At 46.0% G+C, this 54,645-nt stretch carries 60 protein-coding genes and 1 pseudogene (2 of these 61 cut by a window edge); 37 read left to right on the forward strand and 24 right to left on the reverse strand.

The window, feature by feature from the left end; all coding sequences use genetic code 11:
- The 12 genes from CSUNSWCD_RS02880 to mnmC form a co-directional block, all read left to right on the forward strand.
- Positions 1–964: the 3' portion of a fibronectin type III domain-containing protein gene (locus CSUNSWCD_RS02880; protein ID WP_100223837.1), read on the forward strand. The gene continues 254 nt to the left of window position 1, outside the view; 964 of the gene's 1,218 nt are visible here — the last part of the coding sequence; its start codon lies beyond the left edge, outside the window; its stop codon occupies positions 962–964.
- Positions 964–2,139: a tRNA (guanosine(46)-N7)-methyltransferase TrmB gene (gene trmB, locus CSUNSWCD_RS02885; protein WP_009493666.1), complete on the forward strand. Its 1,176-nt coding sequence runs from the start codon at positions 964–966 to the stop codon at positions 2,137–2,139. Before CSUNSWCD_RS02880 ends, trmB begins: the two co-directional genes overlap by 1 nt.
- Positions 2,123–2,794 carry a cell division ATP-binding protein FtsE gene (locus tag CSUNSWCD_RS02890; RefSeq protein ID WP_009493668.1) on the forward strand — a complete coding sequence of 224 codons (672 nt, stop codon included), beginning with the start codon at positions 2,123–2,125 and terminating at the stop codon, positions 2,792–2,794. Before trmB ends, CSUNSWCD_RS02890 begins: the two co-directional genes overlap by 17 nt.
- Positions 2,781–3,590 carry a cell division protein FtsX gene (locus CSUNSWCD_RS02895; protein ID WP_009493670.1) on the forward strand — a complete coding sequence of 270 codons (810 nt, stop codon included), beginning with the start codon at positions 2,781–2,783 and terminating at the stop codon, positions 3,588–3,590. Before CSUNSWCD_RS02890 ends, CSUNSWCD_RS02895 begins: the two co-directional genes overlap by 14 nt.
- On the forward strand, positions 3,587–4,837 hold the full coding sequence (locus tag CSUNSWCD_RS02900; protein WP_009493672.1) for a murein hydrolase activator EnvC family protein: 1,251 nt from the start codon (positions 3,587–3,589) through the stop codon (positions 4,835–4,837). The genes CSUNSWCD_RS02895 and CSUNSWCD_RS02900 overlap by 4 nt, the downstream gene beginning before the upstream one ends.
- 71 nt (positions 4,838–4,908) lie before the next feature.
- Positions 4,909–5,628, forward strand: a complete 720-nt coding sequence (pyrH, locus tag CSUNSWCD_RS02905; protein WP_002948445.1) for a UMP kinase — start codon at positions 4,909–4,911, stop codon at positions 5,626–5,628.
- Positions 5,629–5,642: 14 nt separating this feature from the next.
- Entirely contained in the window at positions 5,643–5,861 is a 219-nt protein-coding gene (locus tag CSUNSWCD_RS02910) for a DNA-directed RNA polymerase subunit omega (RefSeq protein WP_009493674.1), read from the forward strand.
- Positions 5,845–8,043 carry a RelA/SpoT family protein gene (locus CSUNSWCD_RS02915; protein ID WP_009493676.1) on the forward strand — a complete coding sequence of 733 codons (2,199 nt, stop codon included), beginning with the start codon at positions 5,845–5,847 and terminating at the stop codon, positions 8,041–8,043. The genes CSUNSWCD_RS02910 and CSUNSWCD_RS02915 overlap by 17 nt, the downstream gene beginning before the upstream one ends.
- 17 nt (positions 8,044–8,060) lie before the next feature.
- Entirely contained in the window at positions 8,061–9,269 is a 1,209-nt protein-coding gene (gene tyrS, locus CSUNSWCD_RS02920) for a tyrosine--tRNA ligase (protein WP_009493678.1), read from the forward strand.
- Positions 9,269–10,360, forward strand: a complete 1,092-nt coding sequence (locus tag CSUNSWCD_RS02925; protein ID WP_009493679.1) for a nitronate monooxygenase — start codon at positions 9,269–9,271, stop codon at positions 10,358–10,360. The genes tyrS and CSUNSWCD_RS02925 overlap by 1 nt, the downstream gene beginning before the upstream one ends.
- A complete protein-coding gene (locus CSUNSWCD_RS02930; protein WP_009493681.1) occupies positions 10,344–11,999 on the forward strand; it encodes an N-acetylmuramoyl-L-alanine amidase family protein in 1,656 nt (551 codons plus the stop codon). Before CSUNSWCD_RS02925 ends, CSUNSWCD_RS02930 begins: the two co-directional genes overlap by 17 nt.
- Complete coding sequence (gene mnmC, locus CSUNSWCD_RS02935) at positions 11,996–14,101, forward strand: bifunctional tRNA (5-methylaminomethyl-2-thiouridine)(34)-methyltransferase MnmC2/FAD-dependent 5-carboxymethylaminomethyl-2-thiouridine(34) oxidoreductase MnmC1 (RefSeq protein WP_009493683.1); 2,106 nt, start codon at positions 11,996–11,998, stop codon at positions 14,099–14,101. Before CSUNSWCD_RS02930 ends, mnmC begins: the two co-directional genes overlap by 4 nt.
- Before the next feature lie 254 nt (positions 14,102–14,355).
- Here mnmC and CSUNSWCD_RS02940 read toward each other — a convergent pair whose 3' ends face one another.
- The 6 genes from CSUNSWCD_RS02940 to aspS all read right to left on the reverse strand — a co-directional run bounded on the left by CSUNSWCD_RS02940 (position 14,356) and on the right by aspS (position 18,836).
- A complete protein-coding gene (locus CSUNSWCD_RS02940; RefSeq protein WP_009493685.1) occupies positions 14,356–14,889 on the reverse strand; it encodes a DUF937 domain-containing protein in 534 nt (177 codons plus the stop codon).
- Positions 14,890–14,979: 90 nt separating this feature from the next.
- Positions 14,980–15,498, reverse strand: coding sequence for an inorganic diphosphatase (ppa, locus tag CSUNSWCD_RS02945; protein ID WP_009493687.1), 519 nt, complete (start codon positions 15,496–15,498; stop codon positions 14,980–14,982).
- 243 nt (positions 15,499–15,741) lie between these two features.
- Positions 15,742–16,083 (reverse strand): YgiW/YdeI family stress tolerance OB fold protein, encoded by a 342-nt coding sequence (locus tag CSUNSWCD_RS02950; protein ID WP_009493689.1) that lies wholly within the window; start codon positions 16,081–16,083, stop codon positions 15,742–15,744.
- 136 nt (positions 16,084–16,219) lie between these two features.
- Positions 16,220–16,786: an adenylate kinase gene (locus CSUNSWCD_RS02955; RefSeq protein WP_009493691.1), complete on the reverse strand. Its 567-nt coding sequence runs from the start codon at positions 16,784–16,786 to the stop codon at positions 16,220–16,222.
- A complete protein-coding gene (locus tag CSUNSWCD_RS11850; protein ID WP_277418899.1) occupies positions 16,783–16,905 on the reverse strand; it encodes a hypothetical protein in 123 nt (40 codons plus the stop codon). The genes CSUNSWCD_RS02955 and CSUNSWCD_RS11850 overlap by 4 nt, the downstream gene beginning before the upstream one ends.
- 179 nt (positions 16,906–17,084) lie before the next feature.
- Complete coding sequence (gene aspS / locus CSUNSWCD_RS02960) at positions 17,085–18,836, reverse strand: aspartate--tRNA ligase (RefSeq protein WP_034964201.1); 1,752 nt, start codon at positions 18,834–18,836, stop codon at positions 17,085–17,087.
- 93 nt (positions 18,837–18,929) lie between these two features.
- Between aspS and CSUNSWCD_RS02965 the strand changes: the two genes are divergently transcribed.
- The 13 genes from CSUNSWCD_RS02965 to mrdA all read left to right on the forward strand — a co-directional run bounded on the left by CSUNSWCD_RS02965 (position 18,930) and on the right by mrdA (position 30,662).
- Positions 18,930–19,823 carry an NAD(+) kinase gene (locus tag CSUNSWCD_RS02965; RefSeq protein WP_034964256.1) on the forward strand — a complete coding sequence of 298 codons (894 nt, stop codon included), beginning with the start codon at positions 18,930–18,932 and terminating at the stop codon, positions 19,821–19,823.
- The gene (locus tag CSUNSWCD_RS02970; RefSeq protein ID WP_009493699.1) at positions 19,816–21,339 is read left to right on the forward strand and encodes an AAA family ATPase; all 1,524 of its coding nucleotides are present in this window, start codon (positions 19,816–19,818) and stop codon (positions 21,337–21,339) included. The genes CSUNSWCD_RS02965 and CSUNSWCD_RS02970 overlap by 8 nt, the downstream gene beginning before the upstream one ends.
- A 71-nt stretch (positions 21,340–21,410) precedes the next feature.
- Positions 21,411–22,664, forward strand: a complete 1,254-nt coding sequence (locus CSUNSWCD_RS02975) for a GGDEF domain-containing response regulator (RefSeq protein WP_009493702.1) — start codon at positions 21,411–21,413, stop codon at positions 22,662–22,664.
- Entirely contained in the window at positions 22,664–23,449 is a 786-nt protein-coding gene (locus CSUNSWCD_RS02980) for a TatD family hydrolase (protein WP_034964204.1), read from the forward strand. The genes CSUNSWCD_RS02975 and CSUNSWCD_RS02980 overlap by 1 nt, the downstream gene beginning before the upstream one ends.
- A 12-nt stretch (positions 23,450–23,461) precedes the next feature.
- The gene (locus CSUNSWCD_RS02985; protein WP_009493706.1) at positions 23,462–24,673 is read left to right on the forward strand and encodes a lytic transglycosylase domain-containing protein; all 1,212 of its coding nucleotides are present in this window, start codon (positions 23,462–23,464) and stop codon (positions 24,671–24,673) included.
- Positions 24,657–25,526, forward strand: a complete 870-nt coding sequence (locus CSUNSWCD_RS02990; protein WP_208853711.1) for a septal ring lytic transglycosylase RlpA family protein — start codon at positions 24,657–24,659, stop codon at positions 25,524–25,526. Before CSUNSWCD_RS02985 ends, CSUNSWCD_RS02990 begins: the two co-directional genes overlap by 17 nt.
- Before the next feature lies 1 nt (position 25,527).
- The gene (hisB, locus tag CSUNSWCD_RS02995) at positions 25,528–26,091 is read left to right on the forward strand and encodes an imidazoleglycerol-phosphate dehydratase HisB (RefSeq protein ID WP_009493710.1); all 564 of its coding nucleotides are present in this window, start codon (positions 25,528–25,530) and stop codon (positions 26,089–26,091) included.
- The gene (locus tag CSUNSWCD_RS03000) at positions 26,088–26,576 is read left to right on the forward strand and encodes a KdsC family phosphatase (protein WP_009493712.1); all 489 of its coding nucleotides are present in this window, start codon (positions 26,088–26,090) and stop codon (positions 26,574–26,576) included. Before hisB ends, CSUNSWCD_RS03000 begins: the two co-directional genes overlap by 4 nt.
- A complete protein-coding gene (lptC, locus tag CSUNSWCD_RS03005; RefSeq protein WP_009493714.1) occupies positions 26,567–27,094 on the forward strand; it encodes an LPS export ABC transporter periplasmic protein LptC in 528 nt (175 codons plus the stop codon). Before CSUNSWCD_RS03000 ends, lptC begins: the two co-directional genes overlap by 10 nt.
- Positions 27,095–27,102: 8 nt before the next feature.
- Positions 27,103–27,579 (forward strand): lipopolysaccharide transport periplasmic protein LptA, encoded by a 477-nt coding sequence (gene lptA / locus CSUNSWCD_RS03010; protein ID WP_009493716.1) that lies wholly within the window; start codon positions 27,103–27,105, stop codon positions 27,577–27,579.
- Complete coding sequence (gene yihA, locus CSUNSWCD_RS03015; protein ID WP_009493718.1) at positions 27,576–28,199, forward strand: ribosome biogenesis GTP-binding protein YihA/YsxC; 624 nt, start codon at positions 27,576–27,578, stop codon at positions 28,197–28,199. Before lptA ends, yihA begins: the two co-directional genes overlap by 4 nt.
- A 136-nt stretch (positions 28,200–28,335) precedes the next feature.
- Positions 28,336–28,821 (forward strand): hypothetical protein, encoded by a 486-nt coding sequence (locus tag CSUNSWCD_RS03020; protein WP_009493722.1) that lies wholly within the window; start codon positions 28,336–28,338, stop codon positions 28,819–28,821.
- The gene (gene mrdA, locus CSUNSWCD_RS03025; RefSeq protein ID WP_034964207.1) at positions 28,818–30,662 is read left to right on the forward strand and encodes a penicillin-binding protein 2; all 1,845 of its coding nucleotides are present in this window, start codon (positions 28,818–28,820) and stop codon (positions 30,660–30,662) included. Before CSUNSWCD_RS03020 ends, mrdA begins: the two co-directional genes overlap by 4 nt.
- A gap of 96 nt (positions 30,663–30,758) precedes the next feature.
- Here mrdA and CSUNSWCD_RS03030 read toward each other — a convergent pair whose 3' ends face one another.
- Both CSUNSWCD_RS03030 and mscL read right to left on the reverse strand, forming a co-directional pair.
- Positions 30,759–31,397, reverse strand: a complete 639-nt coding sequence (locus CSUNSWCD_RS03030) for a Crp/Fnr family transcriptional regulator (RefSeq protein ID WP_009493726.1) — start codon at positions 31,395–31,397, stop codon at positions 30,759–30,761.
- A 9-nt stretch (positions 31,398–31,406) separates the two neighbouring features.
- The gene (gene mscL, locus CSUNSWCD_RS03035; RefSeq protein WP_009493728.1) at positions 31,407–31,811 is read right to left on the reverse strand and encodes a large-conductance mechanosensitive channel protein MscL; all 405 of its coding nucleotides are present in this window, start codon (positions 31,809–31,811) and stop codon (positions 31,407–31,409) included.
- Between the two features lie 125 nt (positions 31,812–31,936).
- On the opposite strand from mscL, the gene gltX reads away from it, so the two are divergent.
- From gltX to CSUNSWCD_RS03050, 3 genes are read left to right on the forward strand one after another with little or no spacing between them, the layout of a single operon-like run.
- Complete coding sequence (gltX, locus tag CSUNSWCD_RS03040; RefSeq protein ID WP_009493730.1) at positions 31,937–33,238, forward strand: glutamate--tRNA ligase; 1,302 nt, start codon at positions 31,937–31,939, stop codon at positions 33,236–33,238.
- Positions 33,235–33,522 carry a YggT family protein gene (locus CSUNSWCD_RS03045; RefSeq protein WP_009493732.1) on the forward strand — a complete coding sequence of 96 codons (288 nt, stop codon included), beginning with the start codon at positions 33,235–33,237 and terminating at the stop codon, positions 33,520–33,522. Before gltX ends, CSUNSWCD_RS03045 begins: the two co-directional genes overlap by 4 nt.
- Entirely contained in the window at positions 33,506–35,137 is a 1,632-nt protein-coding gene (locus CSUNSWCD_RS03050) for a lytic transglycosylase domain-containing protein (RefSeq protein WP_009493734.1), read from the forward strand. Before CSUNSWCD_RS03045 ends, CSUNSWCD_RS03050 begins: the two co-directional genes overlap by 17 nt.
- Here the strand turns inward: CSUNSWCD_RS03050 and CSUNSWCD_RS03055 are convergent.
- Positions 35,043–35,537 (reverse strand): hypothetical protein, encoded by a 495-nt coding sequence (locus CSUNSWCD_RS03055; protein ID WP_034964210.1) that lies wholly within the window; start codon positions 35,535–35,537, stop codon positions 35,043–35,045. The genes CSUNSWCD_RS03050 and CSUNSWCD_RS03055 overlap by 95 nt on opposite strands.
- Positions 35,538–35,637: 100 nt before the next feature.
- Between CSUNSWCD_RS03055 and mobB the strand changes: the two genes are divergently transcribed.
- The 5 genes from mobB to CSUNSWCD_RS03080 are packed head-to-tail and all read left to right on the forward strand — an operon-like array spanning position 35,638 to position 40,131.
- Positions 35,638–36,120: a molybdopterin-guanine dinucleotide biosynthesis protein B gene (mobB, locus tag CSUNSWCD_RS03060; RefSeq protein WP_009493738.1), complete on the forward strand. Its 483-nt coding sequence runs from the start codon at positions 35,638–35,640 to the stop codon at positions 36,118–36,120.
- The gene (locus tag CSUNSWCD_RS03065) at positions 36,117–36,971 is read left to right on the forward strand and encodes a class 1 fructose-bisphosphatase (RefSeq protein ID WP_009493740.1); all 855 of its coding nucleotides are present in this window, start codon (positions 36,117–36,119) and stop codon (positions 36,969–36,971) included. The genes mobB and CSUNSWCD_RS03065 overlap by 4 nt, the downstream gene beginning before the upstream one ends.
- Positions 36,968–37,180 (forward strand): hypothetical protein, encoded by a 213-nt coding sequence (locus CSUNSWCD_RS03070; RefSeq protein WP_009493742.1) that lies wholly within the window; start codon positions 36,968–36,970, stop codon positions 37,178–37,180. The genes CSUNSWCD_RS03065 and CSUNSWCD_RS03070 overlap by 4 nt, the downstream gene beginning before the upstream one ends.
- Positions 37,181–37,197: 17 nt before the next feature.
- Positions 37,198–39,117, forward strand: a complete 1,920-nt coding sequence (metG, locus tag CSUNSWCD_RS03075; protein WP_009493744.1) for a methionine--tRNA ligase — start codon at positions 37,198–37,200, stop codon at positions 39,115–39,117.
- A 6-nt stretch (positions 39,118–39,123) separates the two neighbouring features.
- Positions 39,124–40,131, forward strand: a complete 1,008-nt coding sequence (locus CSUNSWCD_RS03080) for a hypothetical protein (RefSeq protein WP_009493746.1) — start codon at positions 39,124–39,126, stop codon at positions 40,129–40,131.
- A gap of 403 nt (positions 40,132–40,534) precedes the next feature.
- Here CSUNSWCD_RS03080 and queC read toward each other — a convergent pair whose 3' ends face one another.
- Entirely contained in the window at positions 40,535–41,206 is a 672-nt protein-coding gene (gene queC / locus CSUNSWCD_RS03085) for a 7-cyano-7-deazaguanine synthase QueC (RefSeq protein WP_009493748.1), read from the reverse strand.
- Between the two features lie 489 nt (positions 41,207–41,695).
- On the opposite strand from queC, the gene ybeY reads away from it, so the two are divergent.
- From ybeY to CSUNSWCD_RS03105, 4 genes are all read left to right on the forward strand, one after another.
- The gene (ybeY, locus tag CSUNSWCD_RS03090; RefSeq protein ID WP_009493759.1) at positions 41,696–42,112 is read left to right on the forward strand and encodes an rRNA maturation RNase YbeY; all 417 of its coding nucleotides are present in this window, start codon (positions 41,696–41,698) and stop codon (positions 42,110–42,112) included.
- 345 nt (positions 42,113–42,457) lie between these two features.
- Positions 42,458–43,549 carry a metallophosphoesterase gene (locus CSUNSWCD_RS03095; protein WP_009493761.1) on the forward strand — a complete coding sequence of 364 codons (1,092 nt, stop codon included), beginning with the start codon at positions 42,458–42,460 and terminating at the stop codon, positions 43,547–43,549.
- Positions 43,546–44,346, forward strand: coding sequence for a phosphatidylserine decarboxylase (locus CSUNSWCD_RS03100; RefSeq protein ID WP_009493762.1), 801 nt, complete (start codon positions 43,546–43,548; stop codon positions 44,344–44,346). The genes CSUNSWCD_RS03095 and CSUNSWCD_RS03100 overlap by 4 nt, the downstream gene beginning before the upstream one ends.
- A gap of 9 nt (positions 44,347–44,355) precedes the next feature.
- Positions 44,356–44,718, forward strand: a complete 363-nt coding sequence (locus CSUNSWCD_RS03105) for a hypothetical protein (RefSeq protein ID WP_009493764.1) — start codon at positions 44,356–44,358, stop codon at positions 44,716–44,718.
- Between the two features lie 388 nt (positions 44,719–45,106).
- Here CSUNSWCD_RS03105 and CSUNSWCD_RS03110 read toward each other — a convergent pair whose 3' ends face one another.
- The 14 genes and pseudogenes from CSUNSWCD_RS03110 to folD all read right to left on the reverse strand — a co-directional run.
- Complete coding sequence (locus CSUNSWCD_RS03110) at positions 45,107–45,844, reverse strand: DNA alkylation repair protein (protein WP_009493771.1); 738 nt, start codon at positions 45,842–45,844, stop codon at positions 45,107–45,109.
- 198 nt (positions 45,845–46,042) lie between these two features.
- Complete coding sequence (locus tag CSUNSWCD_RS03115) at positions 46,043–46,618, reverse strand: hypothetical protein (protein WP_009493775.1); 576 nt, start codon at positions 46,616–46,618, stop codon at positions 46,043–46,045.
- Positions 46,608–47,984 (reverse strand): tetratricopeptide repeat protein, encoded by a 1,377-nt coding sequence (locus CSUNSWCD_RS03120; RefSeq protein WP_009493776.1) that lies wholly within the window; start codon positions 47,982–47,984, stop codon positions 46,608–46,610. Before CSUNSWCD_RS03120 ends, CSUNSWCD_RS03115 begins: the two co-directional genes overlap by 11 nt.
- Positions 47,945–48,103 (reverse strand): annotated as a pseudogene (locus CSUNSWCD_RS11965) (tetratricopeptide repeat protein); the annotation flags it as partial. The pseudogene CSUNSWCD_RS11965 and the gene CSUNSWCD_RS03120, both read right to left, overlap by 40 nt.
- Positions 48,049–48,246 carry a hypothetical protein gene (locus CSUNSWCD_RS03125; protein ID WP_034964215.1) on the reverse strand — a complete coding sequence of 66 codons (198 nt, stop codon included), beginning with the start codon at positions 48,244–48,246 and terminating at the stop codon, positions 48,049–48,051. The gene CSUNSWCD_RS03125 and the pseudogene CSUNSWCD_RS11965, both read right to left, overlap by 55 nt.
- A 231-nt stretch (positions 48,247–48,477) precedes the next feature.
- On the reverse strand, positions 48,478–49,581 hold the full coding sequence (gene ychF, locus CSUNSWCD_RS03130) for a redox-regulated ATPase YchF (RefSeq protein ID WP_009493780.1): 1,104 nt from the start codon (positions 49,579–49,581) through the stop codon (positions 48,478–48,480).
- Entirely contained in the window at positions 49,581–51,032 is a 1,452-nt protein-coding gene (locus CSUNSWCD_RS03135) for a leucyl aminopeptidase (protein ID WP_009493785.1), read from the reverse strand. The genes ychF and CSUNSWCD_RS03135 overlap by 1 nt, the downstream gene beginning before the upstream one ends.
- Positions 51,013–51,615: a DedA family protein gene (locus CSUNSWCD_RS03140; protein WP_009493787.1), complete on the reverse strand. Its 603-nt coding sequence runs from the start codon at positions 51,613–51,615 to the stop codon at positions 51,013–51,015. The genes CSUNSWCD_RS03135 and CSUNSWCD_RS03140 overlap by 20 nt, the downstream gene beginning before the upstream one ends.
- Before the next feature lies 1 nt (position 51,616).
- Positions 51,617–52,165, reverse strand: a complete 549-nt coding sequence (apt, locus tag CSUNSWCD_RS03145; protein ID WP_009493789.1) for an adenine phosphoribosyltransferase — start codon at positions 52,163–52,165, stop codon at positions 51,617–51,619.
- Positions 52,166–52,185: 20 nt separating this feature from the next.
- A complete protein-coding gene (locus CSUNSWCD_RS03150; protein ID WP_009493791.1) occupies positions 52,186–52,515 on the reverse strand; it encodes a hypothetical protein in 330 nt (109 codons plus the stop codon).
- Entirely contained in the window at positions 52,512–52,952 is a 441-nt protein-coding gene (gene rpiB / locus CSUNSWCD_RS03155) for a ribose 5-phosphate isomerase B (protein ID WP_009493792.1), read from the reverse strand. The genes CSUNSWCD_RS03150 and rpiB overlap by 4 nt, the downstream gene beginning before the upstream one ends.
- A gap of 110 nt (positions 52,953–53,062) precedes the next feature.
- Positions 53,063–53,716 (reverse strand): site-2 protease family protein, encoded by a 654-nt coding sequence (locus CSUNSWCD_RS03160; RefSeq protein ID WP_009493794.1) that lies wholly within the window; start codon positions 53,714–53,716, stop codon positions 53,063–53,065.
- A complete protein-coding gene (gene lepB, locus CSUNSWCD_RS03165; protein ID WP_009493795.1) occupies positions 53,713–54,579 on the reverse strand; it encodes a signal peptidase I in 867 nt (288 codons plus the stop codon). The genes CSUNSWCD_RS03160 and lepB overlap by 4 nt, the downstream gene beginning before the upstream one ends.
- Positions 54,580–54,582: 3 nt before the next feature.
- Positions 54,583–54,645: the 3' end of a bifunctional methylenetetrahydrofolate dehydrogenase/methenyltetrahydrofolate cyclohydrolase FolD gene (gene folD, locus CSUNSWCD_RS03170; RefSeq protein WP_009493797.1), read on the reverse strand. The gene runs 789 nt beyond the window's last position; 63 of the gene's 852 nt are visible here — the last part of the coding sequence; its start codon lies beyond the right edge, outside the window; the stop codon is at positions 54,583–54,585.

The raw sequence follows: 54,645 nt of genomic DNA on the forward strand, positions 1-54,645 counted from the left end.
CCGCTTTGCTAGCCATTACGTGGATGCAAATTTAGCTCCCGAAACGACATATACCTACGAGATGAGGACATATAGCGATAGCAAACAAATTTCAGGCCCCGGTATGGTGGTTAGCGCCACTACTAAGGCGCTTATGGATTCCGTGCCTTTCGTTAGAGCGCTTACGAATTTACCCGAACGCGTTAAACTTATCTGGAGACCGCATCCAGACCTTCGCGTGGCGTCTTACGTCATCGAAAAAGCCGATATAAATAAAGAAAACTGGAGGCAAATCGCCGAGGTAAAAGGTAGGTTAAACGCCGAATATATCGATGACGACGTAAAATCAGGCAGAAGCTATAAATATAGAGTTTTTGTAAAAACCACTAGCGGCACGATCTCAAAGCCTAGCGAGATTGTGGACTCCACGACAAAGCAGCTGCCAAGCGAGGTCGTAAACGCGCAGGCTACTCAAAACGTGCCTAAAAAGATTATCTTGACGTGGGACAGCGTGGCTAGCGACGATTTTGGCTACTATAAAATTTACAGCACGTCAAGCAAAATTATGCCATACACCTATCTCGTCAAAACCACGTCAAACAGCTACGAGGATCTCATAAACGAAAACGGCGCGACTAGATACTATAAAATCACCATCGTCGATAAAGACGGCCTAGAGTCTAAAAAACCTAGCGAACCTATCATCGGTATGACGCTAGGAGCTATCGATGCGCCGGTCGTATCCTCTATCGTGGCCGACAGCACAGCGGTTAAGCTTACGTGGAGCGCCTCTGATAAGGCCAGAAGCTTTACCGTTATAAGAGACGGCGGCGGAAGCGAGCAGAAATTTACAAATATAACGGGCAATGAATTTGTCGATAATAGCGTTGCTTACGGGCAAAAATATAGCTATAAAGTGATCGCCGTAGATGAATACGGCATTAGCTCCGACGCTTCTCAAAAAGCAGAGATAGCCGTCGAATAATGCCCAATTTTATAGCTAAAAACGTAAATTTTACTCCAAAAGAGTGCGGCGAGATAAGCTTTTTGTGGGGGGCTCGCGGCAGGCAGAGCGTTAGCCTCGTTTATACCAAAAGCTCTAGCGAGGAGTTTTTTATCACGCTAAAAAAGCGCGAAAACGACTGGGTCGTAAAAGGCGAAAAGCTAACAAAGCCTGCTAAAATAGGGCTTTTGCAAAATGCTTTGGTTAAATTTAAAGAGCTTTATTGCGATCAAATTTTAAGCGAAGCCATCGCGGTAAAAAACACGCGCCTCACGCAAAAAGACTCGGCGATCTTTGATGTGAGCGAGCTGCTGGAAAATTTAAAACAGAGCGAATTTGAAAGTAAATTTATCGAGATCGGATTTGGCTCAGGTAGACATTTGCTATTTCAGGCAGAAAATAACCCAAATACCCTAGTTATCGGCATCGAAGTCTATAAGCCCTCGCTCGAGCAGGTTGCAAAGCTGGCAAAAGCTCGAAATCTAAACAACATTATGCTCGTAAACTGCGACGCGAGGCTGCTTTTATCGCTTGTGGAGTCAAATTTTATAGATAAAATTTTCCTTCATTTTCCGGTGCCTTGGGATGACGCTCCTCATAGACGCGTGGCGTCGGCTAAATTTGCCCTGGAGTGTGAACGAACGCTAAAAGCGGGCGGCAAATTTGAGCTAAGAACCGATAGCCGCGAGTATGCGGACTTTACTTTGGCGCAAATTTTAAATTTGAGCAACGCCGACGTGCAAATTTACAAAAACCGTGATCTAAAAATAAGCAGCAAATATGAAGACCGCTGGAAAAGGCATCAAAAAGATATTTACGACGTTATCTTTACCTGCGAAAAGCAAAGCGAACCTAGAGCTGATCGAGGCGAGCTAAAATTTGAAAACGGCTACGACGCGAGCAAGGTTGCGGCCAAATTTAGCAACCAAACGATAAAAGAGGATGATTTTTTCTTGCATTTAGAGGAAAAATACGAAAAAGACGGCGAAATTTTGATTCGCGCCGCGTTTGGCGCATTTAACGCGCCAGAGCATTGTTATGTTTTGCTCAGCGAAAAAGGCGCAGAATATTTTATAAAAAAGCCGCTTGTTACGGCTGAAAATTTAAAGGCGCATCTTGCGTTAAAGGAGTATTTGGCGGATGCAAAAAATAATTAGCGCAAGCGGGCTTTGCCTAGGATACGAGGGCTGCGAAAAGCTCATAACGGACGCGAAATTTGACATTTACGCCAATGATTTCGTTTTTATCACCGGTCAAAGCGGTAGCGGCAAATCAACGCTTTTAAAATCTTTTTATGGCGAGATAAAGCCAAGTGCTGGCTCGCTAAACGTCTGCCTAACCGATATGATGAATCTTGGCGGGCAAAATCTAGATAAACTGAGACAGCGCATAGGAGTGGTCTTTCAAAACTACCGCCTGATAAGCGAATGGAATATCGAAAAAAACGTGATGCTGCCACTAATGATAAAAGGCCTTAGCGCTAACGTTTGTAAAAATCAGGCGACCAAGCTGTTAAAGCACGTAAATTTGCTCCACAGAGCGCACAAATATCCAAATGAGCTTAGCGGCGGCGAACAGCAGCGAGCTGCGATGGCTAGGGCGCTCGCGCATAATCCAAATTTACTACTTTGCGATGAGCCGACGGGTAGCCTTGATGAATACTCAAGCGACGTTATCTGGGGACTTTTGCACTCGGCTAAGGAGTTTTTGGGTACTTGCATCGTGGTCGTCACGCACAAAGTACCAAGCTCGCTAAGAGTACCCTACAGACATCTTGCTATAGAAAATGGACGCCTATATGAAATTCTTTAAAAACCACTTAAGCACTATAATTCCGCTTATGGCGCTACTCGTGGGCATTCAGTTTATATTGCTAGTCGGGCGAGTGGTGGACGAGTACGAGTCTGTGATGAACAAAGACTACAGTATCATCATCGTGAGCCAAAATGAGCTAAACGCTACCGACGTAAAGCCGCTAGTTTATACCTTCGAATCGCTTGAGCCGCTTAGCTCAAAGCCCGTACTAGAGAAGCTCTCTAAAGATATTTCATCAAAAAATATCGCCGTTTTGCAAAACGCTTTGCCTAATTTTTACTCGCTAAAGCTAAATGCCTTTCCAAGTACCCAATATATGCAGGAAATCAAGGATAAAATTTCAAAGATTAACGGCGTGAGCAGGGTTGAGACATTTTCAAAAACGCACGATAAAATTTATAAAATCATGCAGCTGATTAAAAATATTTCGGCGATATTTTCGGGGTTAATCGGGTTAATCGGGCTTATGCTTATCGCAAAACAGATGCGAATTTGGCTATACGAGCACAAGGAGCGCATAGAGATAATGACGCTGCTGGGAGCTCCGTCGTGGCTAAAATCGGGCGCGTTATACAAAAACGCGCTGTTTGATTCGTTTATAGCGACCGTTTTGGTGGCGGTTTTTTATATTATTTTGCCGGATTTGCAGCCTGTTAAAGAGGTCGCTGCGGATCTAAATATAAATTTGCCAGCGATTGATCTGCTTTACGAGGGTGGAGTACTGCTAGGCGTTTCGCTTGTGATTAGTTTTTTAGCCGCTTATCTCGTAACCAGAAAAGCAACGGCGATATGAGAAAAATTTACGTTTTGCTGGCCGCCATGATTTGCTTAAACGCAAGCACGGGCGAAAAGATAAAAAATCAAACGACCTATCTCGAGTCCTCAAAAGAGCTTGAAAAGCAGCTAAATAAAAAGCTCGACGACCTGGCCGGCGACATACTCGGCGGCGAAAAAAGCGTCAAGCAAACCGACGATAAGATGAAAGAGCTCATCGTCCAAATAGCGCAGCTGGAAAATAGCGCTAAAAGCGCAGGCAACGAGCTTGATGAGCTGGTAAATCAAAATAAAAATTTAACCCAAAATCAAAAAGATATCCAAAAAAGTATCGTGCGTATCATATCAGACGAGTTTTCTTTCGACCTTATAATGCCAAAAGAGTACGAGGAGGGCGTGGATAGTATCATTGCGACTGAGATTTTAAGCAAGCTAAACTCGGTGCTAAAGGATGATTTTAACGAGCTAGCCAAGCAGTACGAAAGCACGCAAAATTTGATAAAAACCCAAAACGACAAGATCGACGGTATAAAGTCAAATTTAAAAACCTTTAAATTTAAGCAAGCCGAGCTAGTTTCTTTGCAAGATAAGCAGATGAAAACGCTGGCAAATTTAAAGCGGGATAAGGAAATTTATCAAAAGCAGCTTTCGCGCCTACAAGCTCAACAAGATGAGATCAGAAAGACTCTAGAAGAGCTAAAAATCGTCGCCAAAAGAGAGAGCGAGGAGGCTAAAAAAGCTCTGGCCGCACAAAAAGCGGCTGAGGCTAAAGCTCAAAAAAATAAGAAAAATAAAAAAGGCGAGGCCGCGGCAAGCGCATCTGAGGGCGACGTAAAGCAGTTTGGTTCGAGCTATCAAACGAGTCTTGTGAAAAAATACAGCGGTGAAAAGACTATCGCACCACTTGACGGCTTTACGGTTAAGCAAAAATTCGGCAACTACGTAGATCCCATCTATAACATCAAAATTTTTAACGAATCGGTCGTGCTTAGCGCAAATTCGGCTGACGCAAAGGTAAAAAGCGTGTTTAACGGCAAAGTGGTCTTTGCCAAAGAAACTGCGATGCTAGATAAAGTAGTCATCATCGAAAATCCAAACGGCATCCACACGATCTATGCGCACCTTAGCCAGATCGCCCCTACCGTAAAAGTGGGCGCAAAAGTGCAAAAAGGCTACGTCATCGGGCGCGTGCAGCGAGATCTGACCTTTGAAGTTACGCAAAAAAACTACCACATAGACCCCCTCGAGCTAATCAGCCTAAAATAGCACCTGCGCGCCGAGATTAGCAAAATTTAAAGCAAATTTAGCTAAAATCCGAAAATTTAAGGAGATGAAAAATGGAGCGAAAAAAGCGAATTTTAGTTAAATTTTCAGGCGAGGCGCTAGCTGGAGACAGCGGCTTTGGTATAGATAACGCTGTGCTTAAATTTATTGCAAAGCAGATCAAAGAGCTAGTCGAAAACGGCATTCAGGTGGGCATCGTTATCGGCGGAGGCAACATCATACGCGGCGTTAGCGCGGCCAGAGACGGCATCATAAAGCGCACCAGCGGCGACCATATGGGTATGCTAGCTACCGTGATAAACTCCATCGCGATGAGAGAGGCACTAGAGAGCGTAGGTCTAGACGTGCGCGTACAAAGTGCGATAAAGATGGAGGCTATCTGCGAGACCTTTATCGTCGGACGCGCAAACAGACACCTTGAAAAAGGCCGCGTCGTGATCTTTGCCGCGGGAACTGGAAATCCATTTTTCACTACCGATACGGCGGCTACCCTGCGCGCTATCGAGATAGATTCAGATATGATAATCAAAGCTACGAAAGTGGACGGCGTTTACGACAAAGACCCGCATAAATTTGAAAATGCGACGTTGCTAAAAGAGCTAAACTACGAGCTTGCTATGAGCGACGATATCAAAGTGATGGATGATACGGCCATAGCGCTAGCTAAAGACAACTCTCTACCGATTTTAGTCTGTAATATGTTTAAAGACGGAAACCTGCTCAAAATCATACAAGGCGACGAGAGTGCGTTTTGCTCTATCGTGAGAAATTAAATTAAGGAGAATAAATGAGATCTGAAGAAGTAGCGGCAAAGGCTCTAAAACTAGTCGGAGACGATAGATATAAGCTGGCTCTAGTCGTAGCAAAAAGAGCCGAGGCCCTAGCCGGCGGCGCAAAAAGCTTGCTTGATATCGACGTTACTAAGATGAAATTTGCCGATATCGCCCTACGCGAAGTAGCTGAAGGCAAGGTAGCTTTAGAGGGTATAGTTGAAGCAGCCAAATAGCGGATTTTTACTAGAACAATTAATCGACGATATAAGTGCTTGTAAAGACGTCGCTCAGGCGAGACAGCTACTTAGTTCGCTGATAAATTTTACGCCGAATTTAGAGCGCGCGATCGAGTGCTGCGTCATCTCGCATGCAGGGCAGTTTAGAAAAAGCGGCGAACCATATGCTATACACCCTATCTTAGTGGCCTGCATCGTGGCGCATATGGGCGGGGACGAGGATATGATTGTTGCCGCCTTGCTTCACGATGTGGTCGAGGATACGGATAGGTCTATAGAGAGCGTGCGCGAGGACTTTGGCGAAGAGGTCGCAAAGCTAGTCGAGGGGCTAACTAAAATCGTAGCCATCAGAGAGGATAAACTCGCTAGCTCGGAGTCAAACGAGCGTTTGGCGGCGTCAGCGATGACCTTTCGCAAGATGCTGCTAATCTCCATCGAAGATGTGAGAGTGCTTGTAGTAAAGCTTTGCGATAGGCTACACAACATGCTCACTCTGCAAGCTTTGCGTCCTGAAAAGCAAAAACGAATAGCTGAAGAGACGCTGATGGTTTATGCTCCGATCGCGCATAGGCTGGGCATTTCGTCAATCAAAAACGTGCTTGAGGATCTTAGCTTTAAGTATGCTTTGCCAGAAGAGTACAAAAAAATCGACGACTACCTAACCGAGCACAAACAGCAGCTCGTGCTAAAGCTAAACGCGTTTACCGATAAAATTTTTCAAATTTTACTTAAAAACGGCTTTAGCGAAAACGACTTTGAGATACAAAAACGTATCAAACATCACTATTCGATCTACCTAAAAATGCAGCGAAAAGGCATCTCGATCGAGGAGGTGCTAGACCTGCTAGCTGCGCGCGTGCTGGTTAAAGAGCCGCAGGATTGTTATTTGGTGCTTGGAAATTTGCATATAAATTTTAACCCTTTAATCTCGCGTTTTAAAGACTACGTCGCGCTTCCGAAGCAAAACGGCTATCAGACGATACACACTACGATATTTGATAACAAAAGCATCTTTGAGGTTCAAATTCGCACCTTTGATATGCATAAAACCGCAGAGTACGGCGTCGCGGCGCACTGGAAATATAAAAGCGGCGGCTTTTTAAACCCAAAACTTGACTGGCTAAGCGACATCAGTGGTATAGAAAACGGCATGGAGGAAGCGAGCGAAAACCCCGAGGAGCTCTACGAATACGCAAAAGACAGCCTCTACGTCGAGGACGTCGCGGTTTATTCGCCAAAGGGCGATATATTCACGCTTCCGCGCGGCGCAACGGCACTTGACTACGCTTACGAGATACACACGCACGTAGGCTTGCACGCCAAAGAAGCCTACGTAAACCGCGTGCGCGTGCCGCTACTAACTGAGCTAAAAAACGGCGATATCGTAAGCATCGTGACCGGAGATGAGCCAAAATACCGCTGTTCGTGGCTAGGTAGCGTAAAAACGGGCAAGGCTAGAGCCACGATCCGCTCGTACTGCAAGCAAAAAATAAGAGATATAAATAACATGGTCGCGATCGAAATTTTAAGCGGTATCTTTGCCGTGCCTTCTCAAACTATCGAGCAGTGGCTAGAGACTGAAAATTTGACCAAGAAAATTTTTAGAGCCGCCTTTGACTCGGTTTACCTACAAGACGTGGTAAACGCGCTAAAAAAATACGTAAAAAGAGACCGTCCGTTTGCCATAGCGATGACGGACAAATACAATGTCAAAAAGCAAAAATTTGAAAACATCGTGATCTACTCGAATCATAAGATAAACAGCATTGAGTTTGACTATTGCTGTAATCCAAAGCGCGGCGACGATATCGTGGGTTTTAGAAACTATCACCACGTAACCGTCCACCACAAGCTTTGCGAGCGGTTTATGAAGCTAGCCGAAGAAAAAAACGAGATGATTTTCGTCAAATGGACGCGAGTCGCTCCTCATAGATTTAAGATCATCTTAAGCCTCGAAAACAGACGCGGGTCGTTAGCTGAGTTTTTGACGTATATGGCGAAAATGCAAGTCGATCTCGTAACTATCAGCCTCACCGAAACTAGAGAGGCGACGGCGGACTTTTTCGAGCTAACGATCGAGCTTGGCGAGAATTTGAACGTAAACGAGATAAAAGAGCGACTAAGAGATCGCTATAAGATTATAGACTTCGTATCGCTTGACGACGCATACGGACATTAATAAATTTAGGAGAGAAAATGGGCGAAAATTTGAGCAAAATAATGAGCGATATAAAAAAAGGCGTCGCCGAGATGATAGACGAGGAGCGCGTCGAAAATTTAGTAAAAAACTACTACGAAAAGGGCGAAAATTTCTACGTTAAAGCAGGTTTTGATCCGACGGCTCCGGATCTGCACCTAGGTCACACCGTAGTGCTTCAAAAGATGGCTCTTTTGCAAAAACACGGCGCGATAGTGCAGTTTTTGATAGGCGATTTTACGGGGCAGATCGGCGATCCTAGCGGCAAAAGCCAGACGAGAAAAAAGCTAGACCGCGAGACCGTGGTGGCAAACGCCAAAACCTACGAGGAGCAGGTTTTTAAAATCCTAGACCCGCATAAAACGAAGCTGATGTTTAACTCCAAGTGGCTAAACGAGCTGGGAGCCGCGGGTATAGTGGAGTTAACTAGCACCTTTGCGGTGGCTAGGATGCTTGAACGCGATGATTTTGAAAAAAGATATAAAAGCGGCGCCTCGATTTCGATTAGCGAATTTTTATATCCGCTACTCCAGGGCTACGACAGCGTCGCGATGAAGTGCGATATCGAGATGGGCGGCACGGATCAGAAATTTAACCTTCTGATGGGGCGAACCTTGCAGCGAGTTTATAACGTTGGAAAAGAACAAGCCGTCATAATGATGCCGCTTTTAGAGGGGCTTGACGGCGTAAATAAAATGAGTAAGAGCCTAGGCAACTACATCGGCGTGACCGACGAGCCAAACGATATGTTTGCTAAAGTTTTAAGCGTGAGCGACGAGCTAATGTGGCGCTGGTACGAGCTTCTTAGCGAAAAAAGCGCGGAAGAAATCGCAAATTTAAAAGTGGACGTAGCTAGCGGCAAAGCTCACCCAAAAGCCGTAAAAGAGGCGCTCGCACTAGAAATCACGGCTAGATATAATGGCGAAGCGGCGGCGAAAGAGGCGAAGGCCGAATTTGACCGCGTGCATTCGCAAAATTTGATCCCGACCGAGATGGACGAGTTTGAGCTCTCGGCTCCCGCTTGGATCGTGCAGGCACTCACTCACTGCGGGCTCTGCGCTAGCAGCTCTCAGGCGCGCCGAGACATCGCGGCAAACGCCGTTAGTCTAAATCAAGAAAAGATCGCCGACGAGCAGCTAAAGCTGGACGCTGGCGAATACGTCTTGCAGGTCGGCAAGCGTAAATTTGCAAAACTAAAGGTAACCTGATGCAACCCGTAAAAATCGGAAAATACGATATAAAATACCCGATAATCCAAGGCGGAATGGGACTTGGTATCAGTTGGGATAGACTCGCTGGAAACGTCAGTCTAGAAGGCGGCTTGGGCGTCATAAGCTCGGTAGGAACGGGCTACTACGAAGGGCGAAAATACATCACCAAAGAGCTAAACGCAAAGCCCTACGGTAGCGGAAATTTCTACTCGCGAGAGGGGCTAAAAGCCGTCATCGACAATGCGCGTAAAATTTGCGGCGATAGGCCTCTTGGGGTAAATATCCTATACGCCAGCAATGACTACGAGCGCATCGTAAAAGACGCCTGCGATCACGGTATAAACGTAATTATCACGGGCGCGGGCTTGCCTACGAATTTGCCTGAATTTACCGTAGACTACCCGGACGTGGCTTTGGTGCCTATCGTATCCTCGGCAAAGGCTCTAAAAGTCATCTGCAAACGCTGGCAGGGGCGCTACGGCAGGCTTCCAGATGCGGTGGTGCTCGAGGGGCCTCTTAGCGGCGGGCACCAGGGATTTACCTACGAGCAGTGTATCGATCCCGCGTACAGCCTCGAAAATTTGATAACGCCCGTTAGCGAAGAGATAAAGCAGTGGGGAGATTTTCCATTATTTGCGGCAGGCGGTATCTGGGATAAAAACGATATCGAGAAGGCGATTTCGCTAGGGGCAAACGGCGTGCAGATGGGTACTCGCTTTATCGGTACGCACGAGTGCGACGCTAGCGAGGAGTTTAAGCAAGTGTTGCTAGCGGCCAAAAAAGAGGACATCGAGCTGATCAAAAGCCCCGTAGGCTACCCGGCACGCGGCGTCAGGACAAATTTGATAAATTTAGTTGATAAACGTCAAGGGCCAAAAATCAGCTGCGTAAGCAACTGCGTAAGCCCGTGCCAGCGCGGCAAAGAGGCTAAAGAGGTAGGATACTGCATCGCAGACCGACTTTACGACGCCTTTGAGGGGCGCAAGGAGACGGGGCTGTTTTTTACCGGCGCAAACGGCTACAAGCTAAACGAGATAATAAGCGTGAAAGAACTATTTGAAAAACTGATAAATGGCGAAGATATTTAAATTCTTTTTAATATTTTTATTTTTTTTTAATAGCGCGATTTACGCAAATGCTTTATCGAATTTAGATAAATTTGATAAAAATTTTAATAGCGCCAGCAATAAAGAAAAAATCGCAATGCATCAAGAGCTAAGGGCTCTTTACGTAAAATCCATTATGGAAAATAACGTAAATTTAAGAGTCCAAAGCCTAACTAGACTCATAAAAAGCTCAAAAGCCCTAGGGCTAGATACCAAACCGTATGAAAAAGAGCTCGCGAGCATACCGCAGTCTGCAAAGCCAAGCGAAGAAAAACCAAAACAAGAAATAAAGCAGGTCAAAAAAGAACAACAAAAACAAGAGCCAAAGCAACAAGAAGTAAAACTGAGCCAGCTATCCTCGGCTCCGCTGGCCGCCCAAAATGCCAAAACCGTCAAAAATCAAACTTTGCAGCTTCTAGAAGCTTTGGATAACGACGGAAATTTCGAGCTAAAATTTAGCCGCCAGTTAAACGGTAACGATATCAAAAAAATCGACCTAAATCAAAAAGGTTCTTATAAGACGATATATGAATTTAAAGGAATTTGGAGTGGCGGAAAACTGCAAAGATTTAAGAACTACTTGGTGGATGAGATCAGCATAAGTCAGTTTGACGAAAAAACCGTTAGGGTGGTATTCGTAAGTCAATTCGAGCCAAATTTAAAACTTAGAGTCGATAATCAGTCTTTAATTTTCTCAAAGGCTAAGCCCACGCAAAGCCAAAATTTAACGAATCAAAACAGTAAACAAAAAAATCATCAGCAATTAGCTAAACAAGAGCTTCCAAAAGCTACAACCAAGCCTACTCAGCAAAAGCAAGAAAAAGCTACCGCGCAGACCAAGACGGATGCTAAAAGTACCCAAAGCACCGCCGAAAAGGATGAGCAAGAAATTGTGCTGGCGCCCGTAAAAACAGCAAGCACTAAAAAAATCACAAGCGCTAAAGGCAAGGTTATCGTCCTTGACGCAGGGCATGGCGGCGACGATCCGGGGGCTATAAACGGATCGCTAAAAGAAAAAAACATCGTGCTAAGCATCGCGCAAAAGGCGGGCAAAGAGCTACAAGGACGCGGTTACAAGGTGTATTACACTCGTAGTAAGGATAAATTTATCAACCTTCGCGACCGCACGAAATACGCCAACGATAAGGCCGCAGACCTCTTTATCTCTATCCACGCAAACGCCGCGCCGAGCAAAACCAAGGCAGCGACTATGCGCGGCATAGAGACGTTTTTCCTCTCGCCGGCTCGCTCTGAGCGTAGCAAAAACGCCGCTGCTCTGGAAAACAAATCCGACATCGAGGAGATGAACTATTTTTCTAAGCAGACATTTTTAAATTTCCTTAACCGCGAGAAAATCATCGCCTCAAACAAGCTCGCCATCGACGTTCAACGCGAAGTTTTAGCGCAAGCAAAATCAGTTAGCTCAAAGGCTTCCGATGGCGGCATTCGCGAGGCGCCTTTTTGGGTGCTAGTGGGCGCGCTGATGCCTGCGGTGCTGCTTGAAGTCGGCTACATCACTCACCCTAGCGAAGGCGATCTTATAAATAATTCAAAATACCAAGACGCCCTAGCCAAGGGGCTCGCAGACGGCATAGACGTCTATTTTTCAAACCAGCAATGAAAAGCGCGCGAGTCGTTTTAAAGGGCGCCGTCCCGTTTAATCCCGAATTTGACGATATTTACTTTAACGCAGACGACCCTATCGGCCAGAGCGAGTATGTTTTTAACTCCGTTTTTGATGAAATTTGGGAGAAAAAGAGCGAATTTAACGTGCTTGAGGCTGGATTTGGCGCGGGACTAAATTTCCTCTGCGCCTTCAAAAGATTTAAAAACTCGGATAAATTTTTAAATTTCGTCAGTATCGAAAAAACACCGATCGCTAAAGAGGATCTGGCTAGAATTTACGCGAATTTTAGCGAGCTAGCGGACGTTTCGGGTGAGCTTTTGGGTGCCTACCCACCGCTTATTTGCGGATTTCATAGATTAAATTTAGCTCCAAACGTCACGCTTACGCTGTGTTTTGGCGACGTGACCGAGGTTTTGGATGAGCTTAGCTTTAGCGCGGACGCTGTTTTTATGGACGGCTTTGCGCCGGCCAAAAACGAAGCGATGTGGAGCGAGCTGGTTTGCGCTAAAATCGCAAATTTATGCGCATTGGGTGCTAGCGTTTGCACGTATTCGGCCTCGGGCGCGTTAAAAAGAGCCCTGCAAAATAGCGGCTTTGAGGTAAATTTGCTAAAAGGTTACGGCAAAAAGCGAGAGATGTTGTGCGCTAAATTTACCGGCGAGCGACAAGCTGAGGGTGAAATTTGGTTTAGCAAATTTGATCCCGCCGCCACGATCGCTCCAAAGACGGCGCTAGTGATCGGCGGCGGAGTGGCTGGCTGCGTTTGCGCGTTTAAGTTGCGCCAGCGTGGCCTAGATGTCACGATCGCCGAAAAGCGCAGCGACATCGCGCTAAACGGCTCCGGAAATCACTGCGGGATCTTGATGCCGCTTATCACGAAACCATCTGTAAATTTAGGCCGCATGCATATGAATGCGTTTTTGCAGGCGGCTCGCTTTTATGAGCGAAATTTGGGTGCTGAGGAGATAGAGTTTTGCGGTGCGACAGACTACGCATACGAGCAAAAGACGCTAGAGCGCTTTTACGAGTGGCATGAATTTGACGCGGACAACGGCGTTTTTGAGCTAAAATTTGATGACGAGCCTTACGCTAGCGCGTTTATTTTTAATGGCGCAAAAGCTCGCCCCAGAAAGATGTGCAAAGCGGCAAGCATGGGCATAAAAACGCTTTTAAACTGCGAATTTACGGGCTTTGAGACTCTTGAGGGCGGCGCGGTTAGGGCGCACTTTAAGGACGGGCAAATCATCGACGCGGACGTACTCGTACTTGCTATCGGTAGCGAGAGTATGGAGCTCTTTGCGGACTACGACATCAGGCTTAGCTCCGTGCGCGGTCAAGTCACGCATATCGAGCCAGCCGTTTGGGCGTCTGCACCTTTTAGCGCTAAAGGCTATGTCTGCCCGCCTGCCGAGGGCGTGCAGGTGATCGGCGCGACTTATGATAGAAATCTTTTTTTGGACGAGCCGCGTTCTAGCGACGACGAGAAAAATTTAGCTGACGTCGCCGAGTTTTTAGGTGGCGAATTTACCAAAAGCGAGTGGCTAAATTTAAGCGGCATGCATGATCTAAATTTTGTTATCAGCCGAGACGGCGACGCTGAAAATGCGGATCGTTTGGAAGCGATAAATTTAAATAAAAGTATGGATTTGCGTGCCGAGACTACTGATGATTCGGCGCAGACGCAAGATGCGTCAAATTTGACTACATCCGAAAATCTCTCAAACGACACGATAAAAACTCCGCAAGACATCCGAATAATCGGCTCGAAAGTGGGATACCGTAGCTATAGTGGCGACCGTTTTCCGCTTATTGGGCGGCTTTATGACGAGGATTTTTATAAAGATACCTACAAGTCGCTGCTTTGGACGAAAGGCAAGTCTAATCCGCATCCAAAATACGTACCAAACGTCTACGTTAGCACCGCTCACGGCTCGCGCGGGCTTTGTACGGCCGTGCTTGGAGCCGAGCTCATCTGCGATCTCGTTTTTGACCGCCCGCTCTGTATAGAAAAATCGCTTTTTGGCGAGCTTCACTTGGCGAGATTTCTCGTTAGGAAACTCAAAAAAGGGCTAAGTAGGCATAAAGTTGGATTTTAAAGTCTGATTTTACGTTATTTATTTTTGCATCAAATTCGGCATAAATTTGAGGCAGCGGCTGGCGCTGATCAAATTTTATTTTTTATAAATTTAGCCGTTCTAGTTAAAGTAGCATGAGTGCCGTTTCTTGGCGCAGATTAAAAATTGTTAAGGATAGAAAAATGCGCATTGCGGCGCAAAAAGCATAGTATGAATAAAGCTCAAATTTAGACGAGTGGCTCAAAGCCAAAATGGCTAAAATAGGCGAAATCCGCCTATTTTTTACCGAAAAAGTCGCCCGCGATCCTAAAGATATCGTCCATGATCGAGCCGTCTTTGTTCTGATCCAAAAACTGCGTAAGCATCGACATCATGGAGCCGCTATCTGCAGAGTCTTGCAAATTTGATGCTTTGAGCTGATTGTTTAGCATGCCCGCAATCATCGGCGCGATCATCGGTAGCAGGGTTTTGATGGAGTCTGCGCTGATGCCTAGCTGCGAGCCCACGTCGCTAGCTAGAGCCCTGCTGTTTTCTTTCGAGCCCGTTAGTACGCCTAGTAGCTCGTTGCCTTCGGCGACGCTGACGTTTTGCGGGGTGCCAGTCATCTCGTCAAGGTTTGAGCGGCGGATCATATCTAGGAAATTTGACGAATCGGCATCAGATTTAAAATTCTCGTTGGCTCTTTGCATGAAAATCGGCGCGATCTTAGAAATCACGGCTTCTACGTCGTTTGTGCCCAGTCCGCTTTTTTGCGACATCGCATCTATCATACCGCCTGAGTTGCCCAAAAGTAGCTTTAATATATCCATTTTTATCCTTTTGATTTTTTCGCGAGTTTAAATTTGGCCGCCGCTTGTTTAGGTTTAACGAGGCGGCGGCCAAGCAAGCCTAGCAGCGGCTTATTTGTAGTTTTTGATTGCCGCGTCTAGGATCTCTTTTGCGGCGTTTGCATCTTTAAATTCTTTAACCTTGACCCATTTGTTAGGCTCTAAAATTTTATAAGTTTCAAAGAAATTTTTGATCTTATTTAAAGTGGCCTCAGGCAGGTCTTTGTAGCTTTTGATCCCGTCAAATCGCGGGTCAATCTTGGTAACCGGTACGGCAAGTAGCTTCTCATCCATGCCAGCTTCATCCTCCATCACGAGCACGCCGATTAGGCGGCACGGGATGACGCTACCAGCTTGCAGAGGGTATTCGTTTAGCACCAAGATATCGGCAGGATCGCCGTCTGCTGCGAGCGTGTTTGGCACGAAGCCGTAGTTTGCCGGGTAGAACATCGCCGAGTAGAGTACGCGATCGACCACGACCGCGCCGCTATCTTTGTCGATTTCGTATTTTATGTTCGAGCCGTACGGGATCTCGATCACGGCGTTGATTTTGTCTGGGTTTGAGCCTGCTTTGATTTTTGAAACGTCCATTTTTATCCTTTGTAAAGCTCCTATCACGCGGCGTTTTGTAGTAAAACGCCTTGAGATACTTGCCTTGAAATTTGAGTAAGAGATTATATAAAATCTCGGCTAAATTTGGAGTAAAACGGAAGTTGAAGTAGGCCAAAATTTGGCTGGCATTACGGCGGTAAATTTGATGCTAAAAAGTAAAATTTGTAAATTTTGAGGGAATTAAAATTTGGGGAAATTTTAAGGCGGCGAACCGCCCTAAAATCATTTGATTATTTCGATACTTTTTACGTTGATAGAGGTTTCCATAAAGTCCTTATCGACCTTGCCTTGGATGCGCACGGGCGTGTTTTCATCGACGGTTACGCCTCTCCAGTCATTGTTATCGATCTCGACTTCGATCGTGTCGCCGTTTTTATCGACGAACAGGTAGTGCTCAGGGCGAAACTCGGAGACGATCTTGCCTTCAAGCACGACGCGAGCGTCATCTGGTAGCGCTAGGGCTTGTTTCACCGTGCTTGCGCTCGTGGCGCCTTTGCCGACGAATCCGCCTGCTGCAAACATCGCGCTAGCAAGAGCCGCTGATAAAACTATTTTCTTAAACATTACGTATCCTTTAAATTTGATGTGATTTTCGTGAAATCATAGTGCGGATTTTAATGATATTTCGTGAATTATTTGTTAATTTGGATTTATAAAAAAGCTTAAATTTAGAGCCTTACTCGAGGCTCTAAAATAATGTTTATAGGCTATTTACGAGAGCTTTGACGTCGGCCACGATAGGCTCGATCGCGCGCTCGCCGTTTACGACGTGAAGTAGGCTTTTTTCTTTGTAAAATTTGCGTATCGCCTCGATCGGCTCTAAATAAACTTTCATGCGGTTGTTGAAAACCTCGTTGTTGTCGTCGGCTCCGCGTGCTCGTCCGAGTACTCTCTCGCGTGCGACGGCTTCGCTAACGTCCACTTCGATCACGCCTTTTAACGTGATCTCGTTTTGTGCGGCTAGCACCTTGTCTAGCTCGGTCATCTGCTCGACGCTACGCGGATAGCCGTCGATGATGACGTTTGATTTGTCCGAGCTTTTGATCGCTGAGACGATCGCATTTACGACGACGTCAAGCGGAACTAGGTTGCCTTTTGAGATAAAGCCGTCGATTAGTTTGCCTAGCTCTGAGCCGCTAGCAACCTCTGCACGGAGCAGATCGCCCGTTGAGAAGTGCGCAAATTTGGAGTCCTCTTGCGCGATTAGCGATGCGTCGGTGGTTTTGCCGGAGCCTGGAGCGCCGATGATTAAAAATAGTTTTTTCATAAATTTTCCTTTAAACGGCTTGCCTCTTGCGCGCTTTTAAATGAGCTAGAAATTTTCTCCTTCGATGAACTATATGTTCTATCTTCGGTCGAAAATTTCTTCGCAACATTTAAATTCATCGCAAGATACTTCGCCTTTTCTTTAAAATAAAAAATAAGATTCAATAAATTTGTAGCGAAAGTATCGCCAAGCTAGACTAGGCGGTTTTAAAATTTAAGCGTGCGCTAGGCGTGTAGCCTGCGGAGTGCCAAATTTTAAAACCAACGACGTATAGCGCAGCGAGACGACGCTTTCAAGCTTATTTTTCTTTTTCTCGCAGCCTTAACCCTAGCTCCCTCAACTGCTCCGCACTAGCTTCGCTCGGCGCTTTTGTTAGCGGGCACTGAGCGCGCTGAGTTTTAGGGAAGGCGATGACATCGCGGATTGAGTTGGTTTTATTTACTAGCATATTTAGCCTGTCAAAGCCGATCGCGATACCGCCGTGCGGAGGCGCGCCAAAGCTTAACGCATCAAGCAAGAAGCCAAATTTCTCGCGTTGCTCAGCTTCGTCGATACCTAGCAACTTAAATACTTTTTGCTGAACGTCGTTTTTGTGTATCCTCACGCTGCCGCCGCCAAGCTCATAGCCGTTAAGCACGACGTCGTGAGCGACCGATAGGATGTCCTCGAGATCGGGCTCGTCGATGTTTTTAGGCATAGTAAACGGATGGTGCATGGCTGAGTAGCTGCCGTCGTCGTTTTGCTCAAACATCGGAAAGTCAAGCACCCACAAAAACTCCATTTTGTTTTGGTCGATGATGCCCATTTGCTCGGCGAGGAAAATCCTAAATCGTCCCATGTAGTCAAGTACGACTTTTTTCTTGCCAGCGCCAAAAAATACGACGTCGCCGACTTTTAGCTCGCAGCGAGCCACGATCTCGTCGAGGTCGCTTTGCTCGAAAAATTTGCAAAGCGGTCCTTTTAGCCCGTCCTCTTTCATCTGGAAGTAGCCAAGGCCCTGAGCGCCGAATTTGCGGACGAATTCCTCAAAACGGTTCATCTCGCGCTTGCTAAAGATATTATCGCCGTTTGGCACTTTTAGCGCCTTGATGCGGTTTTTCTTAGGTTCGGTTGCGATTTTGCTAAAGATTTCATTGCTAGAGCGCGCGAAAATATCGATAACGTCGATCATCTTTAGATCGTATCGCAAGTCGGGCTTATCGCTGCCGTAGCTCTCGGTCGCCTCTTTGTAGCTCATGCGGCGGAAGGGGATTTGTATATCGTATCCGCATGCGGCAAATACGTCTTTTAGCATATTTTCGGCCATATTTAGGATGTCTTCTTGCTCGATGAAGCTCATCTCGATATCTATCTGCGTAAATTCAGGCTGTCTATCGGCGCGCAAGTCCTCGTCGCGGAAGCATTTTGCGATCTGGAAGTATTTATCAAAGCCAGAACACATCAAAAGCTGTTTAAAAAGCTGTGGGCTTTGCGGCAGGGCGTAAAACTGGCCCGGATATACGCGGCTAGGCACTAGATAGTCTCTCGCACCCTCAGGCGTAGCGCGCGTTAAAATCGGCGTTTCAAACTCTATAAAGCCCATTTTATCTAGGCTGTTTCTAGCTGCGATTGCCGCTTTTGAGCGCATTTTAAAGATATTTTGAAGTTTTTCGTTTCTAAGGTCTAAAAATCTATATTTTAGCCTAATGTCCTCGTTTACGCTCTCGTCGCCGATGACGAAAGGTAGCACCTCGCTCGGGTTTTCTACTATCACTTCGCTAGCGATTACTTCGATCTCGCCCGTTTTTAGGCGTGGATTTACCAGGCCTTCGCCGCGAGCGCGGACCTTGCCTTTTATCCTTAGAACGTACTCGTCGCGAATGTGCGACGCTGCCTCGTGAGAGCTCTTGCTATCTGCAGGATCGCAGACGATCTGGATCAGTCCCGTGCGATCGCGCAGGTCCAAAAATATAACGCCGCCGTGGTCGCGGTAGGTATTTACCCAGCCGCAAAGCGTAACTTCTTTGCCTATGTCGGCACTGCTTAAATCAGTGCAGTAATGGCTACGCATTTTCACTCCTTTTGCTGTTTTTAACGCGCCCATTATACTAGAAATTTGCTTTTTCCCAGCTTTTTTAAAACAAAATGTGATAAAATCCGCTCTATGAAAAAAGAGAATTTATTGCTTCCTTCCAAGATAAAAACGGTCGGATTAGTCGCGAAAATCAACGGCGACGCGGTCAAAAACATGCGAATTTTGCGCGAGATTTTGGCTAGGTACGGCGTTCAAATTTTATTTGAAAACGCGGCGGCTAAACATCTAAATTTAAAAGAGGGCTCAAATTTGCAAGGATTTGAGGTGTGCGAGCTGGCTACGGAGTGCGATTTTTTGATCTCGCTCGGAGGCGACGGCACGATCATCTCGCTTTGTAGAAACGCGGCCGAGATTTCGCCCTTCGTGCTCGGCATTCATGCGGGCAGGCTGGGATTTTTGACCGATATCACGATGAATGAATGCGAGAAGTTTTTCGCCGAGTTTTTCGAGGGCAAATTTGAGGTCGAGACCCCTTTTATGCTTGACGTTTTTTTGCGCAAAAAAAGCGGCGAAATTTTACGCAAAATCGCATTTAACGACGCTGTAATCGTGGGCGAAAAGGTTGGCTCCATGACGCACGTGGAGGCCTTTTGGAACGAAAAATACTTTAACGCGTATTTTGGCGACGGCGTCATCGTCTCTACGCCGGTGGGATCAACCGGATACAACATGAGCGCGGGCGGGGCGATAACCTATCCTTTGAGCGAGGTGTTTTTGGTGACGCCCGTTTGCTCGCACTCGCTCACGCAGCGCCCGGTCGTGCTTCCGCGCGGATTTGAGATCAAATTTAAAACCGCGAGCGCGGCGGTGCTGGTTATCGACGGGCAGGATAGGTATAAGATGAGCGAGCTTGAGAGCGTAAGTATGACGCTAAGCGCGAACACGGCGCGGCTAATCCGCCACGTCGGGAGAGATTATTTTCAAATTTTAAAAGAAAAGCTGCATTGGGGTTATAATGATTGAGCGGATTTTGATAAAGCAAAATTTGAGTTTTGAAAACGTCGAGTTAAATTTCGGGCGCGGACTTAGCGTGTTTACTGGCGTGAGTGGTGCTGGTAAATCGGTCCTGATGGGCTCGATAATGGCGGTTTTGGGGCTAAAGGATAGCGAAGCAAAGCTGATAGAGGCCGACGTCTCGCATAAATTTGACCTTGAGGAATTCGGCCTTGAGAGCGAGGAGATAAATACCTTTAAGCTATTTCGCGACAAAACGACGCGGTATTTTATAAACTCGCAAGCCGTTTCTAAAAAAAATCTAGCCAGCATTGCCAAAGAGCACGTAAAATACCTATCCGCAAAGGAAATAAACGAATTTGAAAACGAGAGATTTTTAAATTTGCTAGATAGCTTGCAGGCGAAAAAAGACGCTAAATTTAACGAAATTTTTAGCGAATTTAGGCTCAAATTTGATGAATTTAGCCAAATTTCTCGCGAGCTGAAAAAAATAATCGAAGAAGAAAAAAGGGTGGAGGAGCTAAAAGAATTTGCTTCTTTCGAAATCAATAAAATAGAAAGCGTGAGCCCGAAAATCGGCGAATTTGACGAGCTAATGGAGCTAAAAAAGCGCCTAAGTAAAAAAGATAAAATTTTAGAAGCGTGGAATAGGGCGGAGCAAATTTTTAATTTCGAGCAACCCGTAGTAGACGCGCTAAACATCAGCGACGTCGATAGCAGCTTTTTTGAAGAGGCGATGAACGAACTGCGAGTAGCGCGTGAAAATCTAAACATGGACGAGCTAGAGGATGTGGATATCGAGGGCGTGCTAGACCGCATCGAGGCGATAAACTCGCTCGTGCGTCGCTACGGCGGCGAGGAGGAGGCTTTGCAGACGCTAAAAACGCGCAAGGCAGAGCTAGCAAGATACGAAAACATAAGCTTTGAAAAAAGCGAGCTGGAGCGTAAATTTAAGCAAAATGAAACCGCAGTAAACGCGCTGGCGGATAAAATCAGCCAGGCTCGCGCAGCAAATTTAAAAGAGCTTGAGTCGCTCATAAATTCGTTTCTAAAAGAGCTTTATATGAGTGAGATTTTATTAAAGATAAATAGCAAAACCCTAGACGCCGCAGGTAGGGATGAGGTAAATTTGAGCCTAAACGACACGGCGCTAAAAAATCTAAGCTCGGGCGAGCTAAACCGCCTAAGGCTAGCATTTATCGCAAGCGAAAGCAAGATCATGGGAGGCGGCGAGGGCGTCATAATCCTAGATGAAATAGACGCGAATCTAAGCGGAAAAGAGGCGATGAGTATCGCAAACGTGCTGCTAAATTTGGCCAAATTTTATCAAATTTTTGCTATCTCGCATCAGCCGCAACTTAGCTCTAAGGCTGATTCGCATTTTCTAGTCGAAAAGCGCGGCGAAACCTCGAACGTAAGGGAGCTAAAAGGCGAAGAGCGCGTATCTGAGCTAGCTAGAATGATAAGCGGCGAACGTATAACTGAGGAGGCGATAAATTTCGCTCGCCAGCTTTTGGTTGTTTAAGTTTGGCTTAAAATTTAGGTTGAAAAAAGAAAAGTAATGGTATATTTGCAAAAATTTTCAAATGGGAATATATGGAAAAAAATAAAATTTTAATAGTAGAAGATAATAAAGCTCTAGCCAAGCTAATCGCAAAAAAAATGGAAGACAAGGTCGAGATGGATATCGATGTGGCGCACACTATGGCTGAAGCGCAAGTGTTTTTAAATAATTCAAAAGATTATTTTATCGCGCTACTTGATCTAAATTTGCCAGACGCGCCAAACGGAGAAATCGTGGACTACGTTATCTCAAAAGGTCTGCCCAGTATCGTGCTAACGGGCAGTATAGATGACGCCACCAGAGAGAGTTTTATTCATAAAGATATCGTGGACTACGTCTATAAAGGCAATATGGACGACATAAATTATATATTTAAAACGATAAATCGTCTTAGCGACAACAGGCGGTACAAGGCAATGGTTGTTGAAGATTCTGCGCAACTTCGGAGTGTTCTAAAAAAAATATTAACCAGCCTTCAGTTTCATGTATTTACCGCTGCTCACGGCGAGGAGGCAATGAATTACTTTGCTGATAACCCTGATATTAAAATTATTGTTTCTGATTATAAAATGCCAGTAAAAGACGGCCTTGAGGTGTTAAAAGAAATAAGGACCGCCGGAGATAAAGATCAAATAGGCGTTATAATGATGACTAGCCCCGAAGATGGCGTAAACGGCGCGATGTTTTTGAAAAATGGAGCAAATGATTTTATTGCAAAACCTTTTGTAAAAGAGGAGCTTGTCTGCAGGGTAAATAATCTAATCGAAGCGATGGAAAATATAAATCAAATCGCTGATTTTGCCAATAGAGATTTTCTAACAGGGTTATTTAATAGGAGATATTTTTATGATGATATGCAGGAGTATTTATCGAGTATAGAGGAAAATCCTGCGCCTTATGCAGTTGCCTTGATAGATGTTGATGGACTAAAAGATATTAATGATAAGTATGGGCAAGACGGCGGTGATAAAATTTTAAAACACATAGCAAAAAGACTAATAGACGACACAAAAAGCAATGATATTGTTGCTAGATTTGGCAGTGGGGAATTTTGTGTTGTATTGAAAAATATGCCACAAGAGGATGCGGTGAAATTTTTAGTCAGTCTAAGGGCAGGCATGGCCGCCAATCCGATAAACATAAAAAACGAGCCTGTTAAAATTTCAGTTTCAATAGGGGTTACTTTTGGTAAGACAGATTATGCTGTAGATGAAATTTTAGATATAGCCGATGAGGCTCTTCATAGAGCAAAAGAAAATGGTCGAAATAGGGTAGAAATAGCCTGATGATAATAGATACACACTGTCATTTGGATGATAAAAGCTTTGATAGCGATATAGAAAAAGTTATCGCAAGCTCTCGAGAAAGCGGCATCGGCGGGATACTGATACCGGGGGCTGATATTAATGATTTACCAAAAGCGGCTAAAATAGCCCGAGAATTTGAAAATGTATTTTTTGCTGTCGGAGTTCATCCGTACGACAAGGATGAATTTGACGTGCAAACGCTTTATAAATTTGCAAAAGACGAAAAATGCGTTGCCGTGGGCGAGTGTGGGCTTGATTATTTTCGCTTGCCCAGAGACGAAAACGAAAAAGAGCTTGAAAAAGCAGAGCAAAAGCGCATATTTAGAGCGCAGCTTGATATGGCGGCGGAGTTAAATTTGCCGGTTATTTTGCATATTAGAGATGCAAACGAAGATAGTTTTAATATCTTAAAAGAGTATGCAGGCAGGTTGGTTGGGGCAGTTTTACACTGTTATAACGCTTCGCCCCTCCTCCTAGAGCTTGCAAAAATGGGCGAGTTTTACTTTGGTATCGGCGGGGTTTTAACCTTTAAAAATGCAAAAAATTTGGTTCAAATTTTGCCGCAAATTCCGCGAGATAGGTTGCTGCTTGAAACAGATGCGCCGTATCTAACGCCTGAGCCATTTAGGGGGCGTAGAAATGAGCCGGCCTTCACGCGCTTGGTTGCAACCAAGATGGCTGAGATTTTAAATTTAGAAGAAGAAGAGGTAATAAAAATAACGACAAAAAATGCAAAGAAAATCTTTATGAAATTTAACACGTAATCAAGGAGAAAAATGAAAATCTTTAGAGTAATAATGCTGTATTTGGCATGTATTGGGTGGCTTCTTGCGGCCCCAGCCAGTAACGATGCAGAACAAACCCAAAAGATGATATTAAAAGAATTCGACATAGACGCCAAATTTTTAAAAAGTTCTCACTATGCTTCTATAAAAAATTCCATTAAAGACGGTAAGAGAAAAGAGTTTGTGGATACGGTCAAAAGTGGTTATAGGCATATCCCGATGCTTCAAAAGATTATAAAAGACTCTGGTATTCCGGAACCATTTTTATATCTTGCTATGACTGAGTCGGGTTTTTCAAATCATATAGTTTCTAGCAAAAAAGCCATCGGAATTTGGCAGTTTATGGAATCTACGGCGAAACTTTACGGCCTTAGGGTCGATAAATACACTGACGAGCGAAAAGACCCGATAGCTTCTACGCTGGCAGCTACAAAATATCTACAGAGCCTAAAAGATGATTTTGGCAAGTGGTATCTTGCTATGATGGCTTATAATTGCGGCGATACTCGACTGAGGGAGGGTATCAAAAAAGCAGGAACTACTGATTTAGATACGTTGCTAGATGATAAAAAGAGTTATATCCCAAAAGAAACAAAAAATTTCGTAAAGAAAATTTTAACTATTGCACACATAGCTAAAGAGCAAGAAAATTTGCTAGCTAAAACGCAGACTTTAAGCGGCACAAAGGGCATAGAACTAACAAAGATAGACGTTCCTGGCGGTACAACGCTGATGGAAGTCGGAGACAGCATAGGGCTTAGCCTAAAAAAGATGAAAGAATATAATATGCATCTAAAATTTGTTTATACTCCACCTACGGAGAAGCCTTATTATCTTTATATTCCGTCAAATAAAAAGAAAATGTTTAGCGATAACTTTGAAGCTATTCAAAATAGAAAATTTGAATTTTATACCGTTCAAGAAAATGATACATTGCTAACTATAGCTGAAAAAACAGGTGTAAATCATAAAATTATAAAAGAATATAATGGTCTTGCTTCAAGCGAGATAAAGCCTAGTCAAAAATTAGTTATCCCAAGTGAACAAAATGTTAACTATCTAGCCGAATATATGGTAAAAAGCGGCGATACGCTCGGCGAAGTTTCTCAGAAATTTGATGTAGCGCTTGAAGATTTAAAAGAAGCTAATACGCTTATGAGCTCAAATAGCTCGATTGGAGCAAAACTTGCAGCGACTGAGTAGGGCTAAATTTACATTTTTTAGTCTATTTGTTGTTTTTTTTATGAGCGGATGTTCGTTTTTAACTTCACCTTCCGGGGGGATTACCGCTAGTGGCGGCACTAAAAAAAGCGGCAAGATGAGCTCTTCAAAAGGCATGCATGCGGCTACTATGCGCCCATACACTATAAATGGAAAAACCTATTATCCTACGGTCGTCAAGGTCGGCGACAGAGCTAGCGGTATTGCTAGCTGGTATGGTCCGGATTTTCACGGCAAAAAGACATCAAGCGGTGAGACTTACGATATGCACGCTATGACGGCGGCGCATAAAACTTTACCAATGAATACGATGGTGCGCGTGACGAATATAAAAAACGGTAAAAATATCGTTGTGCGCATAAACGACCGCGGTCCTTTCGTTGCTGGGCGCGTGATAGATTTGTCAAAAACCGGCGCGGTTAAGCTTGACGTATTTAATGCCGGCACGGCCCCTGTTTTACTAGAAGTCGTTGGATTTAACGGGAATGTCGGTAGTGCGACCGTAGCATCCTCGCAGCCTAGCTCAAAACAACCTAGCGACTCGCAAAAAACGAACGCGCAAACCAAAGCGCAACCGCAACAGGAACAGTCTTTTGTGGGCGGTATTTTTATGGTGCAAATCGGCGCATTTAAAAATTTAAGCGGCGCAAATGCTCATAAACGGCAGCACGCTGGACAATACGGCAACGGCGCCTATGATACTGTTATAAAGTCGTATGATATTGACGGCGGTAAAATTTACAGGGTATTTATAAGCGGCTTTAGAAGCGAAGAGGAAGCAAAAGACTTCATAAGCGCAGGACATATCTCTGGCGCCTTTTTCGTAAGGGAATAAAATGCAAAGAAAGACAAAAGAGACGGATATTAGCCTAGAGCTTGAAATTTACGGTAGCGGCAAAGCCGAGATAAGCACGGGCATAGGATTTTTTGACCACATGCTTGAGGCCTTTTGTAAGCACGCGCTTTTTGATATGAAGCTTGTTTGCAAGGGCGATTTGCATGTAGATTTTCATCATAGCGTAGAGGATGTAGGTATTGTCATCGGGCAAGCTTTGCGCGAGAAAATTTATCCGCTTAGCGGTGTGGAGAGATTTGGTGAGGCGACGGTGGTGATGGACGAGGCGGCGGTAAACTGCGCTCTTGATCTTTCAAATCGCCCGTTTTTGGTATATGAAAGTATAAACGAGGGCAAAGTCGGCGAATTCGACATAGAGTTAGTGAACGAGTTTTTCCAAGCCCTAGCGTTTAATGCTGCAATCACCTTGCATATCGCTAAAATCCGCGGACGAAACTCTCATCATATTTTGGAGGCAAGCTTTAAAGCTTGCGCCGTCGCGCTAAGAAGAGCTCTAGCTAAAAATGCTAGAGTCGGCGTACCTAGCACGAAAGGCGTGCTATGATAGAGATTATATTTTTAGATGTAGATGGCTGTCTAACCGACGGCAAGATCGTTTATAGCCCAAACGGTGACGAGCTTAAATTTTTTGACGTTAAGGATGGATACGCTATCGAGAGCTGGCTAAAGCTCGGTAAAAAAGTCGCGATCATCACTGGCAGAAGCTCGCCTATCGTCGAAAAAAGGGCGCAGGATCTAAAGATAACGCACGTATATCAAGGCGTTAGCGATAAATTTGAAACCGCAAAACAGATACTCAAATTTGAAGGACTTGAGTTTGAAAACGCTGCAGCAATAGGTGACGATTACAACGACTACAAGCTGTTAAAAAGCGTCGGATGGAGCTTTAAGCCAAAAAACGCGATCAAAGAGCTTGAAGTAAGAACGAGGCTCAACTATAAAGGCGGCAACGGCGCGGTGCGCGAGATGATAGAGATACTTATCCGCAGCGAGGGCTTAATGCAAGAGTGGGCTAAGCGTTGGTTATAAGGATTTTTTACCTAGTCGTCAGCGTTTTTAGCGTGGCGATGGTTTATTTGGCGATTGAGGAGCCTTACTATAGCGAACTCTTAAAGGGCGGCGAAGTGAGTGCAAACATGCAGATGGACGCAGTCACTGACTACGAGATGAATGCTACTGTAGTAAATGCCAGATATGAAGCCGATACTTGGAATAGATACTCTGAATTTGACGAATTTATCAAATTTAGAGCGGAAATTTTTAAAGATAACAAAGAGCATAACGTGAGCTCCGATAAAGCGTTTTATAACGGCGGTCGAATTATACTTAAGGGTAATGCGCGCTATGTAAATAACGAAAATCTGGCTTTTTTCTCAGACGAGGTCATTTATAGTACTGCAACAAAAGTAGCTACTACACAAACGCCTTTTACGCTAACGAAAAACGAAGATAAAATAGTCGGCAAAGCCCTGGTTTATGACTTTGAGTTAAAAAAAGCTTATATCAAAAAGGCCTTTGCTTTAATAGAGCAAGATAGAAAAAGATAGGACGGAAAATGATAAATTTTGGTTTTAAAAAAGTGGCTTTAGTTTTGGCACTTAGCGCTTTACCGCTTTTAGCAGAGCAGGTGGAGATCACAGCAGACGAGTTTTATGCCGACGAAGGCAAGCAAATAAGCGAATTTAAAGGCAATGTAAATATTAAAAAAGGCAAGGATACACTCACTGCAAATTTGGTAGTGATATATTTCGACAAAAAGCGAAATCCGCTAAAATATGTCGCTTCCGGCAATGCCAAATTTAGAGTATTTATCAAAAATAAAACATACGACGGCAGCGGTAGCGAGCTTGTTTACGAGCCTACGCCAAATTTATATACGATAAACGGCAACGGTTTTTTGCATGAGATAGAAACCGATAAAAAAGTCTACGGCGAAAAGATCACCGTCAATCAAAATAGCGGCACGTATAACGTAAACAGCGGCAAAAAAGAGCCGGTTAAATTTATATTCCAAGTCGAGGACAAAAAGTGATCCGCGTTTTAAACGCAAAATTTTTTATCTCGGCGCCCGACATCTCACTAGCTCCGCCTGCAAACTCTAGCGAAGTGGCTTTTCTTGGGCGCTCAAACGTGGGCAAAAGCAGCCTCATAAACGCTCTCGTAAACCAAAAAAGCCTAGCCAAGAGCAGCTCGACGCCCGGCAAAACGCGCCTCATAAATTTTTTTGAGGTTGAGTATGCGCGTGGCGTCAAAAACGAGCAAGACGAGCTAAGCGAGGAGAGGGCAAATTTGACTTTCGTTGATCTGCCTGGTTTTGGGTACGCCAAAGTTGCCAAAAGCATGCACGCGCAGTGGAGAAAAAACCTCGACGAATATCTAAAATTTAGAGCCAATATCAAGCTTTTCGTGCATCTCATCGACTCGCGCCAGTTTGATATGCAGATAGATAAAGACGTAAACGACTATTTGCAAAGCTTCCTGCGCCCAGATCAAAAGATTTTAAACTTCCTCACAAAATCAGACAAGCTAAATCAAAGCCAAAAAAGCGCTGTTTTAAAGGTCTATCCAGGCGCGCATTTCGTCTCGGCGCTTAAAAAAACCGGCGTAGAAAAGGCAAACGAGCTTATATATCTAAACGCACTGGGGCTGTAATGAAATCAAAAAGCCGCAGGCAAATTTTAGCGCTCTTGTCTTCAAATTTTTTAGCTAAATTTACAAATTTAAGCAGCCAAAAAGCTAAGTTTATAAATTTAGCTATAAATTTATAACCATGCAAACGAGTGCGGCGATGCGAAGACTGGGCGCGGAGAAGCGATTTTTAAAACAGCTTGCTTGGGTGTCTTTTCTTGTTTTTTATCAGAGCCTAACGACCGTATTTGCGTACCTGCCGCCTCTTATCGGGATATTTTTTACCTATATGATCACGCTAACCTTGCAGAAACAAAAGACGCTCAAAGAGTTTGGCAAGGAGTGGTATTTTTGTCTATTTTACCTCACTTTTGCCGAGCAGGCACACGGATTTGCGCTGTTTTCGGCAGTGATCGCGTTTATGCTTTTTTATCATTTTATGTCTGATTGGCTCATCGTTACGCTAAAATCAAGAGAGCTTTTGGCAGCAGGATTTGTCGCTAGCGGCTACGTTTGGACCTGTGCGACGAGCTCTTTTATATCTTACGCGGCAAATTTGCCGATGCTAAAATTTGACTACGAGTACCTGGTCTATGTCGGCGTGGAGTCTGTTTTGGCGGTGATTTTGTTTAGGGGACGCTTATGAGGATGCGCATAGTGTTTGGCATCATATTTAGCGTCTGGGTGCTTTTGCTGGTGAGAGTTTATTATCTAAGCGTCAAATCAAACGATTTTTATGAGGAGATTGCCGAACAAAATGCGGTCAAAACGCAGTATTTAGCTCCGGTGCGCGGGCTTATTTTAGATGCCAAGGGGCGTCCGATGGCGGTAAATCGACTCGGCTTTTCCGTCGCCCTAAAACCGCATCTAAACGGCAAGAGGGCGGAAATTTTAGACGCTGAGCTTGCAAATTTGCAAAATTTATTCGAGGACCTAAACGTCACGAAGCTAAAGCGCGAATACGTCAAGGCCGACTCGCCTTATAATCAAGATTTTATTCAGATTATTGATTTTATGGACTATGACAAGATGATACCGCGTATAGCCGAGCTCTCACTGCGAGAAAATTTGGAAGTTAAACCGGCCTCCAAGCGCCACTATCCATACAACAGCTTAGCCTCTCACATCATCGGCTACGTTGGCCGCGCAAATCAGCAAGACGTCGAGTCCGATACCGTCGCAAAGCTAACCAATCACACGGGCAGAAGCGGCGCGGAGCGCTTTTATAACTCCGTTTTGCAGGGGCAAGAGGGCGTGCGAAAGGTAAAAGTAAATGCGCTAAATCAGGAGGTCGAGGAGATCTCGGTGAGTTATCCGCAAAGCTCGGATATCTCGCTCACGATCGACCTTGAGATGCAAAGGTACATCGAGGAAATTTTCGGCGATAACGCGGGCGTCATTATCGTGATGGACGTAAGAGACGGCTCGATACTGGCTGCGGGTAGCTTCCCCGAGTATGATTTAAACCCGTTTGTTACGGGGTTATCGCAGGCTAAGTGGGACGAGCTCGTTAAAAGTATCGATCATCCGTTTACGAACAAGCTCGTAAACGGTCTTTATCCGCCGGGCTCGGTTATAAAAATGGGCGTAGCGATGGCGTTTTTAGATACCGGCAAGATGAACCGCGCCGATGGATATTTCTGCTCGGGCTCATTTGAGCTTGGAGGGCGAAATTTTCGCTGCTGGAACGTCTACGGACATGGCTTTGTAGACATGAATTCGGCCATCCGCGAGAGCTGCGACGATTATTTTTATAAGGGCAGCTTAAAGGTCGGTATAGACGCTATCTCGCCGGTTTTAGAGCGGCTGGGTTTCGGGCAAAAAAGCGGCGTGGATCTGCCAAATGAATTTGTCGGTATCGTGCCTGGACGCGAGTGGAAAATGCAAAAGTACGCTCAGCCGTGGTATCAGGGAGAGACACTCATTACTTCGATTGGGCAAGGCAACTTTCTTGTGACGCCGATGCAGGTGGTGCGATATACTGGTATATTGGCGACCGGGAAAAATATCGTTCCGCATTTTTTACGCAGCGTAAACGGCGAGGAGGTCAAATTTGAGCCTGCCGACGATATCCTCACGCCGTTTGAGAAAAAGCAGCTGCCGTATATCCAAAGAGCGATGTATGAGGTCGTAAATCACAAAAAAGGCACCGCGCATAAGTATTTTAAAGAGGCTAAGCTCACGCTAGCGGCGAAAACTGGTACCGCGCAGGTCGTGGGTATTTCGCAGGCCGAAAAAAAGCGTATGAAAGAAGAGGACATGGAGTATCTACGCCGCTCGCACGCGTGGGTCACGACCTATGGACCTTACGAGGAGCCTCGCTATGCCGTTACCGTTATCATCGAGCACGGCGGACACGGCGGTCTGGCTGCGGGACCTCTCACGGCTAAAATCTTTAATAAGCTACTAGAAATGGGCTATATCGATCAAAAATACGAAATTACCTCGATAGCAGATACCGAAGCTGCGCAAAAGAAGAAAAATTAAAAATCTGTGCCCAAATTTGGCGTTAAATAGTGTCAAATTTGATTAAGATTTGAGCAAATTGAGAGTTCAATTTAACAAATGAGCAAGTAGCCGCAGCTATCCCTCAAACATCTCCGAAAGTTCGTTTGTAGCGATATTTACGATTTTATTATTTGCGTCTAGTTCGATCAAATTTTGGGTTTTAAATTTCGCTAAGATCCTTGAAAACGTCTCTGGCGTGATGTTTAGGATGGAAGCGATTTTGATGTGTTTTAGCTCATCAAAAAGATCGGCGTGATTAACGAGAAATCTTGCGACCTTGGCCTCGGAGTTTAGCACGAGTTCTTGATGTATTAGCTCGCTTGCGATTTTTAGCTTTTGCGAGAGCGATTTGATGATTTGCAGCGATACGCGCGGGTTTGATAAAAACTCGGCGTAAAATTTATCGTAGTCGATTTTGAGCACTTCGCCGCCTGTTAAAAATATCGCCGTCGCCGGAAATTTGATATTTTCAAAGTTGGCAAGCTCGGCTACGAAGCTAATCCCGTTAAACTGATGCATAAAAATTTCTTTGCCTTTTGGGCCTATTTTATAGAGCTTGAGAGAGCCTTTTATGAGGAGGTGGAGCCACTTTGACTCCTCGCCCTCCATAAATAAAAACTCGCCCTTTTTATACTTTTTTAGGATGCTGATATCTTCTAGCCTTTTTAACTCGGCCTCGTTTAGCCCCTGAAAAAACGGGATTTGCTCTAGCATTTGGCGTTCTTATTTATTTTTTAAAAGATCTCTGATCTCGGTTAGAAGTGCAACATCCTCAGGTATCGGCGCAGGCTCTTCGGCTTTTGGCTCTTCTTTTGGTTTTTTGAGCGAATTTATAGCTTTAACGACGCAGAAAATACAAAACGCGATAATCGTAAAATCGACCATTGTTTGTATAAACGAGCCGTAGTTTACGGTTACGGCAGCCGTATCGCCGACCGCGTCTTTTAGCGTAAATTTTAAATCCGTAAAATTTACGCCGCCCGTTAGTACGCCTACGATTGGCATGATCACGTCGCCCACTAGTGAGCTAACGATCTTGCCAAAAGCGCCGCCGATCACGACGCCCACAGCCATATCGATGACGTTACCGCGCATCGCGAACTCTTTGAATTCCTTAATGAAACTCATGTTTTTCCTTTGCATTTTAAAATTAGATATCAATTATATTTATTTTAGCTTCACAAAAGATAAAAAAGCCAAGTTAAATTCTTAAAATGCTATAATCGCCCCTAAAAATCAATAAGGAAGCAAAAATGTATCGTTTTGCGCCGTCGCCGACAGGCGATATGCATCTGGGAAATTTGAGGGTTGCGATCCTAAACTACGTCTGCTCGCTTCAGGATAAAAGCGGCTTTATCATCCGCATCGAGGATACCGACAGGGAGCGCAATATCCCCGGAAAAGACAAGGAAATTTTAGAAATTTTAGAGCTTTTCGGTATAAAATGGGACACACTTTATTATCAAAGTAAAAATTTGAAATTTCACCGCGAGTTTGCCGCAAAGCTTTTGATAGATAAAAAGGCGTTTTCGTGCTTTTGCACCGAAAGCGAGCTTGAAGCCAAAAAAGAGGCCGCAAAGGCTAGAGGCGAAGCCTACCGCTACGACGGCACATGCGAGCACCTAAGCGACAACGAAGTGCTAAATAACCAAAAACCTTTCGTCGTGCGTATGAAAAAACCGTTAGGCACGATGAAATTTAAAGACGCTATAAAGGGCGAGATAAGCTTTGAGCCTGAAAACGTCGATAGTTTCGTGATTATGCGCGCTGATTTTACGCCGACTTATAACTTCGCCTGCGCGGTCGATGATATGCTAGAGGGCGTTACTTTTGTCATCCGCGGCGAGGATCACGTCAGCAACACGCCAAAACAAGACCTTATCCGCGAGGGTCTAGGCTATACGCAAAAGATAAACTACGCTCACCTGCCTATCATCCTAAACGTCGAGGGCAAAAAAATGAGCAAACGCGAGAACGAAAGTAGCGTAAAATGGCTACTCTCGCAAGGCTTTATGCCAGAAGCCATCGCAAACTACATCGTTTCGCTAGGCTACAAGGCGCCGGTTGAAATCTTTACGATCGAGGAGGCGGCGCAGTGGTTTGATATCTCGAAAGTTTCGGCCTCTCCGGCCAAATTTGACGTCAAACAGCTAGAGCACATCAACCGCGAGCACATAAAAAGAGCAAGCGATGCAAGGCTAGCCGCGCTAATGGGTATAAAGCCCGAATTTGCCGCTATAGCTAGATTTTACACGCAAGAAAGCAGCCTGCTAACCGAGATAAAGGCCAAGGTTGATGCGATTTTCGCGACCAAATTTATCCCAGATGAGTTTAAAGAGGGTTGCGAGGCTATAAAAGCCGCTGTAAATTCGCTAAATTTGAGCGATTTTGATGAATTTAACAAGCTAAAAAAAGCCCTCATGGATGCGACCGGGCTAAAAGGAAAAGGCTTTTTTATGCCGCTTAGAATTTTGCTCACGGGCGCCGAACACGGTCCCGAGCTTAGCGAGCTATATCCGCTCATCAAACCGTATCTAAAGGAAATTTTACGATGATATTTTCGGTATTTTTAGAAGCAGTCGGCAGTATCCTGCATATCGTTATCAGCGCCTACACGTGGATCATCATAGGCGCAGCGATCATAAGCTGGGTGCGCCCTGATCCATATAACCCTATCGTGCAGCTGCTCTACCGCCTCACCGAGCCCGTCTATGCCGCTATCCGCCGCGTGATACCGACGGTTTTTGGCGGTATAGATATAGCGCCTATTATCGTGCTTTTGGCGCTTCAGTTTATAGATAGATTTTTCGTAAGGCTTATGTTTGCGTACGCTGCTTAAATTTATCCTGCCCGCGATTTTTGCGGTGGCGGCGTTTGGCGGAGTTAAGAGTTTTGAGGAGATAAAAGACGAGCCTAAGGGGCTTGCCAAGGATTATTATTTTTACCGTCTTTTAACCGAAGGCGACTACACCAAGGAGCAGGCGCAAATTTTAAACAAAGACGTCTTTCGCCGAGCGGGTGTACTGGCAAAGAAACTGGCTGAGATTTTGCCGCCAAAAAAGGTCAAAGGAAACTGCGATAGCGTGGACGTGAAAAATATCCTGGATGCAAACGTAACCTGCCAAAAACAGTGCCTCAGAGTGCCTTTTATGATGAAGCTAAAAAAGGAGACGAGGCAAAAGCTAGCGGATAAATTTAAAGACTCCGATCCGCTTCTTTACCGCCGCTTGAGCTCGCTAAACGAAAAGCATCCAGAGGACGAATTTGCCAAATTTAACGATACGGACGCGTTTTTGGTTTATTTTAAACAGTCCTCGCATAAGGATAAATTTGACAAGATATTTGACGCAAATTTTATAAATTCGCTCGCAGCTAAAAAAGAGTTTCACGTTCTAGCAAATGATTTGATAATCGATAAAAAATCGGCCAAATTTAGGCAAAATTTTCTAGCGATAAAAGAAACGGAGCTTGCTGGCAAGGATGCCTTTATGCTAGGCATAAACGCGGTTTTATTAAATTCTCCAAAAGACGCGATGAGGTTTTTTGCTAGAGCCGAGGCGGCATTTGATAGGCAGGACCGCAAGGATAACGCCGTGTTTTGGCTGTATCTACTAAGTAAAAATACAATCTATCTTGATAAGTTAAATCAAAGCCGCGACGTAAATATCTATACGCTTTATGCAAACGAACTAACGGGCGCAAGTCCGGCCGCAAACATCGTCTCGCCGACGCCTACGAAAGAAAAGGTAGCTGACTACGATATAAAAGACCCGTTTTTGTGGCAAAAGACGTTTAAAATGATAAAAGAGATGAGCGCCGAGGATGCCGCAAAGCACTCCGAGACTTTTAACACCAAAGAGACGCTGGGGCAGTATGCCTACCTGATGGAAAAGGCAAGCGGCTACAAGGATAGCTACTTCGTCATGCCGTTTGTTGATGAGCTTGAAGACGTAAATGCGACTAGAAAAGCGCTTCTTTACGCGATCGGTAGGCAAGAGAGCCGCTTTATCCCGGCTGTTATCTCAACCTCTTATGCGCTTGGTATGATGCAGTTTATGCCGTTTTTGGCTAACCATATCGGCAAAAAAGAGCTTGCAATCCCAAATTTTGATCAGGACGATATGTTTGATCCGCGTCTTGCGTTAAAATTTGCGGACCACCACTTAAATTATTTGGAGAAATACCTCTACCATCCGCTTTTTGTCGCTTACGCATATAACGGCGGTATCGGCTTTACTAAAAAGATGCTTCAGCGAGGCGACCTTTTTAACGAAGGCAAATATGAGCCGTTTTTATCCATGGAGCTAGTACCCTTCGCCGAGAGCCGCGACTACGGCAAAAAGGTACTCGCAAACTATGTTATCTACCTAAGGCTTCTCCGTTCCAGTACATCGATTTCGACACTTTTTGAAAGCTCAAAGAAACCTGCTTTGACGGATAAATTTCGAAATTAATATTGATTTTATCGCTTTTGATCTCTGGAGTGCTGACCTCGAAATACTGAGCCCACGGCACTTCAAAGCTCACTTTTTCCAAAAGCGGATCGTTGGCGGTCAGGCGTCTAACCATGATGCCTCGCTGCGAGCCGTTTGCGCTAAAACTATCCTCTAAAATTTTAGCCTCTTTAGGATGCACGGCCACGACGAATATCTCTCTTTTTTGCTCGCCCACAAGCTCGCTATAGATCGGGTTTAGATAAGTCGCGACGATTAGGATATTCGTCTTGGCATCTATGATTTCAGATTTGCTAGTGTAGGCTAAAAGCTCGTTTTTTAACGGTTCGTGGATATATTTTTTATCCGCACAGCCGACTAACGCCAAAATAAAACTTAAAAAAAATATGCTCTTTTTCATTTTAAAACCTCGCTAAATTTGGCCTTATTTTAGATAAATTTTGCTTTTAAAAAGCCTAAATTTGCTATAATTCGCGCAAAATTCAAAAATTCGGAGAAAAATGAAAAAAGCGGCGATGGCGTTTTCCGGACCTTCAAATAGCGGCAAAACCACGCTTATTTTAAAGGTCGCCAAAAAATTTATCGATGACGGGCTAAAAGTCGTGATCATCAAACACGACCCAGGCGACAAGGCGAGGTTTGACGTCGAGGGCAAGGATAGCTACAAATTTAGTCAAATAGGCGCCGAGGTCGCGGTCATGAGTCCGACGCGCACGACTTTTTTCTCGCAGGAGAGCAAGAGCGTGGAGGATGTCGTAGCGATGGCGGGTGAGTTTGATTTGCTGCTAGTTGAGGGGCTAAAAACTCTGCCACTACCGCGCATCAGCGTGTTTAAGGACGAGATAAACGAGGATTATCTTAGCTTTTCAAACGCGATCGCAAGCTATCAAAAAGACTACGAGATCGATAAGCCAAACTTCGATCTAGACGATACGCAGGCCATCTGCGAGTGGATATTAAAAAACGCAAAGGTGTTAAAATGAACGAAATTTTCGAAACGATTAAAAAGATCGCCGTAAAAATCGGCGAAGAGATAAAGTACGCCGATCTGGGCTACACCGACCATGCTAACGCCACGGGCGACACGCAGCTAAAGCTAGACGTGAGAAGCGACGAGATCATCACGGCCGAGTTTGCAAATTTAGCCAGCGTAAAAGCGCTCGTTAGCGAGGAAAAAGAGGATATGCTGACGCTAAACGAGAGTGCTAAATTTATCGTCGCATACGATCCGCTAGACGGCTCTAGCCTGGTGGATGTAAATTTTTCCATCGGCTCGATTTTTGGCATTTACGAAAACGAACTAACGCCGCAAAATCTAAAAGCCGCCGCCTATGTCGTTTACGGCCCGCGCCTAGAGCTCGTGCTTTGCGAGGAGGGGGCAGTTCCCGCACTTTACCGCCTGGGCAGGGACGGCGAGTTTAAATTTATCAAAAATCTAGCGCTCGCGCAAAAAGGCAAGCTAAACGCTACGGGCGCGACGCAAAAAGGCTGGAGCGAAACTCACGCTAAATTTATCCGCGAGCTGTTTTTGCAGGGATATCGCCTCAGATACTCAGGCGCCATGGTGAGCGACCTGCATCAAATTTTACTAAAAGGCGGTGGGTTATTTAGTTATCCTGCTACGAGCGACGCGCCAAATGGCAAGCTAAGAGCGCTATTTGAGGTGCTGCCGTTTGCCTTCATCTACGAGCGCGCGGGCGGTGCGACTAGCGACGGACACTCGGCGACGCTTTTTGATATGAAAGTGGAAAAAATCCATCAAACCACGCCTTGCTTTTTCGGCTCCAAAGACGAGATAAATTTACTGCATAAATTTTACGGAAGCGCGAAATGAGCGAGCACGCAGCGGACGCAACTCAAAAAGACGAATTTGAGCTGGAGCTTGACCGTCAAAGAGAAATTTTGCAAGCCTGTCAGCGCGAAAAAGGGCTAAGCTCGTGCTTTGCCTGCGAGGCGATGTTTGAGTGCAAAACCCGCAAAAACTACGTGGACGCCGTATATAGCTCGATGTCTAAAGGCGACGGCGGCGGATTTGATTTTTAAATTTAAAAAGGAAAGATATGAACACGACTTATATTACGACCCCGATTTATTACGTAAACGACGTGCCGCACATCGGACACGCCTACACGACCGTGATCGCGGATACGATGGCGAGATTTGCGAGGCTAAAGGGCGATGATACGTACTTTATGACCGGCACCGACGAACACGGGCAAAAGATCGAGCAAGCCGCCGCAAAAAAGGGCTACACGCCGCAAGCCTACGCTGACGAGATAAGCGCGAAATTTAGGGAGCTGTGGGATAAATTTGAGATCAGCTACGATCATTTTATCCGCACGACCGACGACTATCACAAGCTCACCGCGCAAAATGCATTTCTTAAAATGTATCAAAAAGGCGACATCTACAAGGGCGAGTACGAGGGGTACTACTGCGTTAGCTGCGAGAGCTTTTTTACGCAGACGCAGCTTTTAGAGGACGAGAGGTGTCCGGACTGCGGCAGACCGACGAATTTGGTAAAAGAGGAGAGCTATTTTTTCAAACTATCAAAATACCAAGATGCGCTACTAAAGTGGTACGAGGAGAATGAGGACTGTATCGTGCCGCGCGGAAAGAAAAACGAGGTCGTGAGCTTCGTAAAAGGCGGTCTGCGCGATCTCTCGATTACTCGCACGAGCTTTGAGTGGGGTATCAAGCTTCCCGCGAGCCTAAACGAGCCAAGACACGTTATGTACGTCTGGCTGGACGCGCTCATAAACTATCTCAGCACGCTTGGCTACACGCGCGGCGATGATAAGATGAACTACTGGAAGGGCGCGACGCATATAGTGGGCAAGGATATTTTGCGCTTTCACGCGGTCTACTGGCCGGCGTTTTTGATGAGTCTTGATCTGCCGCTGCCTCGCTGCGTCGCAGCTCACGGCTGGTGGACGAGAGACGGCGAAAAGATGAGCAAAAGCAAGGGCAACGTCATCAATCCAAGCGATGTCGCAGACGCGTACGGGCTAGAAAATTTCCGCTACTTTATGCTTCGCGAAGTGCCGTTTGGGCAGGACGGCGATTTCTCGCAAAAGGCTATGATCGAGCGCATAAACTCCGAGCTTAGCAATGATCTGGGTAATCTTTTAAGCCGCATAGTGGGCATGAGCGAAAAATACTCGGACTTTGAGATAAAGGGCGAAAATTTACGCAAATTTTACGGCGAGGTTTTAGATAGCGGCAATGAATACCTGCAAAACGCTATCAAAAATTTAGAAAGTTTCGCCACAAACCGCTATCTTGAGGAGCTATTTAAGGCGCTAACGCTCGCAAACGCTTCGATAGCTAAATTTGAGCCGTGGAATCTAATCAAAAGCGGCAAAAAAGACGAAGCAAACGCGCTCGTGTCGCTGTGCGCGAACCTGCTAGCTCGCGTAGCCGTACTGCTAAGCCCTGCGATGCCAAAAACCTGCGAAAAGATCGCGCAGACGCTAGGTTTTGAGATCTCGACGGCTACTTATAAAAAAATCATCCTAAACAACGAAATTTTGGACTTTAAAGCGCAAAAAACGCAGCCGCTTTTCCCAAAAATCGAAAAAGAGCTGATGGCTACTGCGGTGCCAAGCGTGAGCGAACCTGCCAAAACCGCCCCTGCGCCGCAAGAAAAATCAGACACGAAAATAAAAATCGATGACTTTAAAAAATGCGTTATAAAAGTAGGCACGGTGCTTGAGTGCTCAAATATCGAAGGTAGCGAGAAGTTGCTTAAATTTAAGATTGATCTAGGCGAAGAGCAACCGCGTCAAATTTTATCGGGCATAGCCAAATTTTACGCTCCGGCGGACCTCGTCGGCAAGCAGGTCTGCGTGCTGGCAAACCTAAAACCCGCTAAAATTTTCGGTCACATATCAGAGGGTATGATCCTTAGCGCCGAGGATGGGTCGCTGTGCCTCATCGCACCGATGGCTGCGGTCAAAAACGGCTCGGAAATAGGCTAAAACCGCGTGAATATCGAAAACCTAAGGCGCCTCATCAACGGCGAAGCGCTAAATAAACCAAGCGTCAGCGCCGTGGAGGGCTTTGCGTTTGAGAGTAAAAACGTGCGTCAGGGCTACGCCTACATCGGGCTTGGCGCAGGCGCGGACGAGATAGCCGCGGCGGTCGCAAACGGCGCCTATGCCGTACTCGTCGAGCAAAGATGCGAGGTCATCGATCCCGAGGTAGCCTTTATCAAGGTCGATAGTCTGAGTGCCGCGCTGATGCGGCTAATGCGCTTTGAGGCTAGCTATAAAAATCTCAAATTTTGCTCCGTTAATCTCGTACAAAAAGCCTTACTCGCGCGCATGAGTCTGGGTAAAAACGCCGATGGCAACGCGGCTAGCTTGCTGCCAGAGGATGCGATGCGGCTTTTTATAAAGATAATGAAAGCGGGCGCAGGGGATCTGTTTTTCACCGACGATCTTAAAATTTTATCCAAGATCGCGCCGTTATACGATACCGTTTTTAGCGATGTGGATGCGGTTTGCGCGCAGGGCGGCTCGCTGTTTGCCTCTAGCGTCGTTTGCGAGGGCGTTTACTATCCAAACTTAAATTTTCCTAAAGTTTTCACGCACTACCTGTGTGGGCTCTTAAAGTATCTGATCCGCGCTGGCTTTTCTTTTAAGCTTGGCGATACGCGAAATTTGGGGCATTTTGAGCCTGTTTTTATAAATAAAAATTTTCGCGTCGTGCCTTTTGGCGCTAGCTCTCAAGCCTTTATCACAGAGAGCGACGACGAGCTTTTTGATATGGAGGCGGCGTTTCTAGGGCGAAATTTTAGCGGCGGTATCGAGATCTGCGTGCCTGAGGATTTTGCTGGAAGCGCGACTGCTACGATGAGATTTAAGGATCTTGCCGAGCTAAAAAATCTTTCAAATTTTCACTACGCGCTCGTTAAATGCCAAAAAGAGGAGCTTGAAGCGATGCTAAATTTAGCCGCGCCAGAGCCTGATTTGTTCGGCGAAACTTTATAAAAAGCTTAAATTTAGTGCGAGCTTGGCGGCTTTATCTACTGCAAATTTGACTCAATCCTTAAAATCATACGTTTTATAGTCTCGAATTTGCCGCTAAATTTGACGCATAAGAATGTTTAAAAGCAGGAAAGCATTAAATAAACATTCTTGCCGCGAGGCATGCCGCGGTCGCTTTGCATGGGTGGTTGGAGTGTCGGCACAGATGCGAGAGAATTTAAAGTAGGCGTTTTGTTTTTAGTTTTTAAAAGTGGATATTGCCAAATACTTACCGTCTAAAATCCGTAAAACCGCCGCCGCGATCAAATTTGACGAAAAAACGGCAGTAGAACGGCGGGCGCATTTTGACGTGTAAATTTGATTTGGGCTAAATTCGCCGGCAGAGCTGCGCCGATTTTTAGAAGTTTTATTTTAGATTTACGTACTTTATCCTATCTTTTTCGCCCGCAAGCTCAAATCCTCGTAGTCTCAAGCGGCAGCTGTCACATTCGCCGCAGGCCTCGTCCTCGCGCTCATAGCAGCTCCATGTTAGCTCTAGCGGCGAGCCGGCCTCCAGCGACTTTCGCACGATGTCAGCCTTGCTTAAATTTACCAGCGGCGTTACGATGCGCAGGCTAAAATCCTTTGAGGTGCCGGCATTTACGGCGCTTTCTATCTTACTGATAAAATCCGCCGTGCAGTCGGGGTAGCCCGAGCCGTCCTCCTCGACGATGCCGATGTATAGCGCTTGCGCGCCTTCTTTTTCGGCCAGCGCGGCGGCGATAGAGATAAAGATGCCGTTACGAAACGGCACGTAGGTGCTAGGAGTGTCGGCTTTGGCGCCGTCCTTGCGGATCTCAAGGCTCTCGTCGGTTAGTGCGTTGCCGCCGATACTTGCTATAAAATGAGCGTCTAAATTTACCTTTTTTAGCGCACCGATACGCTCGCATATCTGCTCAAAGGCTAGCTTTTCGCGCTTCATCGTGCGCTGCCCGTAGTCAAAATGCAGCGCGATGATCTCGTAGCCTGCGCGCTTAGCGAGGACGGCGCACAGCGTGCTGTCCATGCCGCCGCTCATTATGCAAACCGCTTTTTTCACTTTTTCTCCTTTTTTCAGCTTGTCTTTTGAGTGCTTTTTGCGGATTTCGTTAAAATTTGACTCGATAGACTACATGCCTTATCTTCGTCAAATTTTAACTTCAAAACCCCAAAAATCATCTCAAAATACTTCGCCTTGCTTTTCCTATTCAAGCTTGAAGTCAAATTTAAGAATTTCAGCTTTAAATTTTACCCACCGAAACCCGCACCTTGAAAATGTTAAATTTTGTCTCTAAAAAATTTTTAAAATTTTACGACCAAAAAGCTTTCGCCTCCAAATTTCGTGCTAAGCATTAGCGAAGCCGAAATTTGGTAGGTAACTGCTTTGAGCGAGTGAAATTTTAAAAATTTGAGCATTAGAGTTTTTAAAATTTTATACAAAGCGAGTAAAATTTGACGCCGATGTCGTTTGTTACAAATTTGGCTTTATTAAATTCGACCAAAATTTTCGCTAAAATCATACTCAAATTTAACTAAAGGAAAGCCAAAAATGATACTTTGCGAGGACGATTATCCGAAGATTTTGGATCAAATTTGCGATTATTTGACCGCGGGCGAGGTGGAGCTAAGCTTTGTTGACGCCGAGGAGATGAAGGAGATAAACGTCCGCCAGCGCGGCATCTATGAAACTACGGACGTGTTAAGCTTCCCGCTTGAGATGCAGCTGCACGCGCCGCTTGGCTGTATCGTGATAAACACCGAGCTAGTCGCCGCCAAAGCCGCCGAGCTGGGTCACAGCGAGGATGACGAGACGGCGCTGCTTTTTACTCACGGACTGCTTCACGTGCTGGGCTATGATCACGAAAACGACGCGGGCGAGATGAGGGCCAAAGAGTGCGAGGTTATCGAGAAGTTTAGCCTACCAAAGAGCCTCATCGTGCGAACGCAGGATGCGGGCGAAGAATAATTAAATTTCGCTAGCTTCGTAAAGGTGCGGGTTATGCCAAGCGTAAAGTAGCTACCAGTGGTAAAATTTTAAATACATCGCTAAATTTAGCCCGCAAATAGCATATTGTTTAAAATTTACAAACCAAAACGCAAACGCGGCGCGAGTCAAATTTGCCCCGAGCAAGCGATCAAATTTCCCTGTCCGCCTATGCCGAACTTGTCGCGTAAAAAGACGTTTCTGACACACGCTTCGCCGCCTCGCTCAAATTTCCTCAAATTTGCTGCGCGCAGTGGTTAGATATTTAATAATTTTGGCTAAATTTACGAAATGTTTTATGTTCTATCATCTTTGATCATCATTTTTATGAATTACGTTTCTTATCGCGGGCTTTTTGCAGATGCCGCGCTCAGGCCGCTTGCTACGCATAAAAGGGCGCTTGGGCTATTTTTCCTGACGCTTGCCATGGGCGGCATCGCGCTGGCTTTTTCGCTGCGGTTTAACTTTTTGGGTCCTAGCTTTCGCATCGCCTGTTCGCTGATGTTGGCGCTGACGTTTATTATCTTTTCGTTCGTGCTTTTTACGAACGTCGTCGCGCTCGCCGTCCGTCCCGTAACCAAGCGCGCGTTTAGCGAGAGCAGGCGTAAATTTTTGCGTCTTTATCTTGATGTCACGATACTTATTTTGGCGTTTAGCTACTTTTTTAGGGGCATCTTTAACGCCGTAAAATTGCCCGAAGTAAAAGCGCAGGATATCGAGCTAAAGGGGCTAAATGGCGAGCTAAAGATCGCGGTTTTAACTGATATTCATCTGGGAGATTTTTTAGGAGCGGATTTTGCGCGAGCGATAACTAGGCGCGTAAACGAGCTTCGTGCCGATGCGGTCGCGATAGTGGGCGATATCGCGGATCTGCCGCCGCACCGTTTGGCCGAGTTTATCGCGCCATTTAACGAGCTAAAGAGTAAATACGGCACCTTTTACGTGCCCGGCAACCACGAGTACTATAACGGCATCGACGGCACGCTAAAAGCGATCCGAGAGACGACGAATTTTAAAATTTTAGGCAACGAAAACGTGCGAGTTGGCGGGATAAATTTAGCCGGCGTTTACGATCTCATCGGTTTTAGATTTAAAGCGCATGAGCCAGATCTAGTCGCCGCTCTAGGCGGTCGCGACGTAAATTTGCCTACCGTTTTGCTCGCTCATCAGCCTAAATTTTTAAAATACGTGGACGAAAGCGCGCCCGTGGATCTGGTGGTGAGCGGGCATACGCACGGCGGGCAGATTTTTCCGTTTTCGATGCTGGTAAAGCTCGATCAAAAATACGTTGCAGGGCTATATAGCGCGAACAAAAAAACGCAAATTTACGTTAGCCGAGGCGCTGGATTTTGGGGGCCGCCGGTGCGCGTGATGGCGCCTAGCGAGATTTCGTTATTAAGACTAAAAGGAGATGTATGAGGGGACTTGTTTCTAGGATATTCGGGTTTGTGGCGGCGGTTAAATTTCCGAGGTTTTTGCAAACTTTTATCAATGAAAAATACGTAAGCGGCTTTAAGATCGACATGAGCGAGTTTAAAGAGCCAAAGGAGTACGAGAGCCTCACGGCGCTTTTTACCCGCGAGCTACAGTGTCCGCGAGATTTCGACGTTTCGCCGCAGGCTTTCATCAGTCCTAGCGACGGTACGTGCCTTGAGCTCGGAGTGAGCAAGGAGCTAAAAGCAATCAGCGTCAAGGGGCATGAGTACGGCATAGCTGAGCTTCTGGGCGACAGTATGGAGCGCAGCGAGCGAGACGCCGAGCTAGAGTACGTAAATATTTATCTCAGCCCGCGCGACTATCACCGCTACCACGCGCCTTGCGATATGAGGATCTTATCCGCGCTCTACGTGCCTGGCGAGCTATATAGCGTGGCCGTTAGCGCGCTGCTAAAGGTGCCAAATCTATACGCCAAAAACGAGCGCGTGGTGCTAAAATGCGAGCTTGCAAGCGGCAAAAAGATGTGGTTGGTCTTCGTCGGCGCGCTAAACGTGGGCAAGATGAAATTTGACTTTGACGCGCGCATACAGACTAACGCCTGCGCCGGCAACGTCGCGCTCTACGAATACGAAAATTTAAGCGCGAAAAAGGGCGAGCAGCTGGGGATGTTTGAGCTGGGCTCTACGATCCTCATCCTCAGCGAGCAGGGCGCGGTCAAATTTGATCTAGCAGCCGAGCAAAAGCTAAAATACGGCGACAAAATAGGAACTATCAACTAAGGAGGCGTGATGGGAACGCAACTAGTCGAACAAAACGAGCTAAAAGAAACGCTAGAACTAAAAGAGCGCATCGAAAACAACACCGTCGTCGAACTCTGGGAAAATAGCGAGGACTACGAGCGCCTAGCCAACGCGACGCGAAAGACCATGCGCTACATCAACGACGAGCAGATAAAGAGCTTTGCCGATGCGTTAAATCAAACGAACGAAAAGATCTTAAATTTGACCTTTGAGGGCGTGAAAAAGCATCACGAAAAGAAATTTGAGCAAATCAGAAAAAAGCAAAAACTCTATGTCGCTTCAGCTTTTGCCATCGGCGTTCTAGTCGGCGCTCTTTGCGTCTGGGCGGCGTTTAGGATCTTTGCGGCGTAGGTTTTGTTTTGCGTTCGGCCGTTTGAAATGCTTGCGTGCTGGGGGTTTATTTTGCTCGGTTTTGCCTGGGCAAATTTGACTTGTTAATCGCGCGATTGCTTGCGGCTTTGGCGTGTGGGCTTAAATTTGACGCTTTGATTTTTGGATTTACTTGAGTGTTTGGCTTTAAATTTGAGCATGGAGGCTTTTAAAATTTGCTTGTCGTTGCGAGTTTGGCTCAAATTTGATTTCGGGCTGCGGCTGTAAATTTGATCTTGTATTTTGGTGCAACAGCCATTAAGCTCGCATCTACTTGTTGCGCATCGTCTATCAAGCGCGTTTGCTTCTTAAATTTTATAAAAATTTAAATTTCAAATTTAGCCGCCGACTTGCGTATCTGCCCAAAAAGCTAAATTTTGATTTTTCTCGTGGCGTGACGGATGATTTGCTGCGTGTTTTTGTTTTGCGATCTTTGCCAGCGCACGAGCAGCTCCTTTGCGGCGGCGAAATTTACCTTTAGATAGTCCGCGACGTTGTTTGCGACCGAGCGCTGTACGAAGCGCACCTCGTCCTCTTTAAGGATCTCTAGCACCGCAAAAACCGGGCTCGGATCGCTGATGAAAAGCTCCAGTTTGCTAGCCCACGGCAGCTTTGGTCGCAGACCCTCCGACGCTAGCCTACGCAGGTGGAAATTTGACGAACGCGCCCACTGCGTCATGGTTTTTAGCGAGTCTTGCGGATATTTTTTGATAAAGGCGCGCACCGCGTACTCGCCCGTGCCGCGCTTCGTGATTTCCCTGATCGCGCCCATTGAGGTTTCAAAGTCGTCTAGGCCGTAAATTTCGATGTATTTTGCCAGCGGCAAAGTCCAGTAAAAGTGCTTAAACATGCCCGTTTCGTTCGGGTTTTCCTCGCCTAAAATAGCGATCAAAATCTCCGCTGCGCGCTTAAAATCCGGCGGCAAAAGCTCATTTAGCGCGTTTGCGTGCGCCAAAATCCTTTGCGAATAGCCTAGTTTTGGCGTGGTCGCCGCGATTTGCCCGCAGTAGCTATGCGCATCAAATTTAGGATAAACCGCCTTTATCTTTTGCGATAAAATTTGCGCCAATTTTTCTCCAAAATATACCGCCAGTCCGCTGTTTTCCATGTTTTTCCTTTGGGTAGGTTTATCTAGCCTTTAAGCAGGTATGAATCGTAAATTTGTCGCCTAAAACCAGGCGGCGTTAAATTTGCAGCCGTTACGCTCGCCAAATTTGCCGCAGTTTTTTGGGTCAAATTTAAATATCGACCCAAAAAGAGGGCGCTAAATTTAGCAAAAACTAAAAAATAACGCCCGAAAGTAAAATTATTTGCACTCGACTTGCGGCATCTGCGCTAAAAATATCGGCAATTTTTGCTTGATTAGCGTGTGAAATTTGCTTCTATCCGCGATATTTAGAAACTTTAGCGCGTAGTGCGTGACTCTAAGCCCGCAGTTAAGGCTCTTGACGTGGATTAGATTGATCTCGTAGTTGTCAAAATCCGGGTTGCCCGCGATCGGATAGTAGATCGTATAAGCTTGATACTCTTTATCGTTTATAGGCTTGAAATCATACTCCGCTTTGCCAAACTGCCCGCTTTTTAACGCGGTTACAAAGGTCTTTTGATATTCGTTGATATCGGCGTTTTCATCGACGGTGACGCTTACTAGTTTGCTCCATTTAAAGCCCACTTTTTCATTGGGTAGATAAAACTCAGCCGTTCTTGCGTTTTTTTGCTTTAAGACGAATTTTTCGCCGTCTATGGTTACTTCGTTTGGTAGATTTACGCTATCTAGCGCGCTTTTTGGTAGCTCTATCTGCGTGGTTCTAGGCTGGGTGCAGCCGCCCAAAAATAGACAAACGGCCGCAACGGCGGCAAATGAAACTTTTTTAAAACTCATGTTTTTCTCCTTTATTAGTTGATTTTTTAAACTCCATGCACTTTTTAGCTAGCCCAGCCTCGCACTCTTTTTCGTGCAGCTTTTGCGCCTTTTGGCGTAGCGCGGCGGCTTGTTTTTTGTCGCTGCGCTCAAGGTGGCGCGCTAGATTTAGGCACCCGCGTGCGTCGTCCGCCTCGCAAGCCTCGCTAAAAAGGCTCGCAGCCTCGCTGGCGTCCGCTTTTACCACTTCGCCTATGCCTCTTTCATAGATCGCGCCTAGATTTGTGCAGGCCGGTTTTAGCCCGTTGTAGCAGGCGATCCTGTAAAAGTTAAAGGCCTTTGCTATATCTTGCGGCACGTCTGATCCGTCAAAATACGCGTCCGCTAGGCTCTCGCAGGCATCTAGTCGCCAAAGTAGGCAGGCTTTTTCAAAAAGCTCCAACGCGCGAGAAGCGTCCTTTTTTACGCTGCGTCCATGAAATAGCATATCGCCAAGCTCGGCGCAAGAAGCGCCAAAGCCGCCCTTGCAGGCTTTCTCGTGAAATTTGACCGCCTGCTCGCTATCTTGCCGTACTCCGCCGAGCCCCTTTTCGTAGAGCTGCGCTAACGCCGCGCAACCGTTTGCTACGCCTCTATCGCACGCCTCTTTGCCCAGCTCGTAGGCTGCCTCAAACTGCCCGCCTTGATACTGCGCCCTGCCGCCGTATAGCTCGTCCAGACGCTCGCTGCCGCTGCATTTGTAGGCATTTGCGGCGCAGGCCTTGTCGTAGTAGGATCTAGCAGCCTTGATATCCTGCGCAAAACCCGCCTCGCCGTCCTCGTAAAGCCTGCCCAAAGCTTCGCACGCTTCGTAAATTTTACCATCGCAGGCAAGCGGGTAAAATTTGAGCGCGTTTTTCGAGCTTTTCGCGGCTTCGTCGTTTTTGCCCATTGCGCCGTCCGCGTACATGCCGCCTAAATAGTAGCAAACTACCGCGTATCCGCGCTCGCAAGCCTTTACGTAGAGCTCTAACGCTTTGCTTTCATCCGGTGCGACGCCAGTACCAGCTTCGTAAATTTGAGCTAGATTATAGCAGCTTAAACCAAATCCTTTTTCGCAGGCTCGATCAAAAATCGCGGCGGCTTTGGCGTGTTCGCCGCTGTTTTGGTGGAGCGAGGCTAGGCTATCGCAGCCTGATGGCTCGCCTGCGTCGCAGGCTTTTTCGTAAAATTTGCTAGCCTTTGCGTCATCTTGTTCTACACCTTTGCCGTTTTTGTATAAAAACCCAATCCTTGCACACCCGCGCGCTTCGCCTGCGTCACATACTTTTTGGCTAGGTCGTTTGCTTTTTCGACGTCTTTTTTTACGCCGCGACCTTGTCTGTACTGGATAGAGAGGTTGTTGCACGCGGATGCGCTGCCCAGGTAGCCGGATTTGTCGTAGAGCTGTGCGGCTTTGGCATCGTCCCTGGCTACGCCTTCGCTCTCTTCGTATAAAAATGCGAGGTTAAAGCAGTCGCTAGCGATATTTTTAAAAGCTTTGCCGCATCCTTAAATCGCTTTTCGTTGTAGGCTACTATGGCGTCATCGTGGGCTTTGGCTCCCTTGAAATTTATTTGAGCGCAGAGTAAAATTAGAGTGGCTATGCAAACGGCTATAATCTTTTTCAATTTTTTCCTTAAATTTAGCGTCGAGTCAAATTTGAGCGGCAAAAACCGTGCCGAGCTAAATTTAACGCGCTCTTAAGGGCTAAAATAAATTTTGCGGCGCAGTGTCGACACGAAAAGGCGTCAATTTTATTTTGCTAGCATTTATGTTTATAGCCGCGCGGCATAAAACAGAGGCGGTCAAATTTGGCCAAAAACCGCTCGGTTATAAAGCCAAATTTGACCGATTTATACTTAAACGTTAAATCTAAAATGCATCACGTCGCCGTCTTGAACAACGTAGTCCTTGCCCTCTAGACGCATTTTGCCCGCCTCTTTGGCCGGATTTTCGCCGCCGCAAGCGATGTAGTCCTCGTAGCCGATGACTTCGGCTCTGATGAAGCCCCGCTCAAAGTCGTTGTGGATGACGCTGGCGGCTTTTGGCGCTTTCCAGCCTTTTACGATCGTCCATGCGCGCACCTCGACGACGCCAGCGGTAAAGTAGCTGACTAAATTTAGCTTCGCAAACGCCGTTTTGATGATCTTTTCCAGGCCGCTCTCGTTCGTGCCTAGCGAGCTTAGAAACTCATGCGCCTCTTCGTCGCTAAGTCCCACGAGCTCCTCTTCGATCTTGGCGCAAAGCTTGATGACCTCGTGTCCCGAGCGCGCGGCGAACTCACGGAGCGCCTGTACGTATTTGTTATCCTGCGCGATGCCGTCTTCATCGACGTTTGCACCGTAAACGACCTCTTTTGCGCTGAGTAGCCTTAGCTCTTTGTTTAAATTTATAAACGCTTCCTCGTCCTTGCCGCCGAAGCTGCTCGCGCTTTTGCCGTCGTTTAGGTGGGCTAGCAGCGAGTTTGCAGTCTCTAGCGCCTCTTTCGCGCCTTTTGCGTTTGCTTTGGCTTCGCGAGTTAGACGCTCGATTTTTTTGTTTAGCTGCTCGATGTCGGCGAGGATGAGCTCGGTCTCGATGATTTCGACGTCCCTGACGGGATCGACGCCGCCCTCTACGTGCGTGATGTTTTCGTCCTCAAAGCAGCGCACGATGTGTAAAATCACCTCTGTTTCGCGGATATTTGAGAGAAATTTATTTCCTAGCCCTTCGCCCGCGCTCGCACCCTTTACGAGGCCCGCGATATCGACAAATTCGATAGTTGAGTATTGGATTTTATTTGGATTTACGATTTTGGCTAGCTCGCCTAGGCGCTTATCGGGCACCGGCACGACGGCCTTGTTTGGCTCGATCGTGCAGAACGGATAGTTCGCACTCTCGGCATTTTGTGCCTTCGTTAGTGCGTTAAACGTGGTTGATTTGCCGACGTTTGGCAAACCTACGATACCTACTGCTAGTCCCATTACAGCTCCTTTGCCATAGCGCATAGATAATAAAGATTCATTCGCACGCCAGCTCCCGTCGCGCCCGCTTGGTTATATCCCCAAGCTTTTTCGGTGTATGCGGGGCCTGCGATATCTTGATGTATCCACTTGTCTTTAAATTCGTCTTTTATAAATTTATCTAGGAAAAGCCCCGCCGTGATCGCGCCGCCGTAACGGCTAGAACCTGTGTTGCTGACGTCTGCGATCTGGCTTTTGATTAGCTCGCGTAGATGCGGATTAAACTCCAAAATCGTATTTAGCTCGCCGCTCTTTGCCGCTTTTGCTTTAAATTCAGCCTTTAGCTCCTCGTTGTTGCCCATTATGCCGCTTGTGTATTCGCCAAGACCCACCACGCAAGCGCCAGTTAGCGTCGCCATGTCGATGAGGATATCGGGCTTAAAATCCTGCGCGTAGCTAAGGCAGTCTGCGAGCACCAAACGGCCCTCGGCGTCGGTGTTTCGCACCTCGATACTAACGCCGCTGCGAGAGATCAGCACGTCGTCTGGTTTATAGGCGTTGCCACCGATCATATTTTCGGTCGCGCCTAAAATAGCGTGAATTTCAAACGGTAAATTTAGCTCGGCCGCGCCTTTAATTATACCCATTGCCGCCGCCGCGCCGCTTTTATCGGCTTTCATCGTTAGCATATAATCAGCTGGCTTTAAGCTAAGTCCGCCGCTATCGTATGTTAGCCCCTTGCCGACGAAGATTACGCGTTTTTTCGCGCCATTTGGTTTGTAGATAAGGTGGATGAGGCGAGGCGGATGGACGCTGGCTTTGTTTACGGCTAAAAATGCGTTCATCTTTTCTTTTTCAAGGAATTTTTCGTCGTAAATTTTGCAGCTTAAATTTGGGTAGTTTTTGGCTAGATTTTGCGCCTCTTCGGCCATTTTTTGCGGAGTGTAGATTTCAGGTATTTCGTTTACGATGTCTTTGGTGAAATTTGTCGCAGAAGCGATTATCTCGCCGTGAGCAAAGCCGTCCTGCGCGTCGTTTTCGCGGACTTCCTTGTCGTTATACTCCTCCTTGCTAAAAATAATATCTTTTAGAGCGTATTTTTCTTTTTTTTCTTTGTATTTGTTAAATTCGTAAGCTCCGAGCAAAAAGCCCTCGGTTAGAGCTTGAAAGCTCATTTTTTGGCAGCCTGCGAGATACGAGGCTAGTTTAATGCTTTTGACGTTTAGCGATTTTACCGCATTGTAGGCCTTTGCCGCAGCTATGCGAAGCTCGTCGTAGCCAAGCTTGCTAAGCGGAACGTAGATCCTGCCGCTTTCTAGCAAAAGCAAGACGTTGTCGCCTTTGTAGTTGGCAAATTTAAACGCCTTTTCGTCTTTTATAAATTTATGTTTTATGTTTTTATCTACGACGAAAATCAGCTCCAAATCAGCCTTGATTTCGTTTAGTTTTTTATTAGTGAGTTGAAACCGCACTTCTGTGTCTCCTATCGTTTAAAATTTTATTTTCTATGCGCCTAAAGCCGTAGAGCAAAATGCCCAAAAATACCGCTACTATCGGCACAGCGACATACCAATGCTCTTTTGCTTTGTGCAGTATATCAAGTATGTGCTCGCCGAGGATCCATGCGGGGATTACCGTTATCGCGGCCCAGCACCAGGCGCTGATTAAATTTATAAAGGCGTATTTTTTCGCACTATAGCCCGTTAGACCGATGCACATCGGGATGATGACGCGAAAGCCGTACATGTAGCGCTGGATAAAGATGATCGGCCAGCCGTATTTTTTCAGCATTATGTGCGCGATGGCAAATTTACGGCGCTGGGCGTGTAGTTTTTTGGCGATGTATTTTTTATTATAGCGGCCTAGATAAAAGTAAAATTGATCCCCGACAAAGCCGCCAAGCCCCGCGATAAAGATCGCCGGCACGATATGCATATGCGTCGTGTGTGCGAGTATGCCCGCCATTATGAGCGCCATCTCGCCTTCCATTATGCACCATAAAAAAAGTATGATGTAGCCGTACTCGGTGAGTAGTTTTATGAAAAATTCTTCCATCTCAGATCTCTAGTATACTGTAAATTTTGGTTAGAGGGCGTAAATTTTCGCTACCGCCCAGATCCTTTAAATCAATCAAAAAGCAGGCCTCTACGCAAACGGCGTTTGTTTGATTGATTAGCTCTACGCTTGCTTTTGCGGTGCCGCCCGTAGCGATTAGATCGTCGATCAAAAGCACCTTTGCGCCCGCTTTTTCACCGAATGCGTCGATGTGGATTTGCACCTCGTCCACGCCGTACTCTAGGCTATATTTTTGCGAGATCGTGATGTAGGGTAGTTTTTTAGGCTTTCTAATCGGCACAAAAGGCAGTCGCAGTCTAGCCGCCAAAGCCGCTGCGAATATAAATCCGCGCGACTCGATGCCGGCGATAAAGTCGATACTAACATTCTCGTAGCGAGCTGCGAGATGGTCGATTAGAAAATTAAACGCTTCCTTGTTGTTTAGTAGCGTCGTAATGTCGCGAAATACTATGCCCGGTTTTGGAAAATCGTTTATGCAGCGGATAGAATTTAATAAAAACTCCTTCCCCGCTTTGTCTAGTTCTTTCATTTTTTGCCTTTAAATTTGATTTATAGTAGCGCTTCAATTTTGCCCTCTAGTTCGCGGATGCGCTGGCGGAGTTTGTCGTTTTCTAGGCGGTACTGCGAGTTTCTAGTGCGAAGGGCGTTGGCGTCGTTTTTGACTTTATTGAGTTCGTCGGTGAGGATGTCGATATTGCCAAGGCCGCGCTGGAGCTGAATTTGTAGTTTGCGGATGACGACTTCGGTGTCTTGGAGATTATTTTTCATAAATTCGCGCGTCGTACGTTCTTTTTTAAGTAGAGTTTTAAAGTAAAACACCATAACAATAAGATAGATGCAAATGCAAATCAAAACAGTAAGCACTAGCCAATCTATCATTTTTCGCCTCCTAGCTTTTTCACGCGTCTTTCGTGTCTGCCGCCGGCAAATTCGGTAGCGAAAAAGGCTTTTACCATATCTGCCGCTACGGCGTCGCCGATCGTTCTAGCGCCCATGGCTAGCACGTTTGCATCGTTGTGCTCTCGAGCTAGTTTTGCCGTTGTAATGTCGTGACAAAGAGCGCAGCGAACGTGCGAATGGCGGTTGGCTGCGATACTGATGCCGATACCCGTGCCGCAGATTAGTACGCCGTATTCGTTATCGCCGCGTAAATTTTGCGCCATAAGCTCGGCAAAATCGGGATAATCAACGCTATCTTTGCTATGCGCTCCTAGGTCGCATACGTCAAAACCTTCGTTTTTTATAAGCTCGCAAATTTGCGCCTTAAGATCAAAGCCCGCGTGGTCGCTCGCGATAAAAATTTTGTCTATTTTCATGAAATTTCCATAAGCTAAAAATGCTTAATTATAGCAAAAAAGCATTAAAGTAAAATTTCGCCGCTAGCCTTTTGGGGCGAAATTTTAGGCTAAATTTTAAAATTTGCCGTTTACAAAAACATCCTCATGATCGCCACGGCATATCGTATCGGCTCGAAAAAGTAATCTTTTAGCGGCGAGATCACGATGATAACTAGCGCGATAAAGCCGTATCTTTGCATGCTATTTAGCCAGTTTGCCGCGCCGTGAAGCCCAAAAATGCGCAAAAGATACTCAAGCGCCTTTGAGCCGTCAAGAGGCGGGACGGGGTAGAGATTAAAGAGGGCTAGGACTAAATTTACGGCTGCAAGCATAAATACAAACTCCGCTACCGCGCCGTCAAAAAACCCCTCGAAGCCTATAAATTTAATTAGGCAAAACGCTAGCGCAAAAAGAGCGAGGTTGTATGCGATGCCCGCAAGCGCGACGATGATAGCGGCCTTGTAGCCGCCGTTATAAAGCACCGTGCGTAAATTTATGGGTACGGGTTTAGCCCAGCCAAACGTCACTCCCGTGCTAAGATACATTAGTGCGGGCACGACGATAGTGCCTAGCGGATCGACATGTTTTATGGGATTTATGCTGAGCCGCCCCAAATTTTTGGCGGTTAGGTCGCCAAATTTAAACGCCGCGTATCCGTGCGCGATCTCGTGTCCGACGACTGAGATAACGAGCACGGCGACTAGGATCGCAACCTGCGCGAAATCGATGTTATCAAGGTTCATTCGATCTTGTTTCCGTCGTTTTTAGCTTCGGCTTTGGCGGCGTCTAGCAGCTCAGGCGAGTTTTGTATAAAGTCCACGCTCTTGCCGACTCTGTTCCATCTGATTTTGTATTCGTCATCCCAGCTAAAGTAGACAAACCACGGCTTGCCGACTATGTTTTTGTAGGCTACCGGCCCCCAAAATCGGCTGTCGTTCGAGTGGTCGCGGTTATCGCCGATCATGAAAAACTCGCCCTCTGGAACCTGAAAATAAAATGCGTTAAACGGATAGTTGCCTACGCTGGGTAGCTCGTTTACGATAACGGGCTGCATGGCGAATTTGCTCGCGTTTAGGTAGTTTACGGCTAGTTCAAATAAATTTACCTTCTCGTCGTAGTGGATACCGCCGAATTTATATGGCTCGCGCACGAAAAGCTTACCGCCAAATTTTACTATATCTTTTTCGTCAAAATTCGCCTTTATAAACTCCTCGCCCTCGTGCGGGTGTAAAAATAGTGCCTTTTCGGTGAAAATCACTTCATCGCCGCCGACTGCGAAATTTCGCTTGACGTAGTGGATCTTTTCATCGTGCGGATAGCGAAAAACCACGATATCGCCGCGCTGCGGTTTTGCGCCCTCGATGAGGTGGCCGTTGCTGTTAAAATCTGGCAAAACCTTGACCTCGATCCACGGAATGCGCGGAGTCGAGATGCCGTAACTAAATTTTTTAACAAAAAGATGATCGCCGACTAAAAGCGTGTCCTTCATCGAACCAGACGGTATCACGAAGGCCTGTGCGACAAAGAAAATCACGAGCAAGACGATGATGACAGTGCCCGTCCAGCTGTTTGAAAAATCTAAAAATCTATTAAACGCTTTTTTCAAAATTTATGCCTTTTTTGCGCGGTTTTTGGCTGATTTTATGGTGTTTGACAGTAGCATCGCGATAGT

This window comes from Campylobacter showae CSUNSWCD (genome assembly GCF_000313615.1).
In the GTDB taxonomy this organism is placed as follows: domain Bacteria; phylum Campylobacterota; class Campylobacteria; order Campylobacterales; family Campylobacteraceae; genus Campylobacter_A; species Campylobacter_A showae_A.

Coding starts and splice junctions, on each gene's coding strand:
- trmB (WP_009493666.1), top strand. CDS start 964: ATGCCCAATTTTATAGCTAAAAACGTAAATTTTACTCCAAAAGAGTGC.
- CSUNSWCD_RS02890 (WP_009493668.1), top strand. CDS start 2,123: ATGCAAAAAATAATTAGCGCAAGCGGGCTTTGCCTAGGATACGAGGGC.
- CSUNSWCD_RS02895 (WP_009493670.1), top strand. CDS start 2,781: ATGAAATTCTTTAAAAACCACTTAAGCACTATAATTCCGCTTATGGCG.
- CSUNSWCD_RS02900 (WP_009493672.1), top strand. CDS start 3,587: ATGAGAAAAATTTACGTTTTGCTGGCCGCCATGATTTGCTTAAACGCA.
- pyrH (WP_002948445.1), top strand. CDS start 4,909: ATGGAGCGAAAAAAGCGAATTTTAGTTAAATTTTCAGGCGAGGCGCTA.
- CSUNSWCD_RS02910 (WP_009493674.1), top strand. CDS start 5,643: ATGAGATCTGAAGAAGTAGCGGCAAAGGCTCTAAAACTAGTCGGAGAC.
- tyrS (WP_009493678.1), top strand. CDS start 8,061: ATGGGCGAAAATTTGAGCAAAATAATGAGCGATATAAAAAAAGGCGTC.
- CSUNSWCD_RS02925 (WP_009493679.1), top strand. CDS start 9,269: ATGCAACCCGTAAAAATCGGAAAATACGATATAAAATACCCGATAATC.
- CSUNSWCD_RS02930 (WP_009493681.1), top strand. CDS start 10,344: ATGGCGAAGATATTTAAATTCTTTTTAATATTTTTATTTTTTTTTAAT.
- mnmC (WP_009493683.1), top strand. CDS start 11,996: ATGAAAAGCGCGCGAGTCGTTTTAAAGGGCGCCGTCCCGTTTAATCCC.
- CSUNSWCD_RS02940 (WP_009493685.1), bottom strand. CDS start 14,889: ATGGATATATTAAAGCTACTTTTGGGCAACTCAGGCGGTATGATAGAT.
- ppa (WP_009493687.1), bottom strand. CDS start 15,498: ATGGACGTTTCAAAAATCAAAGCAGGCTCAAACCCAGACAAAATCAAC.
- CSUNSWCD_RS02950 (WP_009493689.1), bottom strand. CDS start 16,083: ATGTTTAAGAAAATAGTTTTATCAGCGGCTCTTGCTAGCGCGATGTTT.
- CSUNSWCD_RS02955 (WP_009493691.1), bottom strand. CDS start 16,786: ATGAAAAAACTATTTTTAATCATCGGCGCTCCAGGCTCCGGCAAAACC.
- CSUNSWCD_RS11850 (WP_277418899.1), bottom strand. CDS start 16,905: ATGAATTTAAATGTTGCGAAGAAATTTTCGACCGAAGATAGAACATAT.
- aspS (WP_034964201.1), bottom strand. CDS start 18,836: ATGCGTAGCCATTACTGCACTGATTTAAGCAGTGCCGACATAGGCAAA.
- CSUNSWCD_RS02965 (WP_034964256.1), top strand. CDS start 18,930: ATGAAAAAAGAGAATTTATTGCTTCCTTCCAAGATAAAAACGGTCGGA.
- CSUNSWCD_RS02970 (WP_009493699.1), top strand. CDS start 19,816: ATGATTGAGCGGATTTTGATAAAGCAAAATTTGAGTTTTGAAAACGTC.
- CSUNSWCD_RS02975 (WP_009493702.1), top strand. CDS start 21,411: ATGGAAAAAAATAAAATTTTAATAGTAGAAGATAATAAAGCTCTAGCC.
- CSUNSWCD_RS02980 (WP_034964204.1), top strand. CDS start 22,664: ATGATAATAGATACACACTGTCATTTGGATGATAAAAGCTTTGATAGC.
- CSUNSWCD_RS02985 (WP_009493706.1), top strand. CDS start 23,462: ATGAAAATCTTTAGAGTAATAATGCTGTATTTGGCATGTATTGGGTGG.
- hisB (WP_009493710.1), top strand. CDS start 25,528: ATGCAAAGAAAGACAAAAGAGACGGATATTAGCCTAGAGCTTGAAATT.
- CSUNSWCD_RS03000 (WP_009493712.1), top strand. CDS start 26,088: ATGATAGAGATTATATTTTTAGATGTAGATGGCTGTCTAACCGACGGC.
- lptA (WP_009493716.1), top strand. CDS start 27,103: ATGATAAATTTTGGTTTTAAAAAAGTGGCTTTAGTTTTGGCACTTAGC.
- CSUNSWCD_RS03020 (WP_009493722.1), top strand. CDS start 28,336: ATGCGAAGACTGGGCGCGGAGAAGCGATTTTTAAAACAGCTTGCTTGG.
- mrdA (WP_034964207.1), top strand. CDS start 28,818: ATGAGGATGCGCATAGTGTTTGGCATCATATTTAGCGTCTGGGTGCTT.
- CSUNSWCD_RS03030 (WP_009493726.1), bottom strand. CDS start 31,397: ATGCTAGAGCAAATCCCGTTTTTTCAGGGGCTAAACGAGGCCGAGTTA.
- mscL (WP_009493728.1), bottom strand. CDS start 31,811: ATGAGTTTCATTAAGGAATTCAAAGAGTTCGCGATGCGCGGTAACGTC.
- gltX (WP_009493730.1), top strand. CDS start 31,937: ATGTATCGTTTTGCGCCGTCGCCGACAGGCGATATGCATCTGGGAAAT.
- CSUNSWCD_RS03045 (WP_009493732.1), top strand. CDS start 33,235: ATGATATTTTCGGTATTTTTAGAAGCAGTCGGCAGTATCCTGCATATC.
- CSUNSWCD_RS03055 (WP_034964210.1), bottom strand. CDS start 35,537: ATGAAAAAGAGCATATTTTTTTTAAGTTTTATTTTGGCGTTAGTCGGC.
- mobB (WP_009493738.1), top strand. CDS start 35,638: ATGAAAAAAGCGGCGATGGCGTTTTCCGGACCTTCAAATAGCGGCAAA.
- CSUNSWCD_RS03065 (WP_009493740.1), top strand. CDS start 36,117: ATGAACGAAATTTTCGAAACGATTAAAAAGATCGCCGTAAAAATCGGC.
- CSUNSWCD_RS03070 (WP_009493742.1), top strand. CDS start 36,968: ATGAGCGAGCACGCAGCGGACGCAACTCAAAAAGACGAATTTGAGCTG.
- metG (WP_009493744.1), top strand. CDS start 37,198: ATGAACACGACTTATATTACGACCCCGATTTATTACGTAAACGACGTG.
- ybeY (WP_009493759.1), top strand. CDS start 41,696: ATGATACTTTGCGAGGACGATTATCCGAAGATTTTGGATCAAATTTGC.
- CSUNSWCD_RS03095 (WP_009493761.1), top strand. CDS start 42,458: ATGAATTACGTTTCTTATCGCGGGCTTTTTGCAGATGCCGCGCTCAGG.
- CSUNSWCD_RS03100 (WP_009493762.1), top strand. CDS start 43,546: ATGAGGGGACTTGTTTCTAGGATATTCGGGTTTGTGGCGGCGGTTAAA.
- CSUNSWCD_RS03105 (WP_009493764.1), top strand. CDS start 44,356: ATGGGAACGCAACTAGTCGAACAAAACGAGCTAAAAGAAACGCTAGAA.
- CSUNSWCD_RS03110 (WP_009493771.1), bottom strand. CDS start 45,844: ATGGAAAACAGCGGACTGGCGGTATATTTTGGAGAAAAATTGGCGCAA.
- CSUNSWCD_RS03115 (WP_009493775.1), bottom strand. CDS start 46,618: ATGAGTTTTAAAAAAGTTTCATTTGCCGCCGTTGCGGCCGTTTGTCTA.
- ychF (WP_009493780.1), bottom strand. CDS start 49,581: ATGGGACTAGCAGTAGGTATCGTAGGTTTGCCAAACGTCGGCAAATCA.
- CSUNSWCD_RS03140 (WP_009493787.1), bottom strand. CDS start 51,615: ATGGAAGAATTTTTCATAAAACTACTCACCGAGTACGGCTACATCATA.
- apt (WP_009493789.1), bottom strand. CDS start 52,165: ATGAAAGAACTAGACAAAGCGGGGAAGGAGTTTTTATTAAATTCTATC.
- CSUNSWCD_RS03150 (WP_009493791.1), bottom strand. CDS start 52,515: ATGATAGATTGGCTAGTGCTTACTGTTTTGATTTGCATTTGCATCTAT.
- rpiB (WP_009493792.1), bottom strand. CDS start 52,952: ATGAAAATAGACAAAATTTTTATCGCGAGCGACCACGCGGGCTTTGAT.
- CSUNSWCD_RS03160 (WP_009493794.1), bottom strand. CDS start 53,716: ATGAACCTTGATAACATCGATTTCGCGCAGGTTGCGATCCTAGTCGCC.